Source organism: Ruegeria atlantica (assembly GCF_013032005.1).
Lineage (GTDB): Bacteria > Pseudomonadota > Alphaproteobacteria > Rhodobacterales > Rhodobacteraceae > Ruegeria > Ruegeria atlantica_A.
The window spans coordinates 1-57671 of record NZ_WQBE01000017.1; the positions used below are offsets into that span (position 1 = coordinate 1).

A 57671-nucleotide genomic window follows, 5' to 3' on the forward strand; every position below is an offset into this window, starting at 1 on the left:
ATTTTCGAACCGTGAATCACGCAGCCAAGCGGAAATCAATGGGTCCTGACCCTAGAGGTTGGGTGCGCTTCGGTTTTTGGCAGATAGCCGTGCTGCCTTCCAAGATTTCTGCCTTATGCCCACAATCAGATTTTAAGTTAAGCTGACCCAAGCCGCATTCCTTGAAGAGCTTTGCACGCATGCGGCCACAAATTTAACACCATTGAGTCCGTCATGAACCGTTGGATAAACAACCGACCCGTCAGGTGAAATCCCATTTCGGAAGGCTTGGATTGCCTCTGCGGCCTCTCCATAGATATTCGCGAACCCCTCAAGATATCCCTCTGGATGTCCCGGAGGAACTCTACTCAACCGATTGGCTGCGTCACCAGCACCAGCACCATTTCGGGTGATCAAACGCTTGGGTTCGTTGTATGGCGTAAACCAAAGATAATTGGGATCTTCCTGAGACCACTCAAACCCACCTTTTTCGCCATAGACGCGTAAACGAAGTGCGTTTTCATTGCCGGGGGCCACCTGAGACGACCACAGCATACCGCGCGCTCCACCTTCGAATCGAAGCAACACGTGCGCGTTGTCATCGACTTTGCGCCCCGGCACAAAGGCCTGCAAGTCCGCCGCCAAGCTTTCCGCCTTCAGCCCGGTTACAAAGCAAGCGAGGTTGTAAGCATGAGTCCCGATGTCACCGGTTGATCCACCCGCGCCCGAGCGTTCGGGATCGGTTCGCCACTCAGCCTGTTTGAAATCCTGCTGCTCGGTCAGCCAGTCCTGGGGGTATTCAACCTGAACCACGCGGATCTTGCCAATTTCTCCGGCAGCAACCATTTCACGTGCCTGCCGGACCATTGGATAGCCCGTATAGTTATGGGTCAGTATGAATAGGGCATTCGCGCTTTCCGCTGCTTTGACCAGCTTTTTTGCATCGGCAAGGGTCGAGGTGAGTGGCTTGTCACAAATTACGTGAATACCGCGTTTTAGGAACTCGCGCGCGGATGCATAGTGGACGTGATTTGGCGTGACAATTGAGACCGCCTCAATTCCGGATTTCAGTCGGGCTTCCCTTATCGCCATTTGTTTGAAGTCTTCATAGACCCGTTCGAGCCCCAACTCCTGACCACTTTCAAGAGATTTCTCTGGCGTCGAAGACAAAGCACCGGCAACCAATTCAAACTTGTCGTCCAGTCGCGCCGCTATTCGATGAACGCCGCCTATGAAGGCGTCGTTCCCGCCGCCAACCATGCCAAGTCGAATGCGGCCTGAGGTTTCTTCATTGCGTCCTGTGACCATCATTCAATCCCCAGCATTTTACGATTGGCTGCTTCGTCTGCGCCACCATCAGCGAAATCATCAAAGGCTTTCTCGGTAACACGGATAATGTGATCTGACACAAACTTAGCACCTTCGCGCGCTCCATCCTCGGGGTGTTTGAGGCAGCATTCCCATTCGACAACTGCCCAACTATCAAAGTCATTCGCTGCCATTTTTGAAAAGACCGCCCCGAAATCCACCTGGCCATCACCAAGCGACCGGAAGCGCCCGGCACGATCGACCCAGCTTTGATACCCGGAATAAACACCCTGCCGGCCGGTCGGGTTAAACTCGGCATCTTTGACATGGAACATCCGGATCCGATCTTTGTAGATGTCGATATTGTCCAGATAGTCGAGGCATTGCAGCACGTAGTGCGACGGGTCGTACAACATGCAAGCGCGTGGGTGATTGCCTGTCCGTTCAAGAAACATTTCGTACGTCACGCCGTCGTGGAGGTCCTCACCTGGGTGAATTTCGTAACAGACGTCAACGCCGCATTCCTCGGCGTGATCCAGTATTGGCACCCAACGACGAGCAAGCTCCTCGAATGCCGTTTCGATCAAGCCAGCAGGGCGCTGCGGCCAAGGATAGACATAGGGCCATGCCAATGCGCCTGAGAATGTCGCATGCGCTGTAATACCCAAGTTTTTCGAAGCAGATAGCGCTTTTTTAACTTGGTCTACCGCCCATTCTTGCCGGGCTTTCGGGTTTCCTCTGACGCTTTCGGCTGCAAAACCATCAAACGCGCTGTCATAGGCCGGGTGAACGGCCACAAGTTGGCCCTGAAGGTGGGTTGAAAGTTCAGTGACTTCGACGCCATTTTCCTTGGCTTTGCCTTTGAAGTCATCACAATAACTGGCGCTGGATGCGGCTTGTTCCAGGTCGAACAACCGGCCATCCCAACTAGGAACCTGAACGCCCTTGTATCCACAGTCAGCCGCCCATTTAGTGATCGCGTCCCACGAATTGAACGGCGCTTCGTCCCCCGCGAATTGCGCAAGAAACAAAGCTGGACCTTTGATTGTTTTCATAAAATTTCCTCCCCAAAACCTGAGCCTCTATGGCGGTAAATTTTCCTTCAGATAGATGTCGATACGGATACGTTCCTGTGCTTTGTTGAACGGAACCTTGTCCGAAGTTGCGCGCAATAGACGGACGGCAGAACGAACAATGTGCCCGGTATCTTGCGAGATTAAAGCGTCAAATGTGCCAAGCCTAAGCGCCTCACGACTGAGCGGAGTAAGCTCATGAGCTATGATCACCAGATCTTTGCTGAGTTTGTTCTCTGAAAGAAATTGAATCAGGCCCGCATTGCCCGCTGCTGACGAGTATATTCCAACCAGATCCGGATAGGTTTCAAAGATTTCGGGCATCATCCTGTAAATCAGATCCGGGTCATCCCGGCCCTCGACAGACGCTGCGACTTCCAGGTTCGGAAATTCCTCAGCCACAACAAGGTCAAAGCCTTGACGACGCTCCAGATGGTCACGCGCCAAACGAGATCCTGTAAGAACCAAGACCTTGCCTTCGCGATGGACAAATCTTCCCATTAGCTGAGCGGCGGTTCGTCCTGCCGAAACGTTATCAATTCCGACAAAGTGGTCTCGCTCAGAACTTGGCAAGTCAGACACCAAGGCAACAACCGGAACGCCTTTGTCCCTGAGCCTTTTTACAGCGTCGCGGACTGAAGGTGTTTCGGGCCCGAAAACGGCGACTCCGTCAACGTCCAAACTGTCGACAGCATCTAAAATGTTGACGATATCTTGCGGCTCGAACGGAGCGACGTTCTTTACTGCAATGCGCGTCCGTTGGATAAATTGGTCACGTGTTTGTTCAGCGATCTGACTGCTTATTGCCTCCACAAACTCGTTGTCCGTGTCTGGTAAAACAAAGAGGAAATTGTAGACGCGGTTTCGCGCCAGATTGGCTGCGGCGGTGTCGCGCACATACCCCAGCTGATCAATCGCCTTCTGTACTTTCTGTACAGTCACTGCTCGCACGCCGGGGCGCCTGTTCAAGACCCGATCAACGGTCGCCAGGCTGACACCCGCCACGCGAGCGATGTCATTAACGGTTGGCTTTTTCACCAATTCTATTTTTTGTTTTTGATCTTCCACGTGTTCTTCAGCCCTCAATCTCCCGTGCCAAGCCTTCAAACAACAAAGCAACAGCTTCAGCGCCGGGATCGTTATGTCCAACTAGGTTTTCTTCGGGAACATAGGCCGCGCGGCCCGCCTTCGCACGACGAATATTTGCGGTGTTGTTCGCGCCTTCGCGGGCAGCCTCCGCTGCATGCGTCAGACCAGATGGTAGTGCGGCAAGTGCAGGTGCCAGGGCGTCAATCATTGTCCTGTCACCGACCTTGGCACCCCCAACCTGACTGACGCGATTCAGTCCTTCGACCAGAGACTTCGGTACCGAAGCCCCGCTCGCACAGGCATCGCCAGCTGCGTTGAAGAAAATTGCGAGTATCACGCCGGAAGAACCACCCATTGTCTGGCTTAACTCATTACCTAATGCCGGAAACAGTTGCGTCAGATCAGCAAGCGGCATGCGGTCAAGGCTGTCTTGCAAGGCTCTTGCGGCCGTCGCCAATGTGCTTCCTGTATCGCCATCTCCGGATTTTGCGTCCAGCTCGTTCAGGTTCTTCTCTGCGTTGATGAGCAGTTCAGACAACCGGGTGATCGTTTCCCTTGTGGCGGGATTGTTCGAAGGAATTGGATCGATAGGAGTCAAACCATCAGGCAGAGGTGCGACTTTTATCGGGTCGATAGAATTGACGCCGGGCCAAGCCGCCAGGCCAACAGGCGCTTTTAGCGCCGATAAATCGTTCTGATCTACCGGCAGAATGGAAACAGAAAACCCATGCATATCCAGCGATGTCATCATTGGGGCCGGGCCTATGATGTGATGGGCAATACCAGTTTCGGAAAAGGCATGCGTGAGGACAGCCATTTCCAACGGCGTTGTAGAACCCAGGTTGTTGACCAACGCCACACAATCCCCGGACCCCACCCGTTGTTTCAGCTTCTCCACAACTGTGGACATGGCCGATACAGCATTTGAGAATTCGACTTGCTGTACACCGGGCTCGCCATGGATACCCAAGCCAAGCTCTGCTTTCCCGGGGGCGATCCTGTCTTCTTTCGGAGATCCCGGAACGGTACAGGTGTCCAGGCTCATACCGATGCTGACGACCTTGGCTATGGCGCGTCTTGCTGCGGCGGTGACGGTGTCCAGATCAGCACCACTTTCTGCAAGCGCTCCGGCTATTTTGTGCACGAACAACGTACCTGCCACGCCACGTGGTTGCGGAAGGTCGGGCAGTGCGATGTCATCATCAACGACGACCATCTCTACCTTGCGACCCAAAGCACGGGCGCGTTCAGCCGCTAGTCCAAAGTTCAGCCGGTCACCGGTGTAATTCTTGACGATCAGCAGGCACCCAGCTTCACCCGTGACCGCAAGAATGCCCGCCAAAACCGCTTCGACTGATGGGGATGCAAAGACTTCCCCGCAGACCGCGGCCGTAAGCATACCAGCACCAACAAAGCCCGCATGGGCGGGTTCGTGGCCAGACCCTCCACCAGAAACCAAGGCGACTTTGGACTTGTCCCAATCCGACCGGTAGACAACCTTGATATGCGGGTATCCGTCCAATCGGGTAAGTTGCCCTCCGGAGGAGGCTAGAAGACCATCAATGGCCTCTGTCACCAGGGTTTCTTTTGTGTTGAGGAACTGGGCCATGCTTTTGCTCCTTAATTCACTCGCGCGCCGGACGCGTCAAAATACAATGGGTTGTGTGGGCGGATTTTTATAGATTTTCCAGATGGATAGTCCTGATGGACATCAATCAAGGTCACAACCGGGTGACCGTTTAAGTCCAGGTGTAACCGCGTTTGATCCCCAAGATGTTCAGCGCGTATCACACGCGCTTCACTGCCTTCGCCTTCAATGATGTTTTCCGGGCGCAGGCCAATCTGCGGGCCTTTGTGATCGCCTCCGAACAATTCGGACGGCAAGATGTTGATCCGAGGCAGACCCAACCGGCTGGCTACGTAAACACTGCCAGGGTTTTCATAAATGTCCCGGGGTGTTCCGTACTGCACCAACCGGCCGTTTTCCAAAACCCCGACGTGCGTCGCCATTGTCATGGCTTCGACCTGATCATGGGTCACGTACAGCAAAGTCGATCCCAGATCTGCCTGAATTCTCTTCAGTTCTACCCGCAAATCCGCCCGTAGCTTGGCGTCTAGAGAGCTGAGCGGTTCGTCCATCAGAAATATCTGGGGGTCGCGCACAAGCGCCCGTCCAATTGAAACGCGCTGCATTTCACCGCCAGACAATTCAGTGGCTTTGTTGTCCATTTTGTGCGGGATCTGGAGGATCTCAGCGACTTCGTTTACCTTCCTCGTGATCTCATCCTCTGATGTTTTCAGGATCGGCGACCGCAGAGGGAAAGACAGGTTTTCCCGCACTGTCATATGCGGGTACAGCGAGTATTGCTGGAAGACCATTGCTACATCGCGCTGAGCAGGAGTGTCTATTCCAACGTCACGCCCGGCGATGCGCACTGTTCCTGAATCCAGTTTCTCAAGCCCTGAAATCAATCTCAGTGTCGTTGTTTTTCCCGCGCCAGTCGGACCCAACAACACCACAAAGGCACCGTTGGGGATCGTCATTGAGATATCATCCACCGCTGTGACGTTGCCGAATGACTTCGAGATGTTCTCCAAAACGACTTCAGCCATTGCTTAGTACCTCGTCGTTCAGAGCGGACCTCAACGCGCGCCCGGTAGATTTTTCAAACAAAGTTACTGCGGGGGAGCGGAACTCCAATCCCACTGTCTCACCGGGACTGACGACCTCGCGTGCATCAATACGGGCTTTCAGTTCTCCGTTCGGACTTTGCAATGTTACGATCTGGGTGGTTCCAAGGTATTCTGCGGCCAGAACCTTGGCCCTGTATTCGCTCGCATCCGACAGAAAAACATGTTCGGGGCGAACGCCAAAAACCAATTCACCTTCGGCCCCTTCCATCAGCTTGGGCACGGCTTCGTCATGGCCGTTCAGTCGGACCGTTTCCGAGCCGGGTTCGACCTTTCCCTGAAACGGCAGGAAGTTCATCGAAGGAGACCCGATAAAATCCGCCACAAACATCGTCGCCGGTTTGTCGTAGATTTCCTGAGGTGTGCCAAATTGCTCGATCACAGCATTATTCATCACCACGATCTTGTCGCCCATTTGCATGGCTTCCAGCTGATCATGCGTGACGTACACAGTGGTCGCCCCCATGCGATCATGAAGCGCACGCAACTCTTCGGCCATGTGTTCCCGAAACTCAGCATCCAAGGCACCAAGGGGCTCGTCCATCATGAACGCCTTGGGCTCTCGAACAATCGCGCGACCCAGCGCTACGCGCTGTCTATCGCCACCTGAAAGTCCACCCACTGGGCTATCGAGGATGTCGTTGATCCCCAGAATTCCCGCGACTTCCTCTACTTTGGCTTTGACAGCAGCACGCGGCATGCCCTGCGATATCAGGGGGTAGCTGATATTCTTGCGCACGTTCATGTGGGGATACAGCGCGAACATCTGGAACACGAAGGCAATGTCCCGTTCTGATGGCGGCCGCTGGCTGATCTCTTCACCGTCCAGATAGATTTCACCCGACGTTGGAAGCTCCAACCCTGCGATCATCCGCAGTGTCGTCGTCTTTCCGCAGCCAGATGGCCCGAGCAGCATGAAAAACTCACCATCCTCAATCGTGAACGAGCTTTCGCGGACAGCCGTGAAGTCGCCGAACATCTTCTTTACGTTTTTGACTACGATCTGGGCCATTTCTACTCCGGGAAATGGCTGACGATGATGAACATGACGGTTCCGATCAGCGTGACGATGAAAGAGTAGGTGAAGGCCCAAAGGACAAAGGGCTGCATCAGCATAAAGACACCCAGTGCGATAAGGATGGTTGCGACCATCTCCCATGGGCCGCGGCGGAGCCGCATCAATCCGGTTAGAAAGTCGCTCATTTGCGCACGGCTCCGAATGTGATCCCACGCAGCAAATGTTTGCGCATCAGGATGGTGAAAATCATGACGGGGATGAGGAAGATCGTTGCACCGGCCGCCACGGCAGGCCAGTCCAGACCGCCGATACCGATAATGGTCGGGATGAACGGTGGTGCAGTCTGTGCGTTCGCGGATGTCAGCAGCACGGCAAACGCGTACTCATTCCAGGCGAAGATCAGGCAAAAGATAGCTGTTGAGGCTATGCCGGTCGCGGCTTGCGGCAGCACCACTTTGTAGAATGCCTGAAACCTCGTGTAGCCATCTATGAGGGCGGCTTCTTCGTACTCTCTTGGGATTTCGTCGATGAACCCCTTCAGCAACCAGACCGCCAGGGAAATATTCACACCCGTATACAGCAGGATCATTCCCAGATGCGTGTCGCTCAGCCCAAGGTTTCTGAACATCAGGAAGATTGGGATGGCAACAGCGACCGGGGGCATCATCCTTGTACTGAGGATGAAGAACAGCAGGTCGTCCTTTAGTGGGACTTTGAACCTGCTGAACGCGTAGGCGGCCAGCGTGCCAAGAAAGATACTCAAGAACGTCGAGCCGAATCCGATGATAACTGAATTCATAAAGCGCTCACCGAATTTGGATGGTCCGACAATCACCATGTCGTATTGGCGCACGATCTCATCGGCCCAGTTCTGCGGTGGGTTCGCTTCCAGAAATTCCTGCGTCTGCCGCGTGCGTGTGGTGAAGAGATTGACGTAGCCTTCAAGCGTTGGGTCAAAGACAACCTTGGGCGGGTAGCTGATCGCATCGGCTGGAGACTTGAAGCCAGTTAGCAAAATCCAAACCAGCGGGATCATCGTGATCAGCGCGTAAGTAATAACCAAGAAGCCTGCGATCCACTTGGACCGGTTCGAAGGTTCAGTGACGGAAAAATTACTCATCTCTGTTTCACCTTGTTCAGGGCTTTGACGTAGATCGACGCAAGGCCGAACACGGTGACGAAAAGGATGATCGCATAGGCCGAGGCATAGCCCGTACGCCACTTTTCAAAAGCCTCCCGCTTGAGATTGATTGAAGTGAGTTCCGTAACAGAACCGGGCCCTCCACCGGTTAGCTGAACCACTAGGTCGAACATCTTGAAGTTCTCGATCCCTCTAAACAGCACGGCCAGCATCAGGAACGGCAACACCATCGGGATGGTGATCGTAAAGAACTGCCGCAGCTTACTGGCTCGGTCGATCTCAGCTGCCTCGTAGATGTAGTCGGGAATGCTGCGCAGACCGGCCAGACAGATCAGCATCACGAAGGGGGTCCACATCCAGGTGTCGACAATCACGATTGCCCACGGGGCCAACGTGACCGATCCCAGCATTTCAAAGCTCGATGGGTCCTTGCCGGTAAACCAGGACACGATGTAGTTAAACAGGCCGATTTGAGGTTGATACAGGAACTTCCAGAAGTTCCCGACGACTGCAGGAGACAGCATCATCGGCAGCACGATAATCGTGGTCCAAAGATCGTTGCCCTTAAATTTCTTGTTGATCAGCCATGCCAGAGTAAACCCGATCAGGACCTGGAAAAAAATTGTCCAGAACAGGAAATGCGCCGTCGCCTGCATATTCAGCCATGTGTCCGAGTCTGTCAGGATACGCTCGTAATTCCTGAGCCCGACATCTTTGACTTCACGCCCGATCCGGTTGGCCTTGTAGTTGGTAAAGCTTAGTTGGATGGTCCAGATCAACGGAAAGATGTTGATCGCCAGCAATAAGAAAATCGTTGGTGAGATGAATATCCAGGCGATCGCGCGGTCGGATAACCCTCGGATTTTTCGCGCAACTCGCTCGGGCGTTGCCTGCGCAACGCGATCTACGGTCCTGTCAGACATCTCTTTGCCAGTTCTTTTTGGTTTCGGACACACGGGTGAAGGTGGAGCGGGAGTGCACCCGCTCCTAGCTGCCTCCAGACTACAGCTTGCCTTCGTCTTCGAAGACTTCCGTCCAATCTTCGATCAGAAGATCTAGCGCTTCTTGAGCTGTGCCTTGGTCGGCAACCACGTAGTCGTGGATACGCTTCTGCATTGCCAGCAGCAGTTCCGCATAGGCGGGCTCTTGCCAGAAATCCTGAACTCCAGCCATTGCTTCCAGAAAGTCACCGGCAAACGGTTGGCTGTCTACGAAACCAGGATCTTCCAGAACCGAGTTATGTGCCGAATAGCCTCCAAGTTCCCACCATTTGGCCTGAACTTCCGGCTGTGCAAACCACTTAATGTACTCAAGTGCGGCGTCCTGTTTGTCAGAGTAGCTGACGACAGAAATACCTTGTCCGCCGAGTGTCGAGCCTGGCTGATTTTGTGGTGGGTTCACGAAGAAGTCGATCTTGTCACCACCTGTATTGGGATCGGCATATAGACCAGGGAAGAACGCAAACCAGTTCATAGCCATAGCGACCTGACCGGACTTAAATGCATCCAAGCTCTCACCCATGTAGGAGTTGGTATATCCAGGAGGCGTCGCCGTTTTGTAGAATTCTTTATAGAACTCCAGCGCCTCAACCGCTTCCGGTGAGTTTACTGCGCCTTCCATATCATATGAGCCCGGGGTGTTTTCGTATTTGAAGCCCCAAGGATACAGTGCTCCGGTCACACCCATGGTGATCCCTTCCGAGCCGCGCTCGGTAAAGATTGCTGCCCCATAGACGGTCTTGCCGTCGATCTCACGACCTTGGAAGAACTGCGCGATCTGCAATAGTTCTTTTTGAGACTCGGGCTCGCGTAAGTCCTGACCAGTTGCTTCTTTGTATGCGGCTTGAATTTCGGGGTTTTCGAACCAGTCCTTGCGATAGAACCAGCCATTTGCGTCACCCATCGCAGGCAGCGCGTAGTAATTTGGTGTACCCTTGGGCCAGGTTGAATAAGCGTAAACTGTGGCAGGTGCGAAGTCGTCCATGCTGATGCCTTCAGCGTCGAAAAAGTCGTTCAGTTGGACATAATGACCGTTTTCGGCGCCGCCGCCGATCCATTGGCTGTCACCAATCAGCAGGTCGCAGAGCTTACCTCCAGAGTTCAGTTCATTCAGCATCCGGTCCGCAAAATTTGGCCAGGGAACAAATTCGAAGTTCATCGAGTGGCCGGATTCTGCTTCAAATTCTTTTGATAGCTCAACAAGCGCGTTGGCCGGGTCCCATGCAGCCCAACAGAGTGTCAGATCTTCAGCATTTGCCTTGGTAGAAAGAGTAGTAGCGGCAAAGACTATTGCGCTGGCTGAGGCCAGTTTTGTGTAAGTCATCCATTCCTCCCTTTTTTGCGCCGTCAATCGAGGATGTGCGAATCGCGGCATACATCCAAGGCTATTTGAGGTACGCACCTCAAGTCCAGATATTTTTGAGGTTCGTACCTCAAGAGACCAGTAGAGATCGCAAATTTTGTTTCTTAGCTATTGATTCCTAGAGAAATTGTTCTTTGAACTTGATGCGCATGTATTTTTGGCAGCGAAGTATTGAATGGTCATATCGACTTAAATGGGCGCAGCCGTCATGCGGCCAACAGGTTCAGAGAACCCGCTTCTGAAGCGTTCAATGATTATTTGGTCGATACCTTTGAGAATTCGAGATAGCGTCAAACAGCGCGGACAACTCGGGACCGTGCATAACTCTTTTTGGTTAGGTGTTGACGTATGAGCAATCCCTCCATCGTCCGATTGAACCGCTACCCTATTAAAGGCTTGAGTTCCGAGCCTATGCGAACTGTGACGCTGCGAGCAGGAGAGGGCATTCCGGGCGATCGCCTGTTCGGATTTGCTCGCTACAACTCCGGTTTCGACATGCAGAACCCAATGCCACTGCCGAAAGATCGTTTTGTCGTTTTGTTGAACGAGGCTGCACTGGCAGGCATTCAGACCGGTTTTGAAATTGAATCTCAGGCACTTGAGATCAATGCGAACGGAAAGACACGACGCTTTGATATGCGAGAGTCTGAAGATCGGGAGAAGGCGGCAGAGTTTCTTTCTTCAGAGATCGACCTAAAAGATCCAGAGCTGCCAAAGTTTGTCTCTTCTACTCCTCATAGGTTTACAGATGTATCTGTCGTATCGCCGCAAATGATGAACGCGATATCCGTTTTGAATCTGGCCTCTGTGAAAAAGTTGGGCGAACAACTGAACGCAGAAATTCACCCGGCGCGCTTCCGAGCGAATATTGAGATAGACGGATTACCTTCGTTTGCTGAGCTGGATGCAGTTGGATCAGTTTTAAGATTTGGCCATGTCGAATTGAAGATACTCTCACGTACGAAAAGGTGTGCAGCAACTGAAGTGAACCCGAAAACGGCCGAGCGCGACTTAAAAGTACCCTACCTTATTCGGAAATTGATGGGCCATATGGATATGGGCGTCTATGTCGAAGTGGTTAATGGTGGAACGCTAACGGTCGGTCAAACTGGGGAAATATTCGTCTAAATCTTGCCTCTCGCCAAAGTGGCTTTTCTAAGAGGTTTGAGCCATGTTCGGGCAGACGATTAAACTCAACTCTTGCTCTGGTTTTCTTTTGGCTATCGGGGGTATCGAAGGACGTCGCGTTCGAGCGTTCTGATCCAGAAACGATTGGAAGGCACTCCTTTGACGGAGCCTTGACAAGATCTCTGTTTCAAATAATTTTAGTCATTAAAATATTTAGACAGGTGGTGCTCAATGTATCTGGGCTTAGATTTGGGAACGTCAGGTCTCCGCGGGATTCTGGTAGATGACTCAGGACACGTTGTCGGTGATGCCGAAGTCAGCATTTCCACCTCGACGCCCAAGCCTGGTTGGTCTGAGCAGGATCCTTTGGATTGGACCAACGCTTGCGACGAGGTTGTTGGGAAGCTTCGCGTCGGCAACCAGAAAGCATTCTCAAAATTGCGAGGTATTGGCCTAAGCGGACACATGCACGGCGCTACACTACTGGATTCTGATGGCGAAATATTGAGACCCTGTATTCTTTGGAACGATACACGGTCAGCTGATGAGGCGAGGATACTGGATCAATCGCCAGAGATGCGCGCAATATCGGGAAACATCGTATTCCCCGGGTTTACGGCGCCGAAACTCGAGTGGTTGCGCAGCCACGAGCCGGATGTGTTTTCAAAGGTAGACAAGGTACTGCTGCCGAAAGATTATTTGCGGTTTTGGCTTACTGGCGAATATATCTCGGACATGTCTGACAGCGCAGGAACATCCTGGCTGGACGTTGACACTCGGCAGTGGTCCGAAAGGGCGCTGGCCATAGGTCACATGCGTGTCGAGCAGATGCCGCGCTTGGTCGAAGGTAGTGATCCGGGTGGAGAGTTGAAGGTCCGTTTGAGGCAGGAGTGGGGGCTTTCGAATCCGGTTGTCGTGGCTGGAGGTGCTGGCGACAATGCTGCCGCAGCTTGCGGGATTGGGAGCATCAACGACGGCATCGGTTTTGTCTCACTCGGAACGTCTGGCGTGTTGCTTGTTGCGCGGGAAGCCTATGCTCCTGATCCGGAAACAGCCGTACACTGTTTTTGTCATGCGGTTCCTGATCGGTGGATACAAATGGGTGTCATGCTTTCAGCAACGAACAGCATGAACTGGCTTGCTCGCAATCTGGATGAACCCGTGGAAAGACTTGCTGCAGCTATGCCTGAAAAACTGAACGGACCTACAGCGACCACCTTCCTGCCATATCTGTCAGGAGAACGGACACCGCATAACAATAGCCATATTCGAGGCGCGTTTTTGGGCGTGGACATCTCGTCGGAACCCGCTGAGTTGACCCAGTCCGTAATGGAGGGTGTTTCTTTTGGGATGAGAGATTGCCTAGAAGCACTGAAGAGCACAGGAACCCAGCCAAATAGCCTTATTGCAGTAGGGGGAGGTGCACGATCTCGGTTCTGGCTGGAAACTTTGGCTACCGTTTTGCAAGTTCCGCTGGATTTGCCAAAAGGCAGCGAATTCGGTGCCGCAATGGGCGCTGCGCGCCTCGCGATATGTGCTGCTAACGATGCGGAACCAGCGCAAGTCATGACGCAGCCGGAAATTCAGGAACGCATCGAACCACACGGCGATCTGATTGACGCCTACGAAAACGAATACCGGAGATACAAGCAATTCTATCAGGCGCTTGCGCCGCTGGCAGTAAGATGAAACCAGAAACGGGTAAAGCCTCTGAGATTGAACCTGCTATTATCACGGACGGGGATATGCGTGTTTCGGTCCTGAACTATGGGGCTATCACGCAGGGTTGGTGGTACAAGGACGTCCCTCTCATCCTTGGGTTCGAGGACCCAAATGAGTATCTCGCCGATACGCGTTACCTGGGCGCAATTGTTGGGCGCGTAGCCAACCGGATCAGTGGCGCGACGTTTGAATTGGATGGTGCCAGTTTTGAACTGAACGCCAATGAGGGCAAAAACACCCTGCATGGCGGCGACGATGGGCTGTCTAAACAGTTCTGGGAATTCGAACAGATTGCACAGAATGAGGCCCTGTTGAGTTACGTTTCTCGCGATGGGGAGAGCGGCTTTCCAGGGGAAATCAGGTTCGAGGTCAGGATCTGCCTACAGGGTTCACGCTTGGTCTATTCAGTAGCTGCACAACCTGACCGGCCGACGCCGATAAGCATTGCGCAACACAACTACTACACTTTGGGTGCCGCAGAAGGCGTAGACCAGCATACGCTTAAACTAAATTCAAATCGGTATCTGGACATCGACGATCAGGGTATTCCGTCGGGCAGAGTGCTTGCGACCAACAAAAACGGGTTGGATTTTTCAACGCCCAATATGATTGGAAGTGTGCCTGATGGGATTGATCACTATTTCTGCTTTGATCATGATCGCGGCCCAAAGGCTCCAGTGGCGGAACTCACTTCACCCTCTGGCACTGCGTTGACAGTCTACTCTGACCAGCCCGGAGCACAGGTTTATTCGGGCTATGAGCTGAAAAAACCGCGGCGCACTTCGCGTGGTGTGTGTATCGAGCCATCGGGTTATCCCAACGCACCGAATATCTCTTCGTTTCCCTCAATAATCTATACTCCGGAGAACCCGTATCGGCAGGAACTTATTCTAGAAGTTTCTAAGGAATGACATGAGAGCAGTTTCGCTTTTCTTGATTATAGGCTCAACAATATCAATGGTGGACGGTGCGCGTGCCCAATCGCTTGGTCCTTTGCCAGAGTTCCTCGATCCTGACTTTGGAAGTGCTGAGCTGGGGCGTTTGCTGTTCTATGACCCGATTTTGTCTGGCAACAAGAATATCAGCTGTGCGACCTGTCATCATCCCAGGCTTGGCACGTCCGACGGTGTTTCCCTTGGTATAGGGGAAGGGGGAATTGGGTTGGGTCCAGAGCGGACATTGGACCCAGAGAATACCCCGGAACAACGTATTCCTCGAAACTCACCGGGGCTTTGGAACCTTGGAGCCACTGAGTTCACAACTTTTTTTCATGATGGGCGACTAGAGGTAGACACAACGCAACCTGATGGTATCAGAACCCCGTTGGGTACTCATATGCGGTCTGGTTTCAAGTCCGCGCTGGCCGCACAGGCGATGTTCCCGGTTTTGTCGCCAGACGAAATGGCGGGTCACTATTCCGAGAATGACGTGAGCAAAGCGGTTCGCCTCGGATTTCTGACACAGCAAGGCGGTGCGTGGGATCTGATTGCAGAACGTGTTGCGGCCATTCCAGAGTACGAGCAGAGGTTTGAGGACTTAGCGCCGGATGATGAAATTACGTTCACGGCAATTGCCAACGTAATCGCGGACTTTATCGCGTTCGAGTGGCGCGCGGATAACAGCCTCTTCGATCGCGCGATGCGAGGTGAGGCTGAATTGCCAGAAGAGGCCGAAGTTGGCATGGGCCTGTTCTACGGAAAAGCTGGCTGCAGCAACTGCCATTCGGGCTGGTTTCAGACGGATCACAAGTTTCATTCGATGGCACTGCCGCAGATCGGCCCGGGAAAGGCGGCACGATTTGAAAACCATGTCAGGGACGACGGGCGTCTTCGCGTGACCGGTGATCCCGGCGACGCGTTTGCTTTCCGCACGCCATCTTTGCGTAACGTGACTCTGACAGCTCCGTACGGACACAACGGAGCCTACGCTGAACTTGAGGATATAGTACGCCATCATCTGGACCCGGTGGCGTCCTTGCGAAACTACTCGATCGAGATGGCCACCTTGCCGGACTTCCCCGGCTCTGACGACCAAAGGGCAATGTCGGATAATCAGCACTTGGGTGCGATTGCCCAAAGCAAAAGCTTGTCGAAAGTAAGCCTGACGGATCAGGAAATCGACGCTCTTCTCAGATTTCTGGCAAGCCTTGAAGACCCGGCAGAGCGGTTAGGTGTGCCCGACCAAGTTCCAAGTGGGTTACCGGTTGAAAAGTAATCAGCGGTGAAGACTAATGATTTGGTTGGGCTGATAGTCCAACCACTCGCCTTTCGAACCATCCGGCCAGATCATACGAACCTGCACCTGGTCCTCACTCCCGAGCCCAAAATGCTGAAACCCAGCGATGCCACCAGCGTGACCGCCGCCGATTGTTAGCTCGCGGGTCTGAACACCCAGCGAGGTTTTGACTTCAACAAATCCACCAATCGCTGCGTGATTGGATTGATCCTGAGTGACATCCAGCAATAGCCAGTTGCCACCTTGAGAAGTGTTCTGGCTGACTTCTAGCTCAGAACCTCGGTTGACGACCACCAGATCCAGCTTTCCATCGTTGTTCAGGTCAGCAATCGCCGCACCACGAGACTTTGCCATCGAGGCAGCACCGGCATCTGCTGCAGCTTCAATAAACTGTCCGTCGGAGTTCTGTAGTAGTAGGTTATTGGGGTCGTTCAGAGCTGTATCGGGCATCTGTTCTACGTTTCCCTTGGCTACGAAAATATCGTCCCGGCCGTCGTTGTTGACGTCGCCAAACTGTGCGTGCCACCCGGTGGATGGCCTTCCGTCTCCGCCGATATGCGGTCTATGAGCGGTCGTACCCTTTTCGTAAGTTGCATCGAGCCAGGTCGGGCCGTTTGTCACTGGGTCAAAAATCTGGAGTTTCTGGTCACCCATCGAGGTCAGATAAACTTCGGGAAATCCGTCTCCTGTAAGGTCGCGAGAGGCGATCCCCATTCCCCAGATCGAAAATGGAAGCCAGCCTTCGTCTTCCGAGTATTGCCGAGGCTCGGGTTCCATCGCCCATAACTGCTCGTGACCGCCGCGAACATAGTAGTGACGGTCGTTGCTGACGCGAAGATCAGCGCGGCCAGTTCGGGCCCAGTCCGAAAACAAAATAGAAAGTGAGCAGTAGCCGGGTTCAAGATGCAATGGCTCGTGATACAAGTCGCCGTCTGGGCGGTACAAAAGGATTGGCCCGCAGGATTCAAAAGGACCTTCGGGATCAAATCGATCAACATAAGTGCCAAACGCCAAGGTCGGTAAAGTTTGCCCGCTTTCCCATGTTGCCGAGAAACCTGTGGTCCAGTGATCCTCGGACTGAAACCCGAGTTCAGTGAAAGGGCTGAATTGGCAGTCGGTATCGCCCCGAAGAAGCAGGTCTGGGCCAACACGCAAAATCGCCAAATCCACTATGCCGTCGCTATCAACGTCGAGAGGGTAGGCGCCGGTCACACCGGCCAGCGAAAGATCTTCAGGCGTCTTTGCCTGAAATGCTATCTGTTCCTTCGAGGTATTGATGAACAGTTGAGACCGGTTGGAACCGCCAGCCAAAAAGAGTTCTGGCAGCGAGTCCCCATTGCAATCGAAAACGGCCACACCACCGCCGACAAAATGCTCCCATCCGCCATCATAGACATGTTTTGGTACATCCACATTTGTAAACTGGGGAATGACAGTGTCCGCATTCGCAACTGTGCCCAAAGTCGCAAATATCGCAAACTCAAGACGCATTCGCCGTCAGCTCCTTGACCTTGAGAATTGAGATTTGTTCAATTCCATAGGCCGCCGCCCCCTTGGCCCACATCATGTCACCCCAGTGATGAACTTTGATCTGGGGCAAAGGTGCATCGACATTCACAACGCCGTTTTGAATGCGGGTCATAACTTCGTTGGAACACAAATGCTCAAAGCTCATTTGTGCCCCCGAGACGATAATGCACTCAGGGTCATACAAGTTGATCAGGTTGGAAATCCCGAGGCCAAACATCTGACCTGCGCGGGCAAGCACTGATGAAGCTCTGTCGTCACCTGAGTTGGCGCGGTCATGTATGTCGGAAACGGTTTCCATGTCGTTGGTATGACCGGTGACTGTCATCTCGCGGATCAAAGCATAGTCGCCCACATAGGCTTCTAGACATCCGCGTTGACCGCATTGGCAAAGGGCTCCGTCAAGTTGAACTTTGGTGTGCCCAAACTCAGCGCCGCAGCCTCGTTCTCCACGGTATAGTTTGCCATCCAATACGATGCCAAGGCCAACACCGTGTTCGATCGTAACAACGAGGAAGTTCTTTAAACCCTTACCCAAGCCAAAAAGCTGTTCGGCCTTGGCGACAAGATTGGCGTCGTTGTCGACGAATGCGGGGCAGGGCAGCTCATTTGAAAGCAAGTGGCTGAAATCAATATTTCTCTCAGTAATCGAGGATGACCAGTGGACAAAATTCTTGTTTGCATCGACCAGTCCAGCCACCCCGATAGAAACACCTGCCAAATGAGCGACAGTACGATCGATCTGACTGCAAGTTTCTTCAAGAGCTTCGCGGATCGCCGAAACAAATACTTGCGGCGACATTCTGGCGTGATCCAGAGCATATTTATGGGATGCGACTTCGTTACCTTCAAAGTCGACCAAGATAACGGAGATTACTTGCCGAGCCACCTTGAGGCCGGCCACAAGGTGCATCTGGCCGTCCAATTGCAGCAATACTCTGGGTCTGCCTCTCTTCCCCGACTTTGACTGTGCTTGGCTTTCAGTCTCCTTCACCAGCCCGGCCGAGATGAGATCAGCCGTGGCGGCGGTGACAGTCGCAGGGCTGGTTTGCAAGGCGGATGCAATATCGATCCGCGAGACGGACCCCTTGGCTCTGATATGCTCCAATACCCGTAAGCGGGTCGTATTTCTTTGTTCCAAAGAAACCGGAGAGGCTTTGCTTTTCAGCATCTTGTCCTCGCGAATCTTGCTGTTGATCCAATCTATTTGAATTTGGGTGCGTCTTGTAGAGTAAATATTTTACCGACTGAAATAAATATGGTATTCAAATTTGTGAGAGCCGCGAATCGAAATGCGATGGCTCGGCAAATGGGAGGAAATCATGAAGAGAATTCTCAGCTTTTCGGCTGTGGCCACTTTGTTGGCTTCGACCGCATTCGCAGAGCCAGTGGTCGGCGTAAGCTGGTCGAACTTTCAGGAAGAGCGTTGGAAAACAGACGAAGCGGCCATCAAATCGGCGCTTGAAGCAGGGGGTGCCGAGTACATCTCGGCAGACGCGCAGTCGTCTTCCGCAAAGCAGCTTTCGGACATTGAAAGCCTGATCGCCCAGGGTGTAGACGCGCTTATTATTCTGGCCCAGGACGCGCAGGCAATCGGACCGGCTGTTCAGGCGGCGGCGGACGAAGGTATTCCAGTCATTGCCTATGATCGCCTGATTGAGGACGACCGCGCGTTCTATTTGACCTTCGACAACGTGGAGGTCGGCAGAATGCAGGCTCGGGCTGTCTTTGAAGCCATGCCCAAGGGCAACTACGTGATGATCAAAGGCTCTCCTACTGATCCGAACGCAGATTTCCTGCGCGGTGGTCAGCAAGAGATCATCGGAGCAGCCGTCGACAGCGGTGACATCGTAATCGTTGGTGAGGCCTATACGGATGGCTGGCTGCCGGCGAACGCGCAGCGAAACATGGAGCAGATCCTGACCGCGAATGAGAACAACGTGGATGCGGTTGTTGCGTCAAATGACGGTACTGCAGGCGGTGTTGTTGCTGCGCTGACCGCACAGGGCATGGAAGGCATTCCGGTTTCCGGTCAGGACGGCGACCACGCAGCATTGAACCGTGTCGCACTGGGAACGCAGACGGTTTCGGTTTGGAAGGATGCTCGCGAACTTGGAAAGGCCGCAGGCGAAATCGCTGTCGCATTGAGCGGTGGGACAAGCCCTGCTGATGTCGAAGGCGCAGTGAGCTGGACATCACCGGGTGGGACCGAGATGAACTCGGTTTTCCTAGCGCCTGTTCCAATCACTAAGGACAACTTGTCCGTGGTTGTTGATGCCGGATGGATCCCGCTGGAAGATCTTTGCCAAGGCGTTGAAAACGGACCTGCCCCTTGTAACTAAACCACTCAGCCCTGGGCCTCTTAGTCTGGGCCTGGGGCAAATGCTGAATATGAAAGATCGGAAATGACCGAAACTTCGTCTCAGCCGATACCTGAAAAAGCGAAAACCAGCCTGTTCCAGCAGCTGGAACTGGACATGCGACTTTTGGGAATGATCGGCGCGTTTGTCATCCTGTGCATCGGATTCAACATCTTCACAGATGGAAGGTTCCTGACGCCGCGCAATCTATTCAACCTGTCCATTCAGACAGTTTCGGTTGCCATTATGGCATGTGGGATGGTGTTCATTATCGTCACGCGACACATCGACTTGTCGGTTGGCGCGCTATTGGCAACAACCTCGGCTGTGATGGCAATGACGCAAACCGAGCTTTTGCCGCAAATACTTGGGATGGGTTTGAACAACCCGGCAACCTGGGCGATCACAATCGTTGTCGGGTTGTTTGTCGGCACACTGATTGGTGCGTTTCATGGCTGGATGGTTGGTTATCTGACGATACCGGCTTTCATTGTCACACTTGGTGGATTTCTGGTTTGGCGAAACGTGGCGTGGTATTTGACCAGCGGCCAGACGATTGGTCCTCTGGATAGTACATTCCTGATGTTTGGCGGCACCAACGGAACATTGGGAACGACGACAAGCTGGCTGTTCGGCTTGTTTGCTACCGCAATCGCGATCTGGGCTTTGTGGAGTGGTCGCCGCGCAAAAGCGTCACATGGTTTCCCGGTAAAACCTGTTTGGGCTGAGGCCACTCTGGCCGGGATAATCGCAATTGCTATCCTTGGGTACGTTTACATCGTAAACAGCTACGCCATTCCGACGCGCCGGCTGCAACGTATGTTCGAAGCGCGCGGAGAGACAATGCCAGAGGGGCTGGTCGTCGGATACGGCATACCGATTTCCGTCCTTATACTAATCATAGTCGCGGTTACCCTGACGATCGTGGCACGGAAAACCCGGTTTGGTCGGTACATCTTTGCAACTGGCGGCAACCCGGATGCGGCAGAGCTTTCGGGTATCAACACTCGGCTGCTGACCGTGAAAATCTTTGCTTTGATGGGTTTCTTGTGCGCCGTTTCCGCGGTGGTCGCCTCGGCCCGCTTGGCAAACCATTCGAACGACATTGGTACGCTCGACGAACTTCGGGTCATCGCCGCTGCAGTGATCGGAGGAACCGCATTGTCGGGCGGCATCGGTACCATCTATGGCGCGATCCTTGGTGCATTGATCATGCAGGCGCTGCAATCGGGCATGGCAATGGTTGGCGTTGACGCGCCGTTTCAGAACATCGTCGTCGGCAGCGTCCTCGTGTTGGCCGTCTATATCGACATCGTTTACCGCAAGCGACTGGGGGCCAAGTGATGCAAGCTCAGGATACTCAGAAAAAACCTTCTGGCACTGGGCGCGGTTCAGGCGCGCCGCCATTGGTCGAGATGCGCGATATTTCGATTTCCTTCGGTGGGATCAAGGCCGTCGACCATGTGTCGGTCGATCTCTATCCGGGTGAAGTCGTTGGCCTGCTTGGCCATAACGGGGCCGGGAAGTCCACTCTGATCAAGGTTCTGTCCGGCGCCTATCAGATGGATCACGGTGAGATCCTGATTGATGGCAAGCCAGTCGAGATTGGCAATCCCCGTGACGCCCGGGCGAATAACATCGAAACGATATATCAGACGCTCGCCTTGGCCGACAATCTGGACGCGACATCGAACCTGTTCCTGGGGCGCGAGATGACGACGCCTTTTGGTTTGGTCAACGACGCAGCCATGGAGGCCGAGTGCCGAAAGATCATGGCTCAGCTCAACCCGAACTTTCAGAAGTTCAATGACCCGGTCTCCGCCTTGTCGGGTGGGCAAAGACAATCAGTGGCGATCGCTCGGGCTGTCTACTTCAACGCACGTATTCTGATCATGGATGAGCCGACAGCAGCGCTCGGGCCGCATGAAACTCAGATGGTGGCGGATCTGATCCACCAGCTAAAGGCGCAAGGCATCGGGATATTTCTGATCGATCACGACGTGCATGCCGTCATGGAACTGTGCGACCGCGCCTCGGTCATGAAGAACGGAAAACTGGTTGGGACGGTCGATATCGCAGACGTAACTGATGACGATCTATTGTCGATGATCATTCTCGGCAAGCAGCCAGCACAAAAAGCAGAGTAGGGGGCAGAAATGCCAAGTGGATTTTTTGAAGGGATCGAGAAGGTCCAGTTTGAAGGCGTGGACAGCAAGAACCCGTTGGCCTTTCGTCACTACGACCCGGATGAAATCATCATGGGCAAGCGTATGGAGGACCATCTGCGGTTTGCGGTGGCCTGGTGGCATTCATTCGCGTGGGAGGGTGGAGACCCCTTTGGTGGACCTACGTTCGAACGCCCATGGTATCCTCAGGACGATATGGGCCGGGCACGCCAGAAGGCAGATATTGCATTCGAATTGTTCGAGCTTTTGGGGCAGCCATTCTTTTGCTGGCACGACGCTGATATCCGGCCTGAGCAGGGAAATTTTGCCGATAACCTGCGCACATTGGAAGAAATCACCGATTATATCGGTGAAAAGATGCAAGTTTCTGGCACCAAACTGCTTTGGGGTACGGCCAATATGTTCAGTCATCGTCGCTGGATGTCTGGCGCCAGTACCAATCCTGATCCCGACGTTTTTGCGTTCGCTGCAGCGACAGTGAAATCCTGTATGGATGCAACTCACAAACTAGGCGGTGAAAACTATGTTCTGTGGGGTGGTCGTGAGGGCTACGAAACCCTTCTGAACACGGACCTGAAAACTGAATTGGACCACATGGGCCGTTTTCTGAACATGGTCGTAGAGTACAAACATAAGATCGGGTTCAAAGGCACCATTCTTGTTGAGCCGAAACCTCAGGAGCCTTCCAAGCACCAATACGACTATGACGCAGCTACTTGCATCGGTTTTCTCAGGAAGTATGGGTTGGAGAACGAAGTGAAACTAAATCTCGAGCAGGGCCACGCGATCCTTGCCGGGCATAGCTTTGAGCACGAAATTGCGGTTGCGGCTGCTGAAGGGATGCTGGGTTCGATTGATATGAACCGCAACGACTACCAATCCGGATGGGATACAGACCAGTTCCCGAACAATACACCGGAAGTTGCCCTAGCTTACTATTACATTCTGAAAGCTGGTGGTTTTACCACCGGCGGCACAAATTTCGACGCCAAAATTCGCCGGCAATCGATTGACGCTGTCGATCTGGCGGCGGCTCATATCGGCGGAATGGATATATGCGCACGTGGTTTGAAAGCAGCGGCTGCAATGATTGAAGATGGAGGATTGGAAAACGCGCTTTCGCAACGCTACTCCGGTTGGAAGTCTCCCAAAGCGGAGTCCATGTTAGGCAGTAGTCTGGATGAAATTTCCGCTCGCGTTTTAAATGAAGGAATAAACCCAGAGCCGCAATCTGGACGCCAGGAAATACTAGAGAATTATGTGAACAGATTTGTCTAACTGCCAAACTTGGGTGTTTTCCACTGCTGTCAAAAGTCATGCCAAGCCGTCTTTGGTGCTGAGGGCACGAATGGAGGTTTTGTTCATAACCCGTCCATATAGACAAAACCCCTCCTTATTATGGTCGAATGTCCGCAATTCGTTTTGGGTCACAAATGCTTGACGGTTGGGTCGCAAATGAGTGACGTAAATGACCGATTTATTGAAGTTTTGGCCGTCGATTGAGTCAATTATCAGTGACGTTCCACATTTCCTTGTCAGGCGACACATAGTTCTGCCACCAGCGACAGAACCTTGCCATTTTCGCCTCACTTCCTTCATCCAGCACCTAGACCGATTTCAATGATCCTGACTTCCCTTTTGGTAAAATCAGGGCTGATTTGCAGACCATACGCCGAAGGCGCCTGTTCCTGCTGATCTGCCACGTGGCGAACGCGGATGGGGGCGAGGCAATGCTATTCGACAATAGTGGTGCGGCCCGCAGGCGCAGCCGAGGACACGGTGTTGTCTAATAGGGTTGCCCGAGGGGGAAGGCAGTGTCTTACCCCTGATGGCCAGGGGCGCGTTGTCTCACAAAACAAAAGCAAGAGCGCAGTACGCTATGCCACCGTTGGGAACGTTTACCTCAACACTCAATGGTCGGCAAAAGGTTTGATGTAACTGTTCTTAGTTCAGAGCGTCGTTAGAGGCTTTTAGCCCTTACCAGGCATTCTCCCATTCCAATAACTTTTGCTCATGCAGCAAGCCACGAACCGCAATATGCGGACAGTCTGAGTGGCTGAGTTAGAGGCAGAGAAGCGGACAAAGGTTGAATTCGCTGCGGTTGCACCAAGGTCTGCAATATCGAGTAACCGGCCGCATATGCGCGGCTGGTCTCTCAATTTTACCGCTCTCTGAGGAGATTTTCAGGTCGGTTCCGTTTCTCCGGCGGGTTGGAATGTTCAGACAGTCTCACCAAATCCTTTCGGTACTGGCAGATCAGGCAAGGACGCCGCTCGTTTTTGCAGGGCCCGCCCGATAACTACACGGCTGATTTCGGTTGTCCCGTCCACAATCCGCAGCATTTGCGCGAGGCGGGACAAACGATCCAGACCATAAGGCTGCAGCAGACCCATGCCGCCCAGCACTTGCGTGCAGGTATTTGCAGCCTTCACTGCGGCATCTGGCACAAACCGTTTGGCATGGGCGGCCATCAGTGGGCCCTCGGGCGTGCCAAGGGCCTCTGCCGCCTTGCGGTACAGTAGCTTCGAGGCTTCAAGATCGGTCGCAACCTCGCCCAGCATCCACTGGATCCCGTCCAGATCGAGGTTCCTGCCACCAAACATCTTGCGGTTCTTGGAATAGGACAGCGCCGTATCTAATGCAGCTTGCATCAATCCACAGCATCCTGACGCAATCGAAACGCGGGCAATATCGATCGCCATGAGTGAGCCTTGCAGGCCCTGGCCAATGGGCAGGATGATATTGTCTTCGCTCACCACGACATTGTCCATGTACATCTCGGCCAGAGGCAGGAAGTTGTAGGACGGGGTGTCGTAGAGCGGGCCAAAACTGAGGCCCGGAGCGTCGGCGGGAATGGCGATCATCGCCATATCCTTGTGGCCGGGTGCATCACTGGTTTTGACCACGGTGAAATAGATATCAGCCTCGGTCGCCAAGCTGACCCATGCCTTCGCACCGCTGATCGTCCATGTGCCGTCATCATTGATCACGGCTCGCGAATACATGTTTGTGGCATCCGATCCCGATTGCGGTTCGGTCAGCGCAAAGTTCGCCAGTTTGCGGCCAGAGGTCAGGTCCCGTGCCCATTTTTCCTTGAAGGCATCTGTGCCATAGCCGCAGCCCGCGAACGTACAGATGTTATGCATCGACAGGGCAAAGGCATAAGCGCCATCTCCGAGCCCCAGCTGTTCGTAGACCTGAATGCCCTCTGAAAGTGGCAAGCCCTGGCCGCCAAACTCCTCGGGGGTGTAGAGCCCCGTCAGGCCAACGGCCCCGGCCTTGACCGACGCATCACGGGGCCATGTCTTCGTGGCGTTCCAGGCGTCCACATTTGGCAGGATGACCTGCTCGGCGTGGTCGCGTGCGGCCTGGAGTATGGTGGCGAGTTTGTCTGACATTGGTGGATCCTTTCAAGGGCGATTGTTCTCAGATGACGCCACAACCCGGCAATCGTGGATGGCCAGACTGATGAGCTATGAAGGCGAAACTTCAGCTGAAAATGCTTCTCTGCGGCAAGATTTAGCGAGCCAGCCCGTTAAGCTCTATCTCGTGCGCTGACAGATAATTGTCCAAAAGTGACAAATGGCCGCTTATGTTTGTGATTTGCGGTATGAGCTGGGCGTGCTTCCGGTCCAGCGTTGAAAGGCCCGGTGGAAATTGGCCGCCGACGAAAATCCGACATCATGTGCGATGGCTTCAACGCTTTTGCGCCCCGCCTGAAGATCACGGATTGCGATGTCGCGCCGCAGGGCATCCTTTATGGCCTGAAACGACGTGCCATCCGCGTGTAGCCTGCGGATCAGGGTGCGCGGGGTCATGTGCATTGCGGATGCTGTCTGTGTTAAGGTCGCCGAATCCCAACCTGTCTGACCCAGATACGTGCGCACCCGCAGCGATTGGGTGTGTTCGCGGGAAGAGGTAAAAATCCAGTCTCGCGGCGCGTTTTGCAAAAACCGGTCAAGATCAGCTGTGCTTCGAGTCTGCACAGGGCCCATTACATTCGGATCAAACGCGATGGCGGTGGCGGGTTGGCCAAACCGCAGCGGTGCAGGAAAGATAATCGCGTAATCCTGATCAAAGTCCGGGCGATCAAACGCGAAATCAACGGCCTTAACCGGAACCTCATGCCCTGCCAGCCAAGACATGAGCCCGTGGGCAAGTTTGAGGATCAGCATATGTCCAAACCGCTGAAGCGGCACTTCGCCTTGTGGTTTCAGGGTAAGCACCAACGCGTTGTCGGCGTCCTCCAGATCAAACTGATAATCATCCAGCAACAAGTTCCAGAACGTTGAAAACCGGTAGAGCGCCGATGCAAGAGACGTGGCTTCCCTGACAGTGGTCAGAAGATGTTGTAGGGCCCTCGGCCGGACGGGTCTGCTCCAAAGCCCCATCATCTCATCACCGGTCTCGACTGCGGCAAGTTGATAGAGGCAAACGATCTGATCCAGCGTGACGCGACCATTCGGCGAGCGCGTATCCGCGTTCAGACCGGACCGGCTAAGCAGCGACGCCATCTGCGCCTCTGGGCACAGGGCACTTAGCGCCGCCAGCCAGTCATCGACAAACTGGCTGGAAACCGTGGAAAGGATCGTTGGCGTGACATTGGTCATAACGCCTCAGGAGGTATCACCAATTCCGGTCGACATGAAATGCAGGCTTGCAGATGGCGGCTTTCGCAGATGACAGAATGTCAATGACTCAACCAGATAACGCTCTGCTTGAACTCATTTCAGTGTGGTCAGGCGACTTCGAACAGTGCTGCGGCGCCCATGCCTCCGCCGACACACATGGAGGTCACCACGTATTTCACGCCACGACGCCTCCCCTCAATCAGAGCATGCCCGACTTGTCTCGCACCTGTCATGCCGTAGGGGTGGCCAATCGATATTGCACCGCCGTTCACGTTGTAGATTTCGGGATTGATCCCAAGATGGTCACGGCAATACAGAACCTGGCAGGCAAAGACTTGGTTAAGCTCCCAAAGGCCGATGTCTTCAATGCGAAGACCTGCATTCTTAAGCAGCTTTGGAATTGCAAAGATCGGGCCGACCCCCATCTCTTCCGGTGCGTTTCCTGCAACAGCCATGCCGCGATAGATACCTAGCGGTGTGAGGCCCTGCTGCTCAGCCACTTTGCCTCCCATGAGCACACAAGCCGAGGCCCCGTCAGAGAGTTGGCTTGCGTTTCCGGCAGTAATCACGCCTCCTTCGACAACCGGGTTCAACTGGCCAAGAGCTCGGCCGTCGTGCCCGGCCGGTTGCCCTCGTCTTTTGGCAAGGTCACATCTTCCAGGGTTTCCTCTCCGGTTTCGCGGTTCTTGACCCGCTTAATCGCAGTGATCGGGACGATCTCATCTTCAAACGTACCAGCGGCCTGAGCCCGGGCGGTCCGACCTTGGGAAAGTGCGGCGTATTCATCCTGGGCGTCACGACTGATCCCATAGGTCCGCGCCACATTTTCCGCCGTCATCAGCATCGGCATATAGGCATGTTCAGATTGGTCGATAACGTTTGGATCATTTGCGTTGCCGCTTCCAGCCCGGCAATCCTTTGCAGCCTTTGGGTGCCCTCGGCGCCTGGCAGCAGCCCCAGCTTGATCTCGGGCAGCCCCATCTATGCATCCGGCGTGGCGACACGGTAATCACAGGCGAGTGCGATCTCCAGCGCACCACCCATCGCGGCGATAATGGGTTTCTTGCTGGTTTTAATCGTTACACAAATGTCTGGCAGGTCCGGCTTGTCCCAACCAGCCATATGTACCCGTCAAAAACGCAAACAACGCCAACAGGTAAAGGGCAGCGAATACGATGGTGGTTATTCTACAAACCAAGTCGAGCTTTACACAGAGCGAGTCAGTGCTGCGCAACCGTACTCAGCTACGCACCAAACTGGTCACAGAGCGCCTTCGTCGCCAAGGAACTCGATACCAGCTGTCGCGCCATCACTGTAAGCAATACAATTCCAAGGAGCACGGTCCTCGCCAACGCCGACGGTTACTTGTGTTCCCGCCTCGCTAAACGCAGACGACAGCACCACGACTTGCGAATTGTTCGTCGTATTGGCGACATCTCGCAGACATGCCTGCTGGGCAGGAGTCAGTTCTGAGGACGCAGTAGAGCTGCCAGTATCTTCACATGCTGCAACGGTTAGAGACCCAATTAGTACAGCTGTGGGGGTCATAAATCTCTTCATTTTTTTTCCCTCGTTGGTTCTGCCTAACATTTGGTCAAAGATGCACTACAAAATCAACTATTCGATTGTGTCGACATTTCTGCGCGATAGCGGGCGCTAAACGGGAATGATCTCTTTCGATGGCAAGAGTCTTTCGGGCGGCAGGTCCATTCAAGCTTCCGTTTTGGGCACGATGCATGCCGTAGCTGAAGCACTCTAGAATGACGATAACGCGGGACTAAGCCGCCTTTTACACGGCCGTCAATTTAAGCCGGAAAACCTCGTCTCATGATCAGAGCTTTTTGCATTTACTAACTTTCTGAACGGTGTTGTGAATTTTGGCGTAAAATCACAAGCCGTTTTGCGGAATATCTTTATATCGGCTGTGTTCCTGCGCGGGCGTAAAGTCCCGAACAGACAAATAGACTGGTCTGTCCCATGACCAGACTATCCCCGCGTTGCCAATCATCCCAGATTAGGGTGACGCGGGGAACTTTAAATCCAAGCGGCGGTCCTTGCCGTATTGAGCTTAACCCAATCCAATAGTGATTTGTGAGGGGGTAACGAGTTACGGCCTCGCCATTGTGCGGGGCCTTTTTTGTTGAAGGTAAAAAAGGCCAGCTTCACAATGCGGATCCACTCACACACTTGCATTGCGAAGCTGGCAAACAACTCTCCTACAGGGGGATGGTTAGTAGGAGGTGGCAGCACAATTATGGGACTGTGCAAGGCGAAATAACTACAGAATGACAGGATGCGCTAGGCGTTCATCGGTATAGGTTGGGTATCCGAAAGTATAGTTACACTCGACCAAGCTTAATCTGCGGTGCCAGCTTCGAAACACCCTCTCCGCACGGTGCAAAAAAGCTATACACCAGAACTTTCGGAAGGAGATGCCCGCCGGAGACGGCGGCATAGATAGGATATCTGACGTATTTTATGAAAACTGGAAGCGCCCAAAGCAGCTGGATACCCATTTTTTTCGGTTTTTCCGAGAGTTTACTACTGATGGCTTGGCCTAACTCACAATTCTGGCTCTTTTGGTAGGCGCCAAACTTGACACAAAAGGAAGGTCTGTATTGGGCTCGAACCCGTTGTTCGCTAAATCGCGACGAGTGTATGTTTGCAGACTTTGCGGCCGAAGATGTTTTAACACAAGATATGTTTGGCCTGAAAAGTTAACGAATTAAACTGTTCCTCCAAGCCGATGTTTTTCCTATCGTTGGTGAGAAACAGCGTATCGGGAGGTCTTAATGAACAAGCTTGTCTCAGCAGTGGGCGCGGTTTGCTTTGCTTTCACTGGAGCTTGGGCCGACGAGCATACCCCGCCCAACATTCTTGTCATCATGGCAGATGACGTGGGTTGGGCGAGCGTCGGCGTTTACCACGGAGGTGTCAAAAGCATCGAGACGCCGAACTTGGATCGCCTCTCGTCTGAGGGCGCTCGTCTCACAGATTATTATGCCGAGCCAAGTTGTACTGCCGGTCGATCAGCTTTCATGACCGGACAGTTACCTATTCGGACTGGCATGCACACGGTAGGGTTGCCGGGGGATCCGATAGGGTTAAACCCAGATGATCCGACGCTTCCGATGTTCTTGAAAAAGTTGGGATACACGACGGGGCAGTTTGGTAAGAACCACTTGGGCGATCTCAACGAGTTCCTACCGACTACAAAAGGTTTCGACGAGTATTGGGGCTGGCTCTATCACTTGAATGCCATGGAATATACGTCTGATCCGGATTGGCCAGACGACCCAGAATTCAACGCGCAATTCGCGCCGCGCAACATCATTCATTCTTTTGCTACAGACGAGGAGGACGAAACAGTCGATCCGCGTTTTGGAAAAGTCGGGAAGCAGCGCATCATTGATGACGGACCTGCGCCGCCGGAACGCCAAAAGACTTTGGATGACGAAGTGACATCTTACACGAAGGACTTCATTTCTCGTGCAGTTGAGTCGGACACTCCGTTTTTTGTCTGGATGGCTCCAGCCCGTGCACACGTCTGGACCCACCTTAGCCCCGAATACGAAGCTATGTTGGGCAATGGGCGCGGACTTCAGGATGTTGTCATGAAGGAGTTGGATAACAACGTTGGTAACGTTCTCAGCCACCTTGAAGATCTGGGAGTCGCCGATAATACCATAGTGATGTTCACTGCCGACAATGGCCCGGAAACACTGACGTGGCCTGATGGTGGTACGACACCGTTTCATGGGGAAAAGGGTACTACCTGGGAAGGTGGCTTTAGAGTTCCTGCGATTATTCGCTGGCCGGGCAAAATTCCTGAAGGTCAAGTCTTGAACGGCATCTTCAGCGGAATGGACTGGATGCCAACATTTGTAGCTGCGGCTGGAGGTCCGACAGATCTAAGAGAAAAGCTCCTAGAGGGATATGAAGGCTATAAAGTGCATCTCGATGGCTACAACCAACTATCTTACCTGACAGGTGAGGATGAAGAGAGTAATCGCCGCGAGCTGATTTACTATCAGGGTACGGACCTCCAAGCAGTACGCTACAACGATTGGAAAGCGCACTTTGTCGTTCAAAACCACGGCTGGTCAGGCCCGAAGGAAGAATTGGTCGCCCCGTTACTCTTCAACCTTCGCCGCGATCCTTACGAGAAAGCAGCGGAGGAAAGCGGAATGTACGTCCGCTGGATGGGTGAGAAAATGTGGGCATTCGGCCCGGCCGCCCGACTAGTGCAGGCACATCTCGCTACCTTCGAGGAGTTCCCTCCGCGCGGGAAGCCGGTCGCCAATCAAGACCATGTTGAAGAACAGACATCAACCGAAGGCGGCATCTCTCAGTAGAGGAAGAGAGGCAACCGATACGCCTTTCTCACTGCGGCGTGGGCATCCGGCTCGGATCATCGGATGCCCCAGAAAACCGGTTAGGAATTTTGCAAAAAAGCGAAACCTCTACGAGAAGGATTCCTCCATGAGTGTTAGATTAGTCCTTCTGCTTGCTGCCGTTGGCCTCGTGCCAATCGCGTTATCATACGGTCTGATACCCGGCAGTTCGATTCCAGCTTTGCTGGGATTTCCGGTGGAAGGGACCAACCAAACCCACGTGTTCCGCGCGATTATGGGTCTTTACCTGGCAAACGCGTTGTTTTGGTTGGCGGCCGCTTTGAAACCAGAATTACAACGCCCCGCGCTGTGGGTTCTTTTTTTGTTTATGTCGGGACTGGCCGTTGGACGCATACTAAGCATTCTTATCGATGGAGTTCCAAACGGGTTACTTCTATTTTATCTTGCGGCCGAGATAGCTTTTGCAGCTCTGGCGGCGGTTTCCCTGAGAAAAGTACAATGAAACAGGAAGTGTTAAAGTGCTGAGGTTTTTCTTTGTTCTCTCGATGATTACAACTGCGTCGGTTTCGACATCCGGTCTGGCACAATCGTCATCTGTCCAGACTGCGGTGGACAAAAATTTTTTAGAGCTTGAGACTGCCGTTGACGAGGCGGGGCCTACTCCAATTGCATCGATAGACCACTCGCGTCTGGCTAAAGCCGAAGGCGTAGATATGCCCGCGTCTCGTGTGCTCATTTTCTCTGATCCTGAGATAAACACACCCATTCTGAAAGAGACCGTGCGAACAGGTTTGGACCTTCCTTTTCGCGTTCTTTCCTACGATCAGGATGATCGCCCGCAGATTACCTACACGGACTCCCAGTTTCTCAAAATCCGGCATGGGCTCGCGGACGCGTCTTCGGTGCGTGTATTTCAGAGCAAGATGCTCGAAGTTCTTAACGACTTGGATGCAACACCAGCGCCGACCAACGGGTTGTTTGCCGACTATGGCGTCATCGAACTGCGATCTCAGCTCAGCGTACCAGAGGCAGTCGAACGTCTCAGGACAGCTGTGATGGGACAGGACGATACTGTCTGGTTTGGGGAAATCGATTTTGCGACCGAAGCATCCCAACTAGGGGTGGAACTGCCGGATGCAGTTCTCTTACTGTTCGGCGGACCAGCACCCGGTGGCGTAGCTATGGCGGGCTTTCCGGCAATTGGTTTGGATGCCTTTTGCCAAAAACTTTTGGTTTACGCGAATGAAGAAGGCGGCTCCGTAGTTATTTTCAATGACATCGCTGCCCTCGCGGAGTTGCACTACGGTTTTTCAGCCGAACCTCATCACGGATTGAACAAACGACTTAACGCAACATTTCGCACGGCAATTGAGTAGCCGCTGTTTGGAAAACGCAATAGAAACCCGTTACCGATTGGCCATCTGTTCGTCGTCCGCTTTGGGCTCTTCTTCCTCTTGGGACACATCGCAGAGAAAGGCCGGTGCGAGCCCAAACCTACGATATGCTGCACCACGCTCGAATGGGGGCCTTGGGAACTTCTAGTAGAGCAGCGAAACGACTTGATCAGTTTCGGGTCTTCGCCTCGAATCTTCGGGCAGTCGAGCGCACAAATGACGCCCCGTATGGCAGGTACGCTCGCTGGTACGTTTCAGCGAACCGTTCGCGAGCGCTTCTTCGATCAGGCACAGATGCCCGATCAAGACGCCGGCACCGGCTTTGGCCTCTTCCACGGCAAGGCTGTAGAGGGAAAACTTCGGACCGTGTATCGGATCGCTTGTGGGCGTGGATGTCGCCTTTGACCAAACGGCCCAGTCGTCTGCCCATGTCTGGTCGTGCAGAAGCGTCGTTGTCTCGAAGTCTACGACCCGTTCAAGAAGCGCGGGCGCGCACACCGGTACAATCTCATCGGCACAAATTGGGACCTGATCGGGGGATCCATCGGGCACATCGAAGAAAATCGCCAAATCGAACAGTTCTCTCGACAGGCTCGGCGGGGTTTCCATGGCGGTGACCGAGAAGTTGATCATGGGCAATTGCGCTCTGACCTTGCTCAGTCTTTTCGGCAACCAAAGCTGAGCGACGGAAGGAAGGGCTGCGATGTGAAAATCCACGTCCGGACCAAGATTGCGCAAGGCGCGCGTTGCATCCGCCAACGCGTCAAAGGCAGATGTGAACCTTGAGACCAGCGATGCTCCGGCCTTCGTCAACTCCACCCCTTGGGCGTTACGGCGAAAGAGTGACATGCCTGCCCAATCTTCCAACGTCTTGATATGCTGAGAGATCGCGCCGGGAGTGACGCAAAGCTCATCCGCAGCCGCAACAAAACTCACATGTCGCGCAGCAGCTTCAAATGCCCGCATGGCGTTCAGCGGTGGGCCCTTCGGGCGTTTGGGGGCGACGCTCATTTCTTAGCCTTAGTTTTTCTATGCCCAGAAATAGCAAATCTGCTTTGCGCTGTCACGCTCAAGGCGCCAGATTGGTGCAAACAGGAGGATGGCGTATGACACTTGCACAACGAAACTGGGTTCCCATAACGAGTGAAACTCTGGTTCAGGACATTGCCAACAAGGCTGCGTCCACGTCCTCGGCCGATCTTCTGGCCCGGGTTCAGACACTCGCTGAGCGGAACCGTGTGATCCACGAGGAAGAATGCTTCAACCTCAATCCGGCGACCAATGTTATGAACCCCAAGGCAGAGGCGCTCTTGTCGTCAGGTATCGGATCGCGTCCGTCCTTGGGCTATCCCGGTGACAAGTATGAAATGGGATTGGAGGCGATCGAAGAAATCGAGGTTATCACCGCCCAGCTTTGCGCAGAGGTGTTCGATGCCAGTTTCGCAGAGGTCCGCGTGCCCTCTGGCGCGATTGCCAACCTGTATGGCTTCATGGCGACCTGCAAACCGGGTGACACGATTATCGCTCCGCCCGCGTCGATTGGCGGGCATGTGACGCACCATATCGCGGGCTGTGCGGGGCTTTATGGCCTGCGCACGGTCGAGGCTCCCGTAAACACGGATGGCTACACGGTCGATCTAGATCAGCTTCGCGCATTGGCCCTGGCCGACCGACCCAAGCTGATCACCATCGGCGGCAGTCTGAACCTGTTTGAGCACCCTGTGGCCGACATTCGTACCATCGCGGACGAAGTCGGCGCTAAGGTCATGTTCGACGCTGCCCACCAATGCGGGATCATAGCCGGGAGGGCGTGGTCGAACCCGCTGAAGGAAGGCGCGCATTTCATGACGATGAGCACCTACAAAAGCCTTGGGGGACCGGCCGGGGGACTGATCGTCACCAACGATGCCGAGATCGCAAAGGCGCTGGATGCCATCGCGTTCCCCGGGATGACTGCCAACTTCGATGCTGCGAAGACGGCCGCTCTTGCGGTGACCATGCTGGATTGGAGGGACTTTGGGAAAGCCTATGCCAGGGGGATGATCGCAATGTCGCAAGCATTGGCGACCGCATTGGACACAGAGGGCGTTCCGGTCTTTGCTGGGGCCGAAGGCTTTACGAACTCCCACCAGTTCGCCGTATTGGCCGAACCCTTTGGAGGCGGTCAGGCGGCGTCGAAAAAGCTGCGCCCGAATGGGTTTCTAGCTTGCGGCATCGGACTGCCATTGGCCGTGGTTGACGGCGATATGAACGGATTGCGCATTGGCACGCCAGAACTGGTCCGTTGGGGCATTACGACGGCCGATGCAGGTCAGCTTGCCGCGCTAATTAAACGCGGTCTCAACGGCGAAAATGTTGGAGAAGAGGTGGCGTCTTGGAGGCGAAACTTTGACACTCTCTGCTTTGTTCACTGAGACAGAAAGCGGACATTTGTGCATTCTTGGCGAACGTCAAGAAAGTTCGCGTCTCGTTGGTCCGATCGGCTTGCGGCGAATGCTTTTGGTTACATTCCTTCCGGAATTGTCACTGTTCCTCCCGAAGATGCTTATGGGCATCCAATAGTGACACAATAATCTGGAAGCTGGTTGCGCCGGAGTCGAAAGGCTCCGGCGCTATTCTATTTTGAAACATCTATTTAGTGTTGGATCGCCCCGAGGTTGAGGCAAAGGAGTTACGCACCGGACACCTGCATTGAAATCTCTATCGGCCAGTTTTTTCTGCGTCCTCAGCTCTACCGAGCTTTCGTAAATCGATCAGACGGCTTCCAGCGCGATGGCGATACCCTGACCAACACCAACGCACATGGTGGCCAGCGCGCGTTTGTGGCCACCCAACGACAGCTCCAGTGCCGCCGTTCCAGCGATCCGGGCCCCGGTCATGCCCAGCGGGTGCCCCAGAGCAATGGCCCCGCCATTTGGATTCACATGCGCGCTATCCTCGGCCAGACCTAGGCCGCGCAGAACTGCGATACCTTGCGCGGCAAAAGCCTCATTCAGTTCAACCACGTCGAAGTCTTCGGGTTTCAGGCCCAAACGGGCGCACAGCTTTTGCGTGGCCGGGATCGGACCGATACCCATAATCCGAGGTGCCACACCCGCCGACGCCCCGCTAACAATGCGGGCCATCGGGGTCAGTCCGTATGTCCTGGCGGCATCAGCCGAGGCGATGATCAGCGCGGCAGCCCCGTCATTGACGCCCGAGGCATTGCCAGCCGTGACTGTTCCACCATTACGGAAAGGCGCGGGCAGGTTGGTCAATTTTTCCAGCGTCGTGCTGCGGGGATGCTCATCGGTTGCAAACAGAACTGGATCGCCTTTTCGCTGCGGCAGTTCGACCGGAGTAATTTCCTGTGCCAGCCGACCCGACGCGATAGCTTTGGCCGCGCGCTCTTGACTGCGAAGCGCGAATGCGTCCTGCGCGTCACGCGTCACATTGAATTCCTCAGCGACGTTCTCAGCAGTTTCCGGCATGGAGTCGACACCGTACTGTGACTTGATCACCAGGTTGATAAAGCGCCAGCCAATGGTGGTGTCATAAACAGCATTCGCTCGTGAAAAGGCGCTTTCGGCCTTGGGCATAACAAAGGGTGCGCGCGACATGCTCTCAACCCCGCCAGCGACCACCAGGTCGGCATCACCACAGCGGATCGCCCGCGCGGCGTTGATCACAGCATCCATACCAGACCCACACAGGCGGTTAATGGTCGTACCGGGGACAGCCACTGGCATGCCCGCAAGCAGCAATGACATACGCGCCACGTTGCGATTGTCTTCACCGGCCTGGTTGGCGCAACCGAATATCACGTCATCGACAGCATCCCAGTCAACGCGTGGATTGCGCGCCATCAAGGCACATATAGGAATCGCGCCCAAATCGTCAGGGCGTACCGGGGCCAGAGTACCACCAAAACGGCCGATCGGCGTTCGAATATAATCGCAGATATAGGCTTCGGTCATTGAGTTCACTTTCCTGCATGAGCCGTGGCGACATGAGAAACGGGTCGTTCGAAACGTAGGCTCGAGAGTATTTAAAAACAGTTTGAAAAAAATGGGAAATCCGAAATTTAACTTGTCCAGAATTTCTGGGCTGGTCATTCGATTACATAGCCCGTTGGCGCGGCCGTCTGACATTCGGCTGCACTTGTCTTGTTTCGGCCGACAAACAAGAGCGCTGACCGATCCCAGACCTGGCCAATCAGCGGACAGCAATTCGCCCAACCATGGCCCGAGCTTAAACCCGCGCATTGGTTTCGGTTTGGCGGAATACCTCCTGCGGTCAACCGCAAGAGGCGTTTTCTAAGCAAATCCACTCATCGAAGAGTACCAGTTTGCGCTTTAACTCCTGACCGCCGCCCTCAGCTCAAGAAATTTCCGCAATTGCTCGGTTTCCGGTCCTGACAATGCGCGTCCAATTGCGCCATAGGCATAAAGAGACGCACCACCCGGCACCACCCTGTTACCCGCCCCGATAAGCTGGCCGCCACGGATCGTGACCCCGTTCTCATCTGCCCAAAATTCAGTGACGTCCGATCCCAGGTCAGGGAACTCAACGACAAGTTCGTCGTCAATTTGATCATTCGAAAGATACCAGAAAGCGCGCTGTCCAGATTCAGTGACGTCATACTGATTGATACGGTTCTGGTACGGTGTCGGTGCGGATCCGATTTCAAGCTGAGCCTGTGCAAGCAGAATGCCCTTCACACCATCCCCCAGAACATCGACCCCCATTTCCTCTCGGGGTCGAAGATAGAGGTTTTTATTGCCCGTGCCGCTGTAGTCCAATTGTGTGGATACCCGGAAAAGACTGCTGCCAAGGCTTTCAACATAAGCTGAACCGGACAGGATTGTGCCCGTCGTCAAATCGACTTCGAAGGCCCCGCGCGACGCAGCAAACCCGTCGCCACCGGTAAAGTGCAGGATTGGATATTCCGCCGCCGAGGCAACAACAGAGAATGTAACAGTCTGTGCGGCTTGGATAGCCGAAGGCAGGGCAACAAATGTCAGACCACTCTGGCCGACCCTCGCCGCCAGTTTCACCATCTCTATTTCTGGCGTTCCCAGTGCAGTCGCAGTAAGAGATCCAGCACCATCGTTCCACCCTGCAAAACTCGCAGAGTTGTCCATCAAGTTCCTGATCCCACTCATCGGGTGCCGGGCAAGAAAAGGGCGCCGATCGTCATTAAATTTCTGCGCGGCGTGGTATCCGGGAATGCTACGGGCCGCTATATCAGCAATGGTTATATCCGTCGGTCCCGATCGCCGCTTGATGCTAAGATATTCTACCTTAGATTGTATAATAACACTGTGCCGACCTATTGTGGTAGGCAAAGGCGGGTTGCCCGTCACACCGCTGATAGACAGGCCACCAAAGCCATATGCGGTCACTGTATATTCTAGTCGGTACCATTCTCCGACCGTTAAAATATCAGTCTGCACGACGTTTGAATACGACCCATCGGGTGAGTGGATGCGCACTTGTCCGTTTGAAATGGTTGCATCACCGTTCGTATTCCAATGAGCCACACCATCGTTTAACCCCCCGTCCGTGACAGCGTCAGGGCCAGGTCTAAGATCGTTCGATTTATCCAGCATCAACCCCACCGGTTGACCCGGACCCAGTATGGGCATCGTCCCTGCCCAGTTCTGAAAAAGTGAGCGCATATCGGCGGGGTCGAGCCAAAGCGACGGGTTCAAGTTTTTAATACCGCCAGGACCATTGCGCGTCGCCAATGATGTGATGGAAAGGCCAAGATTAATCATTAATAACAACCTCTTTCATTTCATCTTTTGTTTGACGCCTGGGTTGTTTGACAAAGGCTGGTTCAGCCATGCTGGCAATTACTGCGCGGGACATTCTGTTGATCTCCAACTTATTGGATTGGTGCGATTTCATTGGATGAGATGCCAATTTACCCTCAGATTTCCCTAGCTGCGTGTTCAGAAACCCGGGCTTTGCGGGTACTCATTCTCACTTGATGCATGACGTTAGCATTCAGCCATGGGTTGAGATTTGATCGTTCTTCACCCGGAATAATTTTCTAAGATTGTTGATTTTGAATTAGGCGACCGTACGGGTTGATCGGAAATCATGCGCCCAAAGTCAGAAAAGGGGGAAGCGGCTGAAAGCCTGGTTTGAACCGACCCAAACAGCAGGCATGAAATGCAGGGGCAAGGTGGTTTTCACCGCGGCGTTTTGAACCGGCAGTTTGGCATACGGGCGGGCCTTTATTTATGCCCTGGAACCTTGTAGAGAGCGGCTTCAAACGCGTTTCGCGTGTATCCAGCATTTGGGATAAATTATTTGATATGAAGCAATCTCCAATACACGAAGCACAGTTCAATTCGAGCCGGCCACCAATGGGTGACGCGCCAGAAGATGACGTGGTCGATTTAGGAGTTTTGATAGGCACATTATGGCGTGGAAAGTGGATCATTGCCCTGGCCACCGCCATAGCCATTTTGATCGGAGGGTATTACGCCTTTGTCATCGCCGTGCCACTATACAGGTCGACTGCGGTGGTCATGCTGGAAACCGATCAAGCCAGCGTGGTTGACCTTCAAAGCGTAGTGGGCGGTCTGGCCGGAGACACCGCTGAAGTCAATTCCGAATTGGAAGTGCTGCAGTCCCGCGGCCTGATGGGCAAGGTCGTGGACAAGCTGGACCTCATTTCTGATCCCGAGTTCAATTCTGATCTTCTGCCAGACTCGCCCTTCGATGGAGTCAAACAGTTCGTCAAATCAGTGCTTGGCGCCGGAAGCGACCCCGAGCAGGTGGCCGACGAATTGACCCAGCAGAAAACCCGGGACAGCGTGATTACTGCCCTGCTCAAGAAGCTCTCGGTCAAAATCGTGCCGCAAAGCTTGGTGTTCGAAATTACGGTCGAGACGGAATCGGCACGCAAGTCAGCTCTTATAGCCGACACGATCGTCGAACTATACGTACTGAACCAGATCGAGGTAAAGTTTGAGGCCACCGAACAGGCGACGGCGTGGCTGACCGACCGTGTGGCCGAGCTGCAAGTCGAATTGGAAATGGCTGAGGCAAAAGTCAGCGACTTCAATGGGACGACTGCGCTGATCTCACCCGAAGCTCTACAGTTGCAGGAAGTGCAATTGAAAGATCTTCGTGAACGTCGTGTATCTGCCGAGGCAACCCGTGTCACGGCACAGTCTCGGTATGACGCACTGTCTTCCGCAGACAACCGCGCGGCTCAGGCTGAAGCCAGCCAGGACCCGCAGTTGCAACGCCTTTTCACGCAAATCGAGGATTCCGGTACGGGGGAGACAGTCTTTGACACCGCTTTTCAACGTCTTCTCGCGCGCACAGCGCTTGAGGTGCGGCGGTCGACGCAGCAGGTTCAGGCCTTGACACAATCGGCAAAAGACCTTGGGCAAAAGATCGCGCAGCAGAATGCGGACCTGATTACGCTGCAGCAATTGGTGCGTGAGGCCGAAGCGGTTCGGCTGCTTTATGAGTATTTTCTGGCACGGCTGAAAGAGACATCGGCGCAGGAAGGGATTCAAAAGGCGGACAGTCGGCAGTTGTCACGCGCCGTTATTCCCAGCATCCCGACTTCGCCCCGAAAATCCCGAATGCTAATGCTCTCGGCCATACTGGGCCTCATGCTGGGCGGCGGGTTCGTCTTGTTGGCTGAAGCGCGACGCAAAGGCTATCGCTCTGCGCAGGATTTGGAACGCAAGACCGGCTACAGCGTTTTGGGTCAGATCCCGATCTTTCCTGCACGCGGGCGCCGCAAGGTTCTGGAATATCTGGCCGACAAGCCGTCCTCTGCCACGGCCGAGGCGGTGCGCAACCTGAGAACTTCGCTGATGCTGTCCAACGTGGACCGCCCACCACAAGTTGTGGTTATGACCTCATCGCTGCCAGGCGAGGGGAAGACGACAAACTCGCTGGCGTTGGCCCAGAACTTTGTCGGTATCGGTAAGAAGGTCTTGCTGGTCGAAGGCGATATCCGACGCCTGACCATGACAGCGCAGCTCAAGGGCGCACCCCAAAAAGGGATCGTGTCGGTTCTGTCCGGGGACGCCACGCCACAGGAGGCCATCTTTCAAGACCCGTTGCTGAACTGCGATATTCTGGCTGGTGAAGAGACCTCGGCAAATGCGGCGGACCTATTTGCATCAGAACGGTTCAAGGTTTTTCTGGACGACATGCGCAAGCTCTATGACGTCATACTGATCGACACACCGCCAACATTGCTGGTATCCGACGCACGCCTGATTGCACGCAATGCGGATGCGGTGCTGTTGACCATCAAATGGAATGACACATCCGCGCAAGACATCACCGAGGCAATGCGCCTGTTCCACACCGATAATCAGCACTTAACCGGTCTTATTCTGGGTCAGATCAATGTCCAAAGCGCCAAGCATTACGGATATTCCTACGGCAGATATGCGTCCAAATATTACAGCGATTAAGGCTGTCAAAACGTCTTGGTTTTACGTGCGATTGACGTTTCAGTCGGTGCTTGCAGGACGGATAATTGCGGGGATGCAAAACGGTAACCAGCCTCGCTTTCTGGTCGAACCTCAGCAAGGCTAAGTACGCTGCGGTTACGACGTTGTGAATGATTGATATTCACGTTTGTTATTCTTTGGAATTATGCATGAAATTTTCTATCCTTACAGCAGTTTGGAACCGTGCGGCCACCCTTCCAGATGCCTTGCAAAGCCTGGATACACAAACCTACGACAACTACGAACATGTGGTTCAGGACGGAGGCTCTAGTGATGGCACGCTAGAGCTGCTCAATGCCCGAAACGATCCGCGTATGCGGCTGGTCAGTGAAACAGATCGGGGCCTTTACGACGCACTGAACCGCGCCACGGACCGAGCAACCGGTGATGTAGTCGGGTTGCTGCATTCTGATGACTTTTTTGCACATGCAGAGGTTTTGACTCGTGTTGCACACGTCTTTGAGGAAACCGGCGCAGACGCGGTCTATGGTGATCTGGAATATGTGTCCGCGCGGGATACCGACAAGGTGGTGCGCCATTGGGTTTCTGGACCCTATGGCCCGCACAAGCTGAAACGCGGATGGATGCCACCACATCCGAGCTTATTTATCAAACGCGATGTCATCACGCGGTGGGGTGGTTATGATGACAGCTTCCAGATCTCAGCAGATTATGACAGCATACTGCGTTATTTCGGCCAGGGCCGCATTTCAGCAGCCTATCTTCCGGAAGTTTTGGCCAAGATGCGCCTTGGCGGGGCCAGCAACGGCAGCGTCCGTCGAATTCTCAGGAAATCGACGGAAGATTATAAGGCAATCCGGCGCAATCAGGTTGGCGGTGCGCCCACTCTGATCATGAAAAACGCGCGGAAGGTGCCGCAACTATTTATGAATAAGCTGAGATCAAACTAGGCTTGCACAGCTCATGCTTCGGGGCGGGCAAAGTGATTTGGTTGACCACGTCTAGGTCCACGCGGGCGACCTACGCAGCCCTGTCGATACTGAACCCACCGCAAATTTACGATAGTTTCCAGACCCATAATAAGAGCTGGACAGACGCAAAAAAACGCCGCCCGAGGGGGCGGCGTTGCTGATTGGTTTATTGGCTTAGGTTATTCAGCTGCCTGTGTTCCGGCGTCTTCGTGCCTGTCCCGCTGCCCGTCGCGATAAAGCGCCTTGGCCAGAGAAACACACATCAAACCCATCACCATAGTGAACGGCAGCGCGCCGATGATCATCGCATTGCGCAATGCGTCCATCGGGTTGTTCTCACCCGCTGCCAAGATCAGCGCACCGATTACGGCGGTCAGGATCACACCCCAGATGATGCGATGTTTGACGCCGGTCTCTTGGCTGCCGCCCGACATGATTGTGTTCATCACCAAAATCCCGGAGTCCGCAGAGGTAACCAGGAAGGTCATGATTAGGATCACGCACATGACGTTCAGCATTGACAACAACCCACCGTCGATCATGTAGGACAAAGTCACGAACAGCTTGTTGGTGTTCGACGCCCCAATGATCGCGCCCTCGGCCGCGCCTGCCAGTTCCAGATCGATCGCGGTGCCGCCCAGGACTGTCATCCAGGCAAAGCACACCAATGCCGGTGCGAACACGCAACCCAGGATGAACTCACGCACGGTACGACCCTTTGAGATGCGTGCCAGGAACAAGCCAACGAACGGCGAGAACGCGATCCACCAAGCCCAATAGAACGTGGTCCAGCCCGACTGCCAACCAAACTGACGGCCCTGTTCACCGGCGGCATAAGCTGCGGCCAGAGTTGCTTCGTCCAGTTCAGCTGCTGCACCTTCCAGACCGCTCTTGAAGCCATCAAAGCTGCCCCAGGCGTTGGTAGCACCCCCCATCAGGTCTGCCGCATGGGCCTGTGCTTCTGCGGGCAGTGCTGCAGCAAAAGCTTCTGCCGACAGCGGCCCATAGGCGCCAAAGCTCAGCGAGATGAAGTGGAAGATATAGTCGACCATCGCCGAACCATAGGTGGTCATTGCAAAGACAAACGAGCCGAACACCACAAAAGTTCCCAGCAGGATAATCGACAACACAAGGTTCAGGTTTGATAGATACTTAACCCCGCGGCCGACACCCGAAACCGCCGAAATGATCGAAAGTGCCATGATAACGACCAGACCCGCGATCAAGCCCACCTTGGATGGTGCCGGAACGTCTCCGCTCAGGTCCATTACCCATTGCATACCGGTGATCGCATAGACCCCGTCGATAAACTGGCTGACACCAAAACCAATGGTGACCGAAACACCCAGGATGGTCGCAACCACGCCCAAAACGTCAACCACATGACCAAGAAAACCGTTCATCAGCTTGCCGAACAGCGGCGTCAGCGCCGCGCGGATCGTCAGTGGCATGTTACGCGTATAGGCGTAGTAGGCCAAAGACAGGCCCGTCACCACATAGATCGCCCAGGCGTGAAAACCATAGTGCAGGAACGTATAGCGATAGGCCGATTGGATCGCCTCGGGTTCATTGCCCGGAACATCCCCGGCAACCACAACGGGGTTTGAGCCCCACAACCCCAACGGCTCGGCCGTTGCAAACACCATCAGGCCCACGCCAAGACCGGCCCCGAACATCATCGAGAACCACGAAAAGTTCGAAAACTCGGGCTTTTCTCCGGGTGTGCCCATGACACGCTTACCGGTGCCCGGAAGGATGGCCACCACCGCCAGAAACAAAAAGAAAAAGCCCACGATGATGACGTAAAAGCCGTTGAAGCTCTCCAGCAATTTGCCGTTCCAGCTGCCCAGGGTGCCGTTGGCATTGGCCGGAAAGACCAAAGCCCAAAGCACCAGAGCAACCATGATCGCCTTGCTTATCAGCGCAATCGGGACGCTGTAGTTCTCATAAAAACCATCATCCGCGGTCTTTATTTCTAAGTCCGTAAACGGTTCCTTTATCGACATCTCTGTTCTCCCTTGTCGGTAAATGGCCTTTTTATTTTTTGAAGTGCGCCATTCCCGCCAAATCTATAGGGGGTGCGCATATCAGTTTGTTATTCTCCGTCCGTTTATTGCCCTTTCGCGTCACAAAAGCGCACGGATCTTTTCAAGAAGGGCAGCGTTCACTGCGACACCTTCCTTTGCAGCCCCTTCTCTGTATGTCTTGCGACCATCGCCTGGCAGGCGGGCACCGTCTTGCGAGCGGACCGACTCGATAAGAGCGGCCAGCTTGGCCTGAAACAGCCCGCCCGAAGTCGCCTGCGGGTCAATGGCAATAAAGAATTGACCGGTTTTCGGCGGGCCACCAGCCGTACCCGAGAATGGGCTGGCCACGGAACCCAACGTCGCACCCGCCATCGCGGCAGCCATCAGTTCGACGGTCAGGGCAATGCCGACACCCTTGTAACCGCCCGATGGCACCATCGAACCTTTCAGGCCAGCCTCGGGGTCGGTGGTGGGTTGGCCATTGGCGTCCAGCACCCAGCCTTCGGGCACAGATTTGCCTTCGCGGGCGTGCTTCATCACCTCGCTCTTGGCAATTGTGCTGGCGGATTGATCGATTAGCAGCGCGGCATTGCCATCGGCATCGGGGGCGGAAATCGAAAATGGATTGGTGCCGACAACGGGTTTCGCGCCACCCGACGGGGCAATCGAGGCAGGGGCATTGGTAAATCCGATCCCAAGCAGCCCGGCCTGCGCCAACCGCTGTGTATGCACGCCCAGAACACCGCAATTATACGAGTTGTTGACAGCCAGAACTGCAACGCCTTGTTCACGCGCTAGCGGGATCAGTTTCTCGAACCCCAAATCAATAGCACTATGGGCAAAGCCAGTGGCGGCATCCACTGTGACAACGGCAGGGCGAGGCTGTGTGACCACCGGTTTTGCAGTGCCGTCCACCTTGCCACATTCGACATGCTGAGCGTAGATCGGAATATAAGCCAACCCGTGTGACGCCACCCCATCCGCTTCGGTCATTGCAGTGGCGACCGCCAAAGGACGCGCGTTTTCCTCGGATGTTCCGGCTTTGACAAGCGCGCGAAAGGCCAGGTCTTCAATCTCGGACAGTGACAGGGTTTCAGTGGCGATCATCATATATTCCCGTTCGTAAGAGTTGTAAGCGCCCCGGTGCAGGAGCCGCATTTCAGTCGTTGTCGCTCAATCCCGCACCGGCGCCGCGCAAGCGGCTTTCCTCGGTTGCGGGGGCGAATGTGCGATGGGCAAAGGCGCTGAGCCTGTTCCAGTTTTCCTCTGACACATCGGCGCGCAGCACCGGTTCACGACGCCCGGTCATTTCGGCGGGCGCGGAAAAGACCAGCTTGTTTGCGTGGCGCGCCTCAAGCGCATCGGGCGTGGCTTGTACGCAAACCTGTCGTCCGTCGGTGGCCAAGCGGGCCCCCGGCCATTCGGCAGAAACCGGCACGCCCAGACGCAACGCGGCACCGCCCATGAATGGCACTGCCAACAGGGGTAGGGTGACGTTCTCCATTGTGATCGATCCCCGATTCATCAACCGCACGGCACAATCGCTCAGCGATGCCCCGGCGATCAGCGGACTCATACGCCGTGTGGGAGCATGCCATACTTCGGCGCTAAGAGAGACGGGCGACACGTCAATCGACGGAATGCGGTCGTTCATTTCCAGCAGATCGGCCAACATCCCAGCCCCCGAGAACCCGAAAGCCGACAGCCAGCGCGTGCCTTTGGCCGCCTCTTCGGCCAGCCCCCATGACAGGCCGGCACCGCGCGCGGCGCGTTTGCTCATGGCTTCGATTTCATTCAACGAATTGCTCATGCCACGGCCTCTTCAAGTTCGGGGAATACCCAGAAATCGGCGTTTTCAGAAGTCAATTCGTAGGGCAGGGGAGCATTCCCATACATGCAGATCCGAACCCAGCGGTCCGAGCGAGGATCAAACTTGGTCGCGCCAAAGAAGGATAGCTTGCAGCGCAACATGTCGATCGGAAGTACTCGGTCCGAGATCGTATTGTCCCGAATTTCGGCATAGGGTGCGCGACCTACGATCTGGACCCGACGCAGGACGTGGCGGTGTTCAGGGTGGCGCAAAAGAAAATCCGCAACCTGTGCCTCGTCCGACCAATGAGCCAGAGCCTGATACAATAGTGCGGCATCCCGCCCGGGGGCCAGAGGCTGTTCATATTCCTCAATAGGTTCTTCAAAGCGTTCACCTAGGCGCGGTTCCAGCTTTTCCTCGGAAACATACCAAGCGCGAGCCTTGCTGGCCGGAGTGGTCCAATCTGTCTCGATCGCCCAGCCATAAATGTCCTTCAGCAGCGTCCGCAAATCGCCGATCTTCATCGCACCCGCTATCCGGAAGGTCGCGGTGTTATCTGCCGCCATACTTTCGGCAAACCCGTCTACTAGGTCCCCGTAAGGTTCCAGAATAAGCGAGGCAATCCATTCCTGCCCTTCCAGGGTCAGGTTCGTCTCGGCCCATGTGTAAAGCGTATCCCAGGGATAATCCGCATCAAGATTGGCACTGGCCAGATAGTCGGTAACCTTGGCGACATCCCCACGAAGGGCCGCCAGTTTCTCAATCTGGATCGGGTGTTCCGAATGCCAGGTTTCGACGATCTGCGTGTTGCGCGTCAGCATTTCCCGGAGCAGGGTGATTTCAGCCTCGGTCGCCTTTTTAACCGCACGGACGGCCTGAATAGCCCGTTCGCGTGCTGCCATCCAATTGTTGAACAGCACCGGGTGGTTCAACAGAAACGGCGCCATGCCCAGACCTGTCGAGTTGCCGATGCCAATCGAGCGGGCAATCCCTGGGTCCAGCCGCGCCGCGCGGGTTCCGTCTTTTGCCGCGCGGAGGTCTGCCATGTATTGCACTAGATCGGTCACAAACCAGCGCGTCAGATAGACCGACAACATCTCAACCTGGAAAGGCGCACGAAATTCGGGGCGGTCGGCGATCATCTCACGATCCGCAGCACCCAGTTTGCCCGAGCCGTAAACGGCTGTCGTGCGCATCAGGTAACCGACGTCTTCGATTTTCGCGACGGACGGCTGGCGTCCGCCAGCCAGTTCGCTGACGACATGCTCCCACAGGCGCACCGACCGGTTCGCGCGTGAGACCGATAGTTCTGTGCCAGTCACGCGCCCGGCTTCCTGAACCGGGATATTATGCGACAGGCGTTCGATGTCATCCGCAGTCGGCACACCATCGAACAATGTAAATGTGGCGTCCCAGGCTTCGGCAATCACCCGATCAGACCGTTTTTCAGGCGGCAGGTCATGGGCATAGGCGATCAACGAATATGACGCATCAGGCCCGTGCGCTGTATAAACAGCATGGCCGACGCCGTTTTCATCAATCTCGAAAGCAGTCTGCTCGAACCGCCAGTTCTCTCGGGCCAGACGCCGTGTCAAAACACGCATGAAGGATAGGCGCGACTGGTGCATCGATCCAAGGCGCGCAAGGCGCATCACCAGCTTTGGGTCGCGTTGGGAAACGTCAGTCATTCGGCCATGCCTCCTCAGTTTTCCGGCGGCCCGAAGTTGTCATTAAAGAAGCGATACCAGTTGCCTCCCATTATTCCGGCGATTTCGTCGGCGTTCAGGCCGGTCTGGCCCAAGCCATTCCTGATATTTCCAAAGTCACGATTGTCCCGGAACCAATCTGGCATGGGAGGGAAACCGGGGGCTGAGGCAGAGCCCTCACCATAGTCGATCTCTTTGGTCCAGCGACCGACACGCATCCATTCCACGATGCTGTCGGGTTGATCCTGGCACAGGTCGGTGCCGATCCCCAAATGCTGAGCGCCGTATTTGTCCGCAGTCCGCGCGATCATTTCGCAGAAACTCTCAAGCGTGCAGTCGGATTTGTCCTTGAGGTGATGAGGGTAGACCGAAAAGCCCAGCATCCCACCGTTTTCTGTTACGGCCCGAATAACCATGTCCCGCTTGTTGCGAAGGGCAGGCGACCACTCATGCGGATTGGCATGGGTGATGGCGATGGGACGTTCGGAAATCTCAGCCGCCTCGATGGTTGAACGATCTGCTGAATGGCTCATGTCCACCACAAGACCAACGCGGTTCATCTCTTTTATGACCTGCTTGCCCATACGGGTGATGCCGGTGTCTTCGGCCTCGTAACAGCCCGTCGCCAGCAATGACTGGTTATTATAGGTCAGCTGCATGAACCGCGCGCCCAGATCGTGCAGGATTTCGACCAGACCGATATCGTCTTCGATGGGCGAGGGGTTCTGGAAGCCAAAGAACACCGCCGTCCGCCCCGTTTCTCGGGCCACGTCAATGTCGCCGGCCCAGCGGCCTTTCATGATGAGGTCGGGGTATTTCTCGAACCAACGGTTCCATTTCTCAAAATTCAGAACCGTTTCGCGGAAGTTTTCGTGATAGGCGATGGTGACGTGGATCGCGTCCACGCCCCCTTCGCGCAATTGACGGAATATTTTCTCCGACCAGTTGGCGTATTGCAAGCAATCGATCAGCATCAATCCGGCTTTCCGGCGCTGATATAGGCGGTCTTGACCGTTGTGTAGAACTCAGCCGCGGCTTTGCCTTGTTCGCGCGGCCCGTACGAACTGTCGCCGCGGCCACCGAACGGCACATGATAATCAGTGCCTGCGGTGGGCAGGTTCACCGTGACAACGCCGGTGCGCGCGTTGCGGCGGAAATGCGTGGCCCGAGCCAGCGATTTGGTCACGACGCCCGAGGTCAGGCCGAAATTAGTGTCATTGACGACGCTCAGCGCTTCATCATAGCTGCCAACCTTGATGACGCTGGTCAGTGGCGCGAACATTTCTTCGCGGTTGATGCGCATATCGTTGCGCGTGTTCAGGAACACGCCGGGCGACATGTAAAAGCCGTCATGCGGCATATCCAAACGCTGCCCGCCACAAGCCAGTTCCGCGCCTTCGGATTTGCCCAGATCGACATAGGCCAAATTTTCAGCCAACTGCTGCTGGCTGACGACCGGACCCATCTGAACCCCTTCCTCCAGCGCGTGGCCGACTTTCATCGCCTGCGCACCCGCAACCAGCTTTTCTACAAACGCGTCGTGAATGCCTGCGTGAACCACGAGGCGAGAGGAGGCCGTGCATTTTTGCCCTGTGCCACCGAACGCCCCGCCCAGGGCCAGCGTTACCGCCAGATCCAGATCGGCGTCGTCCATAACGGCCAGAGCGTTTTTCGACCCCATTTCCATCTGAACTTTGGTTAGGTTCTGGATGGCCGCCGTCGCGATACCCTTGCCGACCGGAACCGAGCCGGTGAAAGAAATCGCGTTGACCTTAGGGCTTTCGACAAGACGCTGACCGATTGATCGGCCCGATCCCATCACAAGACTGAACAGACCCTTAGGGATATCCTGCCGATTGATGATCTCGGTCAGGGCCACCGCCGAGGCGGGCGTAATGTTGGCAGGTTTCCACACAACGGCGTTGCCATAACACAACGCCGGAGCGATTTTCCACGAAGCGGTTGCCGTGGGGAAGTTCCACGGGCTGATGATGGCGACAACGCCTACGGCCTCGCGGCGCACATCAACCTCGATGTCGGGACGTACTGAATCAGCGTTCTCACCAATCTGGCGCAGACATTCGGCAGCGTAATAGGTAAAGAACTGACCGGCGCGATAGACTTCGCCCTTGCCTTCGGCCAGAGGCTTGCCCTCTTCCCGGCTGAGCAGGGTGCCCAGCTCTTCGGCACGGGACATCAATTCGTTGCCGATGGCGTTCAGAACTGCCTGTTTGCGCTCAAGCCCATAAGCCGCCCATTCGGCTTGTGCGACACGCGCCTGATCCAGCGTTGTCTCTAGCTGATCGGCGCTGGCCTGAGCAAACATACCAACCAAGTCGCTCAGATCAGATGGGTTGCGGTTTTCGATTTCGCTTTCACCTGCCAGCCACTCACCAGCGATCAGGTTCTTTTGGATGTCAGCCATAGCTGTGTCGCCTCATTCAGAAAGTATCGATCAGGTATGGACCTCTTTGGGGTAATCAATCAAACTAAAATTATTGAACATTACTTCAGATAAGTTGAAATGATCGGATGACACTCAAAATCGAATTGCTTCGTGGCTTTGTCGCCGTCGCGCGTTGCGGCAACCTGACGGACGCGGCTTTGGTCCTGAAACGAACACCTTCTGCGGTGTCGATGATGATGAAACAGCTGGAAACCCATCTTGGGGAACCGCTGTTCGAAACGGACCGGAAAAACAAGCTCACTGCACTAGGAGAATTTGTTCTCGAACAATCAGAGCAGGAAGTTCAGCATTTCGACAATACTGTACGGGCCATCGAAAATTTCGCTGACGCCAGTTTGGGACATGTTCGAATTGCCACAGTACCATCAGTGGCTGGCACAATCATTCCGCAGGTTTTTGCCCGTAAAATAGACACATATGACAAAGTCCGGATCGACCTGCGCGATATGGATTCAAAATCGGTTTTGCATGAATTGTCACGCGGTCGAATTGATATCGGTATCGCAACACTGGGCGTCAACGGGTCCAGTCTGCACAGCCAGCTTTTGCTGACCGACCGGTTCGGCGTTCTGGTTGCCCCAGATCATCCGTTGGCCACTGGCACCGGCCCCGTCAACTGGAAAGCGCTGGAAAATGAACGTCTGATCGCCAATAGCTTATCCGACGGCATTCCGGGTCTAGAATCCGAAAAGATACACGCCAGATCGCGTTTATCGGCCCATAACCTGACCTCCATTCTGGGGATGGTCAGGGCTGGTATTGGCGTGACCATCCTGCCTGAAATGGCCGCAATCTCTTCAGGGCCGAGCGACCTTGTGTTCCGTCCACTGGCCGATGAGACCTTAAAGCGCCACATTCATCTGTTGCGCAAAGCGGGATCGGCGCTGTCACCCGCCGCGCGCAAATTGGAGAAGGACATCATTGAAACGGTCGAAGCTCTGACAACAGAGCATCTTTGTTTTCGATAAGAAAACGCCCCTGGTCAACGAAATTGGGTTTTCACCGCGCAACGTGTCGTCCCGGTTGCTCAGAAAAGCGACCCGTGCCGAGGCCGAGGAATTGGCGGTGATGCCGGAATTGGCGGATGGTTGGAAAAGGGCGTTCAAGCGGATGGCGGCGGGTGAATACGACGAAGATGTTCAGCAGCGGCTAAACGGCTGAAGGTGCATTCGCCCTGAGGCTACGTCAGCTTTACGTGAGTTTGTGGCAGGGCGGCCCGCGCGAAGGTAACCGCCCTACCGGCATGCCTAGGTCAGGCTGTGTGTGCGTTGTGCCCAAAATACAGGAACTCGCGATCCATTCCGGCCACATCACCCGATTCGAGAGACAGGCTGGCCGAATCCAGCATCTTGTAGCTTTTCTGCGATTTCACCCATTCATCCGCATTCTGAAGCGTGGTCAGCGTATAGCTTGTGGTCTCGCTCAGGTAATGCGTTGGAATGACGATCTTGGGCTTCAGCTTTTCGACGATGTCGTTGCCTTGTTTATAGTCCAGAATGTGCTGCGACCCGTCGACGGGCAATGTCAGAACATCAACCTGGCCAATCGCATCCCAGAATTCCTGTGGCGGATCGTGCCGGTTGTCGCCCCAGATCAGTGTGCGGATGCCGCCGGTTTCAATCAGATAAACCACCATGTCCATGTGGCTGACATTGTCCGGCGGGCAGGCTTGCACTCCAAACTCGCCCAGTGCGTTGGTCCAGTCGTACCAGCCCGGCGCGCGGCACACGTGTTTGTCCGCAAAACCGGTGATCTTGATGTCGGCGAATTCAAAGTTCCCGACCATCCGGTCCAGAACCATGGTCGAAACCGGACGGTGAATGGCGTCATGGTCGAAATGCGTATGCGTGGACATGCAGATATCGACCGGCGTTTCCGGGAATTCATTCTTGAACCACAGACCCCACGCACCCGAAGGGTCATCGCGCCAGGGGTCGAACAGAACGGTGGCACCACCGGGTGATGTGATCTTGATGGCGCAGTGACCGTAATAGTCGATCCCGACGGTCCCATCCACGGATTGTCCCGTGGTTTTCTGCAATTCGATCACGCCGTTATTGTTGCCGGGTTGTGTCCAGTCGGTGGATTGCGCCTTGGCAGATGTCGTGGTCAGCAGCGAGGCCGCCCCACCAACACCGGCAGCACCCGCCGCCATAAAAAAGGATCGCCGCGACAGGCCCGGCGTCAACTCATCCTTGTCACCACGCAATACCGTTGGCTTAAGGTCCAGGTCATCTCTTTCCATTTTTGGTGTTCCCTGTTGTCTCTCGTTCCGGTCTTTGCCGGAACAGAAACAGGGTACCAAGCCGGTTTATTAAACAGTGCATCGAAAATCTACGGGGGAAACATGGGGGGATTCCCCATGTTCACTGGATCGACAACAGCAGGCTGCGCAGGTTCTTACCGCTGCGTTTCAATCCAAGCTTTGCGCGTATGTTGTTGCGGTGAAACTCGATCGTGCTGGGTTCGCGTGACAGCGTTCTCGCAATATCTTTGGTCGTCTGTCCCCGCATGATCAACTGTGCGATTTCCTGTTCGGTTGGTGTCAGGGATTCAAAGATCGTGGTCAGTTGCCCACTCATCTCAGAGGTGATGGATTTCAAGCTTTCTTCAGCAAGGTCCAGATAAATCCGACCGGCAGGGTCGCTGTCCATTCGGCCACGCAGCTTTGCCAGATGCGGAACCACCAACCCCTTTATCTGACTTAGAATCTTGGCATCATATTCCTGCCGCGAAGTTTCGACACTGCTCAGCAATACCCGCAACGCGGCATTTGCCTCTTCCAGATCTGCGGTCCGGTTGGCCACGCGCTGTTCCAGTTGATCCAGCGTGGCTTGCAATTCGGCCTCAAGCGCGGTGCGGCGGTCAATCTCAACCAGCAACGAAAGATCGGATTCTATGACCCTCGCGAATTCCTGCAGGCCCTCGCGGAACAGCATTGCGCGTTGGTTACGGCGCGAATCCAAAACGCAAATTGTTCCAAAAATCGTACCGTCGGGCCATTTGAGCGGATAGCCGATATAGAAACTCATCCCGTGTTCTAGGTCGTCATTGTCACACCATTCCGGGTCTTGGGTTGCATTTTCGACCGTCAGTTCACCATCGCGTTTCAGAACGCCATAGCAATAAAGTTTCTCACTCAGGGTAAAACCGCATCCTACCTCATAGGGGTTGTTGTTACTTCTGCTTGTGACAAAAACAGAATGATGAGGCGCATGTGTCCGCATCACGAGACTTGCAGGGACATCGGCAACCCGGGCAATCAGATCGACGATCCGCTGCCATTTGGCGATGGTTTCCTGCGAAATTGTGGGTTTCAAGCCAACCTCCGAGCGCAACATAGGTTACCCAATGAAACCTATTTGCAGACATTGCCAGTATTTTTGCCCGAATTTGCACGATATTCAAAATCTATCGCGAGTATTTGACTTCGAAAGCCGAACGCCAGCCACCGGATTACCCGAGGTATTGCGCAATTGCCGCCCGGCTTCCCCGTTGCCATATGGTCCTGAGCCATTGGGAAAACGCTGTTGCAAAACGTTCTTCCCGGCCGATATCTCCGTAGAATTTGCTTTGTGCGATCCAGATCAAGGGGTCCGCTTTCGCGGCTAGAGCAGCGTCATGCAATTCGGTCCAAAAGGGGTCATTATCCGCGATTTCGCTTCCGTCTTCGCGAAGGCCCGCGCACATCCGGCACCAGAACGCCTCGGCCAGGGCGAGCCCGTTCACTGGCGATCCTGACGCCAGTGCGTCACGCAGCGACGGCAGCAAAAATCCGGGATGGCGGGACGAGCCGTCAAAGGCAACCCGGCGTGTCGTGTCGTGAATGGCAGTATTCGCAAAACGTCTCGCGACCAGTTCAAGATAGTCAGCAGGTGGTGTTCCAGGCACCGGCGCGACATGAGGTAATATACCCTCAGCCTGAACCTTTTTGAAAAAGGCTGTGATATCGTCGTCCTGCATACAGTCGGCAATCGTCGGGACATTCAGTATTTCCCCAACATTCGCAAGCAGTTGATGGCCGCCATTCAGAACACGCAGCTTCATGGCCTCGTACGTATGTACATTGCGGGTCAGTGTCACACCAACCTTTTCAAGCGCGGGACGATCAGCGCAGAAATCATCCTCGATCACCCATTGGCGAAAATTCTCATGCGAAACCGGGGCGCGGTCTTCGATACCCAGGGCGCGGCATTGCGAGATCACCTGATGTGTTGTGGCCGGCACGATGCAATCCACCATCGAATTCGGAAATGCCCCGTTCTGTTCGATCCAGTCGGCCAGATCAGGGTCAGACAACCGCGCCAATCCGACGATACAGTTACGCAGGATCGTTCCGTTGCCTTGCAGATTATCGCAGCTGAGCGCGGTAAAAGGTTTCAAGCCATGCGCTCGACGCTGCCCAAGCGCCGCAACGATGGCGCCGAAAGCTGTACAAGGTTGGTCAGGGTTTTGCGCATCGTGGCGGATATCTTGGTGGGTAGTGTCGAGCGCCCCGGTATTGGCGTCCAGGAAATACCCCCCTTCGGTGATGGTCAGGGACACGATGCGGATCGCTGGATCGGACATTTGTTGGATCAACGGCGCGTTCCCGGGTTCGATCGGCAGATAGTCAATCATCGGGGCAATGATTTCAGCGGACATGCCGGATGGGTCAAGTTCGATCAGCGTTGTCAGACAATCCTGGCTGACCAGCTTTTCCCGCATCCCGGCATCATAGGCCCGAACCCCTGCGCCGATAATCGCCCAGTCCTTTGCCAGGCCCTGCTGCATCAAACGGTGGATGTACCAGGCCTGATGTGCGCGGTGGAAATTGCCAAGACCGATATGCACGATACCCGGTCGCAATTCAGCGTGGCGATACGATGGCCTTCTGACTGCTGCGGGCAAGTCCGTAAGGGCATTACGACCCAGCGGTACCGGAGGTTTTGCGTTCGCCAGAGGATCCATCAGCTCATCCAGTTTCCGCCATCGACATTATAGGTTTGCGCGACGATGTATTTGGCCTCGTCCGAAGCCAGAAAAACGGCCATTCCGGTCAAATCTTCGGCGCGGCCCATACGGCCATAGGGAACAGCCGCCGCCACTTCGCGCTTTTTCTGCCCAGGGGCTTTGCCTTCGTGTTTGGCAAAGAACGCATCAACACCGTCCCAGTGTTCGCCGTCAACAACGCCCGGTGCGATGGCGTTCACGTTAATCCCGTGTTGGATCAGGTTCAGCCCTGCCGATTGCGTCAGCGAGATAATCGCCGCTTTGCTGGCGCAATAGACCGAAACCAGAGGTTCACCACGCCGTCCGGCCTGAGAGGCCATGTTTATGATGCGGCCTTTGACCCCGTGCGCGATCATGTGTCGTGCAACCGCCTGCATGGTGAACAGGGTTCCGGCGACGTTGATGTCAAAAACGCGGTTGAAATCGGCGCGCTCGATCTCGGTTATCGGGGCGGCAGTGAATATCGCGGCGTTGTTGATCAGAATGTCAATGGGTCCGAAATGCGCGAGTGTTTGCGCGACTGCTTGGTCGATGCTGGACTGGTTGGTTACGTCCATCTCGATGGCTAGCGCAGGATCACCGATTTCGGCTGCGGCCTTTCGCGCACGGGGGATGTCGACATCGGCAATCGCAACACGCGCGCCCTCGGCAACATAGGCTTTGGCAAAGGCTAGGCCGATACCACGCGCGGCCCCCGTAATTAGAGTTGTTTTGCCGGCCAAACGCGTCATTCGATGCGCAATCCCTGTGCGTCAAACCGATGAATGACATCTGCACGTGGGGCCAGATGGACACGATCTCCATGACGGAATCCGACCTCTCCATCCGCGCGAACGGTGATGGTTTCGGCCAACCCGGTTTCGTGGATATGAAAGAAGGTATCCGACCCCAGATGTTCGGATACGCCAACGACACCAGACCATGGCCCGTCGCTTTCGGATACCGTGATATGTTCAGGGCGCACTCCAATGGTGTGGGCCCCGTGTTTCGCGGCCTCTTCACCCTCGATAAAATTCATTTTGGGCGAGCCGATGAAGCCTGCAACAAACAAATTGCGCGGGGTGCGGTACAGCTCTAGTGGGCTGCCGGCCTGTTCGATGACACCGGCCTGAAGCACCACGATCTTATCGGCCATGGTCATCGCCTCGACCTGATCGTGTGTCACGTAGATCATTGTTGTGGCCAGACGCTCGTGCAACTCGCTGATCTCAAGCCGCATGCCCACCCGCAACGCCGCATCGAGATTGGACAGCGGTTCGTCGAACAAAAACGCCGCAGGTTCACGCACAATGGCGCGGCCAATGGCAACGCGCTGACGCTGCCCACCCGACAACTGACCAGGTCGACGATCCAGATAGTCTGCAAGGTTCAGTACACCTGCAGCGCCTTCGACGCGCTTGTCGATTTCCGCCTGATCCAGTTTGGCCATGCGCAGCGGGAATGCGATATTCTTGCGCACCGTCATATGCGGGTACAGAGCGTAAGACTGGAACACCATCGCCAGGCCACGTTTGGCGGGGGGCACGTCAGTGGCATCTGCCCCGTCAATATCGATAGAGCCCGAGGTGATATCCTCCAACCCCGCGATCAAGCGCAGCAAGGTGGACTTGCCACACCCCGAAGGGCCGACAAAGACCGTGAACTCGCCGTCCTCGATGGTCAGATCCAGAGGCGGAATGACCTGCACGTCGCCGAAGCTTTTGGTCACGGATTTAAGTTGAATACGTCCCATACGTCGTCTTCCTTATTTCACAGCGCCGAAGGTCAGGCCGCGGACAAGTTGTTTCTGGCTGAACCAGCCAAGGATGAGGATTGGTGCGATCGCCATGGTCGAGGCCGCGCTGAGCTTGGCAAAGAACAGGCCTTCGGGGCTGGAGTAGCTGGCAATGAAGGCAGTTAGCGGTGCCGCGTCGACGGCGGTCAGGTTGAGGGTCCAGAACGCTTCGTTCCACGCCAGAATGAAGTTCAGGAGAACTGTCGAGGCGATGCCGGGGATGGCCATGGGCGTCAATACGTAAAGGATTTCTTCTTTCAGTGTCGCCCCGTCCATCCGTGCGGCTTCCAGAATTTCACCGGGGATTTCGCGGAAATATGTGTAGAGCATCCAGACGATGATCGGCAGGTTGATCAGCATCAGCACCACGACCAGTCCACCGCGTGTGTCTAGCAGTCCCAGACGGATGAACAGCAGGTAGATCGGATACAATACGCCAACGGCAGGTAGCATTTTGGTGGAGAGCATCCACAACAGGATGTCCTTTGTGCGCTTGGACGGTACAAAGGCCATCGCCCATGCGGCGGGGACCGCGATGATTACGCCAAGAATGGTCGATCCGCCTGCGATGATGACGGAATTCCACAGGAACCGCATATAGTCTGACCGTTCTTGCACGATGGCATAGTTCTCAAGTGTCCAGTCGAAATTCAGGAACAGGGGCGGGCTGGCAATCGCCTGTGCCTCGGTCTTGAAACTGGTCAGAATGGTCCAGAGGATCGGGAAAAAGATCAGCAGTCCAACGGCCCAGGCAAGGGCGGTGTTCAGCGATTTGCGGTGGGGTGTGACGGTGCGGGCCATGGGTCTTATCTCCTCACGCGTCCAGGTTTTTGCCGACGATGCGCATAAGGAAGATGGCAACGATATTAGCAAGGATGATGGCGTAGACACCTCCGGCTGATCCAAGGCCGACGTTTTGGCTTTCCAACACGCGCTGGAAGATCAGGTAGGTGAGTGTGCGGGTGCCGAATGCACCGCCGGTGGTCACGAAGATCTCGGCGAAGATCGACAATAGAAAGATCGTCTGGATCAGGATCACAATCGTGATTGCGCGGCTCAGATGCGGCAAGACGATATGGTAAAAGCGCTTCAGAACTGGCGCGCCGTCCATCTCAGCTGCTTCCAGCTGTTCGCTGTCCAGCGACTGGATGGCAGTCAGCAGGATCAGCGTGGCGAAGGGTAGCCACTGCCACGACACGATCATGATGATAGACGTCATCGAGGCCTCGGACAGCCATGAAATCGGCTCGGCCCCAAAAAAGCGCCACAGATGCGCCAGAAGACC

The 57671-nt window shown here is 54.7% G+C and carries 47 protein-coding genes and 1 pseudogene (1 of these 48 running past the window's edge); 16 read left to right on the forward strand and 32 right to left on the reverse strand.

What is annotated here, in order from left to right; genetic code table 11:
• Positions 1-132: 132 nt before the first annotated feature.
• From GOX21_RS20375 to GOX21_RS20420, 10 genes are all read right to left on the reverse strand, one after another.
• Positions 133-1287 (reverse strand): Gfo/Idh/MocA family protein, encoded by a 1155-nt coding sequence (locus GOX21_RS20375; RefSeq protein WP_217353059.1) that lies wholly within the window; start codon positions 1285-1287, stop codon positions 133-135.
• Positions 1287-2342, reverse strand: a complete 1056-nt coding sequence (locus tag GOX21_RS20380; protein WP_170379740.1) for a sugar phosphate isomerase/epimerase family protein — start codon at positions 2340-2342, stop codon at positions 1287-1289. The genes GOX21_RS20375 and GOX21_RS20380 overlap by 1 nt, the downstream gene beginning before the upstream one ends.
• 27 nt (positions 2343-2369) lie before the next feature.
• Entirely contained in the window at positions 2370-3428 is a 1059-nt protein-coding gene (locus GOX21_RS20385) for a LacI family DNA-binding transcriptional regulator (RefSeq protein ID WP_170379742.1), read from the reverse strand.
• A gap of 7 nt (positions 3429-3435) precedes the next feature.
• Positions 3436-5058 (reverse strand): dihydroxyacetone kinase subunit DhaK, encoded by a 1623-nt coding sequence (locus GOX21_RS20390; RefSeq protein ID WP_170379744.1) that lies wholly within the window; start codon positions 5056-5058, stop codon positions 3436-3438.
• 11 nt (positions 5059-5069) lie between these two features.
• The gene (locus GOX21_RS20395) at positions 5070-6062 is read right to left on the reverse strand and encodes an ABC transporter ATP-binding protein (protein ID WP_170379747.1); all 993 of its coding nucleotides are present in this window, start codon (positions 6060-6062) and stop codon (positions 5070-5072) included.
• Positions 6055-7152, reverse strand: a complete 1098-nt coding sequence (locus GOX21_RS20400) for an ABC transporter ATP-binding protein (RefSeq protein WP_170379749.1) — start codon at positions 7150-7152, stop codon at positions 6055-6057. The genes GOX21_RS20395 and GOX21_RS20400 overlap by 8 nt, the downstream gene beginning before the upstream one ends.
• Positions 7153-7154: 2 nt before the next feature.
• Positions 7155-7343: a hypothetical protein gene (locus GOX21_RS20405; protein ID WP_010442360.1), complete on the reverse strand. Its 189-nt coding sequence runs from the start codon at positions 7341-7343 to the stop codon at positions 7155-7157.
• Positions 7340-8278, reverse strand: coding sequence for a carbohydrate ABC transporter permease (locus GOX21_RS20410; protein WP_170351995.1), 939 nt, complete (start codon positions 8276-8278; stop codon positions 7340-7342). Before GOX21_RS20410 ends, GOX21_RS20405 begins: the two co-directional genes overlap by 4 nt.
• Positions 8275-9222, reverse strand: a complete 948-nt coding sequence (locus GOX21_RS20415; RefSeq protein ID WP_170332156.1) for a carbohydrate ABC transporter permease — start codon at positions 9220-9222, stop codon at positions 8275-8277. The genes GOX21_RS20410 and GOX21_RS20415 overlap by 4 nt, the downstream gene beginning before the upstream one ends.
• A 79-nt stretch (positions 9223-9301) precedes the next feature.
• On the reverse strand, positions 9302-10621 hold the full coding sequence (locus GOX21_RS20420) for an ABC transporter substrate-binding protein (protein ID WP_170351994.1): 1320 nt from the start codon (positions 10619-10621) through the stop codon (positions 9302-9304).
• 387 nt (positions 10622-11008) lie between these two features.
• On the opposite strand from GOX21_RS20420, the gene GOX21_RS20425 reads away from it, so the two are divergent.
• The 4 genes from GOX21_RS20425 to GOX21_RS20440 all read left to right on the forward strand — a co-directional run bounded on the left by GOX21_RS20425 (position 11009) and on the right by GOX21_RS20440 (position 15724).
• Positions 11009-11788, forward strand: a complete 780-nt coding sequence (locus GOX21_RS20425) for an MOSC domain-containing protein (protein ID WP_170379751.1) — start codon at positions 11009-11011, stop codon at positions 11786-11788.
• A gap of 231 nt (positions 11789-12019) precedes the next feature.
• Positions 12020-13477 carry a xylulokinase gene (xylB, locus tag GOX21_RS20430; protein ID WP_170379753.1) on the forward strand — a complete coding sequence of 486 codons (1458 nt, stop codon included), beginning with the start codon at positions 12020-12022 and terminating at the stop codon, positions 13475-13477.
• A complete protein-coding gene (locus GOX21_RS20435) occupies positions 13474-14421 on the forward strand; it encodes an aldose epimerase family protein (protein ID WP_170379755.1) in 948 nt (315 codons plus the stop codon). Before xylB ends, GOX21_RS20435 begins: the two co-directional genes overlap by 4 nt.
• Position 14422: 1 nt before the next feature.
• On the forward strand, positions 14423-15724 hold the full coding sequence (locus GOX21_RS20440; protein WP_170379757.1) for a cytochrome-c peroxidase: 1302 nt from the start codon (positions 14423-14425) through the stop codon (positions 15722-15724).
• Here the strand turns inward: GOX21_RS20440 and GOX21_RS20445 are convergent, their stop codons facing one another.
• Positions 15725-17236, reverse strand: a complete 1512-nt coding sequence (locus tag GOX21_RS20445) for a CRTAC1 family protein (RefSeq protein ID WP_170379759.1) — start codon at positions 17234-17236, stop codon at positions 15725-15727.
• Positions 17226-18443, reverse strand: coding sequence for an ROK family transcriptional regulator (locus GOX21_RS20450; RefSeq protein ID WP_170379761.1), 1218 nt, complete (start codon positions 18441-18443; stop codon positions 17226-17228). Before GOX21_RS20450 ends, GOX21_RS20445 begins: the two co-directional genes overlap by 11 nt.
• Before the next feature lie 151 nt (positions 18444-18594).
• On the opposite strand from GOX21_RS20450, the gene xylF reads away from it, so the two are divergent.
• From xylF to xylA, 4 genes are all read left to right on the forward strand, one after another.
• Complete coding sequence (gene xylF, locus GOX21_RS20455; protein WP_155150139.1) at positions 18595-19614, forward strand: D-xylose ABC transporter substrate-binding protein; 1020 nt, start codon at positions 18595-18597, stop codon at positions 19612-19614.
• Positions 19615-19677: 63 nt separating this feature from the next.
• A complete protein-coding gene (locus GOX21_RS20460; protein ID WP_170379763.1) occupies positions 19678-20976 on the forward strand; it encodes a sugar ABC transporter permease in 1299 nt (432 codons plus the stop codon).
• On the forward strand, positions 20976-21779 hold the full coding sequence (locus tag GOX21_RS20465) for an ATP-binding cassette domain-containing protein (protein WP_170379765.1): 804 nt from the start codon (positions 20976-20978) through the stop codon (positions 21777-21779). The genes GOX21_RS20460 and GOX21_RS20465 overlap by 1 nt, the downstream gene beginning before the upstream one ends.
• 9 nt (positions 21780-21788) lie before the next feature.
• On the forward strand, positions 21789-23096 hold the full coding sequence (xylA, locus tag GOX21_RS20470; RefSeq protein ID WP_170379767.1) for a xylose isomerase: 1308 nt from the start codon (positions 21789-21791) through the stop codon (positions 23094-23096).
• A gap of 941 nt (positions 23097-24037) precedes the next feature.
• On the opposite strand, the gene GOX21_RS20475 is transcribed toward xylA, so the two are convergent.
• From GOX21_RS20475 to GOX21_RS21690, 4 genes and pseudogenes are all read right to left on the reverse strand, one after another.
• The gene (locus tag GOX21_RS20475) at positions 24038-25216 is read right to left on the reverse strand and encodes an acyl-CoA dehydrogenase family protein (RefSeq protein ID WP_170379768.1); all 1179 of its coding nucleotides are present in this window, start codon (positions 25214-25216) and stop codon (positions 24038-24040) included.
• 192 nt (positions 25217-25408) lie between these two features.
• Complete coding sequence (locus GOX21_RS20480; protein WP_170379771.1) at positions 25409-26428, reverse strand: AraC family transcriptional regulator; 1020 nt, start codon at positions 26426-26428, stop codon at positions 25409-25411.
• A 128-nt stretch (positions 26429-26556) separates the two neighbouring features.
• Positions 26557-27341: pseudogene (locus GOX21_RS20485) on the reverse strand (acetyl-CoA C-acyltransferase); the annotation flags it as partial.
• An 89-nt stretch (positions 27342-27430) separates the two neighbouring features.
• Positions 27431-27571 (reverse strand): hypothetical protein, encoded by a 141-nt coding sequence (locus GOX21_RS21690; RefSeq protein ID WP_302476833.1) that lies wholly within the window; start codon positions 27569-27571, stop codon positions 27431-27433.
• Between the two features lie 1670 nt (positions 27572-29241).
• Between GOX21_RS21690 and GOX21_RS20495 the strand changes: the two genes are divergently transcribed.
• From GOX21_RS20495 to GOX21_RS20505, 3 genes are all read left to right on the forward strand, one after another.
• Positions 29242-30804: an arylsulfatase gene (locus tag GOX21_RS20495; protein ID WP_170379773.1), complete on the forward strand. Its 1563-nt coding sequence runs from the start codon at positions 29242-29244 to the stop codon at positions 30802-30804.
• A gap of 127 nt (positions 30805-30931) precedes the next feature.
• Positions 30932-31306, forward strand: a complete 375-nt coding sequence (locus GOX21_RS20500; protein WP_170379775.1) for a DUF4345 domain-containing protein — start codon at positions 30932-30934, stop codon at positions 31304-31306.
• A 16-nt stretch (positions 31307-31322) separates the two neighbouring features.
• On the forward strand, positions 31323-32180 hold the full coding sequence (locus tag GOX21_RS20505; RefSeq protein WP_170379777.1) for a DUF302 domain-containing protein: 858 nt from the start codon (positions 31323-31325) through the stop codon (positions 32178-32180).
• A gap of 162 nt (positions 32181-32342) precedes the next feature.
• Here the strand turns inward: GOX21_RS20505 and GOX21_RS20510 are convergent, their stop codons facing one another.
• Positions 32343-33209 (reverse strand): LysR family transcriptional regulator, encoded by an 867-nt coding sequence (locus GOX21_RS20510; protein WP_170379779.1) that lies wholly within the window; start codon positions 33207-33209, stop codon positions 32343-32345.
• A gap of 95 nt (positions 33210-33304) precedes the next feature.
• Between GOX21_RS20510 and glyA the strand changes: the two genes are divergently transcribed.
• Complete coding sequence (gene glyA, locus GOX21_RS20515) at positions 33305-34612, forward strand: serine hydroxymethyltransferase (RefSeq protein WP_170379781.1); 1308 nt, start codon at positions 33305-33307, stop codon at positions 34610-34612.
• A gap of 339 nt (positions 34613-34951) precedes the next feature.
• Here the strand turns inward: glyA and pcaF are convergent, their stop codons facing one another.
• Positions 34952-36154 (reverse strand): 3-oxoadipyl-CoA thiolase, encoded by a 1203-nt coding sequence (pcaF, locus tag GOX21_RS20520; protein WP_170379784.1) that lies wholly within the window; start codon positions 36152-36154, stop codon positions 34952-34954.
• 378 nt (positions 36155-36532) lie between these two features.
• The gene (locus GOX21_RS20525; protein ID WP_170379786.1) at positions 36533-37321 is read right to left on the reverse strand and encodes a phage head spike fiber domain-containing protein; all 789 of its coding nucleotides are present in this window, start codon (positions 37319-37321) and stop codon (positions 36533-36535) included.
• A gap of 1233 nt (positions 37322-38554) precedes the next feature.
• Between GOX21_RS20525 and GOX21_RS20530 the strand changes: the two genes are divergently transcribed.
• On the forward strand, positions 38555-40639 hold the full coding sequence (locus GOX21_RS20530; RefSeq protein WP_254428644.1) for a GumC family protein: 2085 nt from the start codon (positions 38555-38557) through the stop codon (positions 40637-40639).
• A 188-nt stretch (positions 40640-40827) separates the two neighbouring features.
• Positions 40828-41589, forward strand: coding sequence for a glycosyltransferase family 2 protein (locus tag GOX21_RS20535; RefSeq protein WP_170379790.1), 762 nt, complete (start codon positions 40828-40830; stop codon positions 41587-41589).
• Between the two features lie 200 nt (positions 41590-41789).
• Here the strand turns inward: GOX21_RS20535 and GOX21_RS20540 are convergent, their stop codons facing one another.
• The 6 genes from GOX21_RS20540 to GOX21_RS20565 form a co-directional block, all read right to left on the reverse strand.
• The gene (locus GOX21_RS20540; RefSeq protein WP_170379792.1) at positions 41790-43616 is read right to left on the reverse strand and encodes a BCCT family transporter; all 1827 of its coding nucleotides are present in this window, start codon (positions 43614-43616) and stop codon (positions 41790-41792) included.
• A 120-nt stretch (positions 43617-43736) separates the two neighbouring features.
• Positions 43737-44744, reverse strand: coding sequence for an Ldh family oxidoreductase (locus tag GOX21_RS20545; RefSeq protein ID WP_170379794.1), 1008 nt, complete (start codon positions 44742-44744; stop codon positions 43737-43739).
• A 52-nt stretch (positions 44745-44796) separates the two neighbouring features.
• On the reverse strand, positions 44797-45447 hold the full coding sequence (locus GOX21_RS20550) for a DUF3726 domain-containing protein (RefSeq protein WP_170379796.1): 651 nt from the start codon (positions 45445-45447) through the stop codon (positions 44797-44799).
• Positions 45444-47135, reverse strand: a complete 1692-nt coding sequence (locus GOX21_RS20555) for a hypothetical protein (protein ID WP_170362748.1) — start codon at positions 47133-47135, stop codon at positions 45444-45446. Before GOX21_RS20555 ends, GOX21_RS20550 begins: the two co-directional genes overlap by 4 nt.
• 14 nt (positions 47136-47149) lie before the next feature.
• The gene (locus GOX21_RS20560; RefSeq protein ID WP_170379798.1) at positions 47150-48127 is read right to left on the reverse strand and encodes a membrane dipeptidase; all 978 of its coding nucleotides are present in this window, start codon (positions 48125-48127) and stop codon (positions 47150-47152) included.
• Positions 48127-49578, reverse strand: coding sequence for an aldehyde dehydrogenase family protein (locus tag GOX21_RS20565; RefSeq protein WP_170379800.1), 1452 nt, complete (start codon positions 49576-49578; stop codon positions 48127-48129). The genes GOX21_RS20560 and GOX21_RS20565 overlap by 1 nt, the downstream gene beginning before the upstream one ends.
• Before the next feature lie 107 nt (positions 49579-49685).
• On the opposite strand from GOX21_RS20565, the gene GOX21_RS20570 reads away from it, so the two are divergent.
• Positions 49686-50588, forward strand: a complete 903-nt coding sequence (locus GOX21_RS20570) for a LysR family transcriptional regulator (protein ID WP_170379802.1) — start codon at positions 49686-49688, stop codon at positions 50586-50588.
• Positions 50589-50643: 55 nt separating this feature from the next.
• Positions 50644-50781: a hypothetical protein gene (locus GOX21_RS20575; protein WP_170379804.1), complete on the forward strand. Its 138-nt coding sequence runs from the start codon at positions 50644-50646 to the stop codon at positions 50779-50781.
• 91 nt (positions 50782-50872) lie between these two features.
• On the opposite strand, the gene GOX21_RS20580 is transcribed toward GOX21_RS20575, so the two are convergent.
• The 7 genes from GOX21_RS20580 to GOX21_RS20610 all read right to left on the reverse strand — a co-directional run.
• Complete coding sequence (locus tag GOX21_RS20580; RefSeq protein WP_170379806.1) at positions 50873-51865, reverse strand: MBL fold metallo-hydrolase; 993 nt, start codon at positions 51863-51865, stop codon at positions 50873-50875.
• Positions 51866-51986: 121 nt separating this feature from the next.
• Complete coding sequence (locus GOX21_RS20585) at positions 51987-52940, reverse strand: LuxR C-terminal-related transcriptional regulator (protein WP_254428645.1); 954 nt, start codon at positions 52938-52940, stop codon at positions 51987-51989.
• Positions 52941-53076: 136 nt separating this feature from the next.
• Positions 53077-54570, reverse strand: coding sequence for a mannitol dehydrogenase family protein (locus GOX21_RS20590; RefSeq protein WP_170379809.1), 1494 nt, complete (start codon positions 54568-54570; stop codon positions 53077-53079).
• Positions 54570-55343 carry an L-iditol 2-dehydrogenase gene (locus GOX21_RS20595; RefSeq protein WP_170379812.1) on the reverse strand — a complete coding sequence of 258 codons (774 nt, stop codon included), beginning with the start codon at positions 55341-55343 and terminating at the stop codon, positions 54570-54572. The genes GOX21_RS20590 and GOX21_RS20595 overlap by 1 nt, the downstream gene beginning before the upstream one ends.
• The gene (locus GOX21_RS20600; protein WP_170379813.1) at positions 55340-56344 is read right to left on the reverse strand and encodes an ABC transporter ATP-binding protein; all 1005 of its coding nucleotides are present in this window, start codon (positions 56342-56344) and stop codon (positions 55340-55342) included. Before GOX21_RS20600 ends, GOX21_RS20595 begins: the two co-directional genes overlap by 4 nt.
• Before the next feature lie 12 nt (positions 56345-56356).
• Entirely contained in the window at positions 56357-57187 is an 831-nt protein-coding gene (locus GOX21_RS20605; RefSeq protein WP_170379815.1) for a carbohydrate ABC transporter permease, read from the reverse strand.
• A 13-nt stretch (positions 57188-57200) separates the two neighbouring features.
• Positions 57201-57671, reverse strand: the 3' portion of a protein-coding gene (locus GOX21_RS20610; RefSeq protein ID WP_170351959.1) for a carbohydrate ABC transporter permease. Its footprint extends 396 nt past the window's final position; the window shows 471 of its 867 coding nt (coding positions 397-867); its start codon lies beyond the right edge, outside the window — the gene reads right to left on this strand; the stop codon is at positions 57201-57203.

Bases quoted from the DNA above. Each gene is read 5' to 3' on its own strand.
- GOX21_RS20580 (WP_170379806.1), bottom strand. From the start codon at position 51,865: ATGGAAAGAGATGACCTGGACCTTAAGCCAACGGTATTGCGTGGTGAC.
- GOX21_RS20400 (WP_170379749.1), bottom strand. From the start codon at position 7,152: ATGGCCCAGATCGTAGTCAAAAACGTAAAGAAGATGTTCGGCGACTTC.
- GOX21_RS20375 (WP_217353059.1), bottom strand. From the start codon at position 1,287: ATGGTCACAGGACGCAATGAAGAAACCTCAGGCCGCATTCGACTTGGC.
- GOX21_RS20535 (WP_170379790.1), top strand. From the start codon at position 40,828: ATGAAATTTTCTATCCTTACAGCAGTTTGGAACCGTGCGGCCACCCTT.
- GOX21_RS20495 (WP_170379773.1), top strand. From the start codon at position 29,242: ATGAACAAGCTTGTCTCAGCAGTGGGCGCGGTTTGCTTTGCTTTCACT.
- GOX21_RS20540 (WP_170379792.1), bottom strand. From the start codon at position 43,616: ATGTCGATAAAGGAACCGTTTACGGACTTAGAAATAAAGACCGCGGAT.
- GOX21_RS20420 (WP_170351994.1), bottom strand. From the start codon at position 10,621: ATGACTTACACAAAACTGGCCTCAGCCAGCGCAATAGTCTTTGCCGCT.
- GOX21_RS20545 (WP_170379794.1), bottom strand. From the start codon at position 44,744: ATGATCGCCACTGAAACCCTGTCACTGTCCGAGATTGAAGACCTGGCC.
- GOX21_RS20500 (WP_170379775.1), top strand. From the start codon at position 30,932: ATGAGTGTTAGATTAGTCCTTCTGCTTGCTGCCGTTGGCCTCGTGCCA.
- GOX21_RS20600 (WP_170379813.1), bottom strand. From the start codon at position 56,344: ATGGGACGTATTCAACTTAAATCCGTGACCAAAAGCTTCGGCGACGTG.
- GOX21_RS20395 (WP_170379747.1), bottom strand. From the start codon at position 6,062: ATGGCTGAAGTCGTTTTGGAGAACATCTCGAAGTCATTCGGCAACGTC.
- GOX21_RS20590 (WP_170379809.1), bottom strand. From the start codon at position 54,570: ATGGATCCTCTGGCGAACGCAAAACCTCCGGTACCGCTGGGTCGTAAT.
- GOX21_RS20555 (WP_170362748.1), bottom strand. From the start codon at position 47,135: ATGACTGACGTTTCCCAACGCGACCCAAAGCTGGTGATGCGCCTTGCG.
- GOX21_RS20480 (WP_170379771.1), bottom strand. From the start codon at position 26,428: ATGACCAATGTCACGCCAACGATCCTTTCCACGGTTTCCAGCCAGTTT.
- GOX21_RS20390 (WP_170379744.1), bottom strand. From the start codon at position 5,058: ATGGCCCAGTTCCTCAACACAAAAGAAACCCTGGTGACAGAGGCCATT.
- GOX21_RS20525 (WP_170379786.1), bottom strand. From the start codon at position 37,321: ATGGACAACTCTGCGAGTTTTGCAGGGTGGAACGATGGTGCTGGATCT.
- GOX21_RS20440 (WP_170379757.1), top strand. From the start codon at position 14,423: ATGAGAGCAGTTTCGCTTTTCTTGATTATAGGCTCAACAATATCAATG.
- GOX21_RS21690 (WP_302476833.1), bottom strand. From the start codon at position 27,571: ATGGCTGGTTGGGACAAGCCGGACCTGCCAGACATTTGTGTAACGATT.
- GOX21_RS20405 (WP_010442360.1), bottom strand. From the start codon at position 7,343: ATGAGCGACTTTCTAACCGGATTGATGCGGCTCCGCCGCGGCCCATGG.
- GOX21_RS20570 (WP_170379802.1), top strand. From the start codon at position 49,686: ATGACACTCAAAATCGAATTGCTTCGTGGCTTTGTCGCCGTCGCGCGT.
- GOX21_RS20475 (WP_170379768.1), bottom strand. From the start codon at position 25,216: ATGTCAGACAAACTCGCCACCATACTCCAGGCCGCACGCGACCACGCC.
- GOX21_RS20435 (WP_170379755.1), top strand. From the start codon at position 13,474: ATGAAACCAGAAACGGGTAAAGCCTCTGAGATTGAACCTGCTATTATC.
- xylF (WP_155150139.1), top strand. From the start codon at position 18,595: ATGAAGAGAATTCTCAGCTTTTCGGCTGTGGCCACTTTGTTGGCTTCG.
- GOX21_RS20595 (WP_170379812.1), bottom strand. From the start codon at position 55,343: ATGACGCGTTTGGCCGGCAAAACAACTCTAATTACGGGGGCCGCGCGT.
- GOX21_RS20445 (WP_170379759.1), bottom strand. From the start codon at position 17,236: ATGCGTCTTGAGTTTGCGATATTTGCGACTTTGGGCACAGTTGCGAAT.
- GOX21_RS20605 (WP_170379815.1), bottom strand. From the start codon at position 57,187: ATGGCCCGCACCGTCACACCCCACCGCAAATCGCTGAACACCGCCCTT.
- pcaF (WP_170379784.1), bottom strand. From the start codon at position 36,154: ATGACCGAAGCCTATATCTGCGATTATATTCGAACGCCGATCGGCCGT.
- GOX21_RS20425 (WP_170379751.1), top strand. From the start codon at position 11,009: ATGAGCAATCCCTCCATCGTCCGATTGAACCGCTACCCTATTAAAGGC.
- xylB (WP_170379753.1), top strand. From the start codon at position 12,020: ATGTATCTGGGCTTAGATTTGGGAACGTCAGGTCTCCGCGGGATTCTG.
- GOX21_RS20415 (WP_170332156.1), bottom strand. From the start codon at position 9,222: ATGTCTGACAGGACCGTAGATCGCGTTGCGCAGGCAACGCCCGAGCGA.
- xylA (WP_170379767.1), top strand. From the start codon at position 21,789: ATGCCAAGTGGATTTTTTGAAGGGATCGAGAAGGTCCAGTTTGAAGGC.
- GOX21_RS20465 (WP_170379765.1), top strand. From the start codon at position 20,976: ATGCAAGCTCAGGATACTCAGAAAAAACCTTCTGGCACTGGGCGCGGT.
- GOX21_RS20460 (WP_170379763.1), top strand. From the start codon at position 19,678: ATGACCGAAACTTCGTCTCAGCCGATACCTGAAAAAGCGAAAACCAGC.
- GOX21_RS20410 (WP_170351995.1), bottom strand. From the start codon at position 8,278: ATGAGTAATTTTTCCGTCACTGAACCTTCGAACCGGTCCAAGTGGATC.
- GOX21_RS20565 (WP_170379800.1), bottom strand. From the start codon at position 49,578: ATGGCTGACATCCAAAAGAACCTGATCGCTGGTGAGTGGCTGGCAGGT.
- GOX21_RS20450 (WP_170379761.1), bottom strand. From the start codon at position 18,443: ATGCTGAAAAGCAAAGCCTCTCCGGTTTCTTTGGAACAAAGAAATACG.
- GOX21_RS20560 (WP_170379798.1), bottom strand. From the start codon at position 48,127: ATGCTGATCGATTGCTTGCAATACGCCAACTGGTCGGAGAAAATATTC.
- GOX21_RS20530 (WP_254428644.1), top strand. From the start codon at position 38,555: ATGGGTGACGCGCCAGAAGATGACGTGGTCGATTTAGGAGTTTTGATA.
- GOX21_RS20510 (WP_170379779.1), bottom strand. From the start codon at position 33,209: ATGAGCGTCGCCCCCAAACGCCCGAAGGGCCCACCGCTGAACGCCATG.
- GOX21_RS20550 (WP_170379796.1), bottom strand. From the start codon at position 45,447: ATGAGCAATTCGTTGAATGAAATCGAAGCCATGAGCAAACGCGCCGCG.
- GOX21_RS20380 (WP_170379740.1), bottom strand. From the start codon at position 2,342: ATGAAAACAATCAAAGGTCCAGCTTTGTTTCTTGCGCAATTCGCGGGG.
- glyA (WP_170379781.1), top strand. From the start codon at position 33,305: ATGACACTTGCACAACGAAACTGGGTTCCCATAACGAGTGAAACTCTG.